Genomic DNA, 55,366 nt, shown 5'->3' on the forward strand with positions numbered 1-55,366 from the left:
CCGGCCTGATCCTTGGTGGCTCGATCAGCCAGAGCAACTTCCTCGGGACCGGTAACAAGGTGTCCATCGGCCTGACCCGTTCGGAGTACCAGACCAAGTACAACTTCGGCTTCGTCAACCCCTACTTCACCGAAGACGGTGTCAGCCTGGGCTACAACCTGTTCTACAGCAGCACCGACTACAGCGACTACTACGATGACGGCGTGTCCTACTACGCAATCAACAGCTATGGCGCGGGGGTGAACTTCGGCTACCCGATCAACGAAACCTCGCGCCTGACCTACGGCCTGACCCTGCAGCACGACGACATCAACCCGGGCACCTACAGCGCCGACGAGATCTACGACTTCATCCAGCGCGAAGGCAAGAGTTTCAACAACCTCAAGGCCTCGATCGGCTGGTCCGAGTCGACCTTGAACAAAGGCGTGCTGGCCACCCGCGGCCACTCCCAGGCCCTGACCCTTATGGCGACCACCCCAGGCAGCGACCTGTCGTTCTACAAGCTCGACTACAACGGCCAGACCTTCCTGCCCGTGAGCAACGACACCACCCTGCGCCTGCACACCACCCTGGGCTACGGCAACGGTTACGGTTCCACCGACGGCCTGCCCTTCTACGAAAGCTACACCGCCGGTGGCCAGGGCTCGGTGCGCGGGTTCAAGGACGGCACCCTCGGCCCGCGCAGCACCCCGGCCACCGGTACCTATTCAAGCGCCGGCCAGGCCTATTACTCCGACCGCGACACTGACGTGCTCGGCGGCAACATTCTGGTCACCGGCGGCGCCGAGTACATCTTCCCGATGCCGTTCATCAAGAACCAGAGCCAGCTGCGCAGCTCGGTGTTCGTCGACGCCGGCAATGTCTACTCCGACACCTGCTACCTATCCACCACCCAAGGCTGCGGCAATGTCGACCTCAACCAGCTGGCCGTGTCGCTGGGCGTCGGGGTGACCTGGTACAGCCCGATGGGGCCGCTTAGCTTCAGCCTGGCAGCACCGCTGAAAAAGCCGGATAACGCCGAAACGCAGATCTTCCAGTTCTCCCTGGGCCAGACCTTCTGACTCAGCGCACACGCCTTACCGGTTTTTACCCTCGCTTAACCCAAGTTGACCGTCACCTTGCCTAAGCTGAGAGACATATGAACATGCCTTGCAGGTAACCCCATGCCACCCTTCGTCCCCACCGCCCTGGCTTCGGCATTGCACCAAGAGAGCCCCGCCTCGCAACTCGACCTGTTGCAGCAATGCCTGAGCACCCTGCTGGGCCCACGTTATACGGTCATTCTCGCTGCCAGTGGCGACGACGCCAGCCACTATCACCTGGCGATCCAGCACGGCCAGAGTGGCTTGTCGCTGGAAGACAACGGCAGCATTGGCCCCGGTTTCGCCGAGCGCTTGCTGGCCCTAGGCGGGCAGGTCAAGGCCATGCTCGAGTCACAAACCTTCGCCCGCATGGGCAGCGACGACCCGACACGCCCGTTGGTCTGGCTCAGCGACGTGTAGACGCTAAAGCGCTGAACGAACAGAACTTTTCCCCAATTACTTGTCTATCTGGACATGCTCACGCAGGTGGTGGCGCAGCCTCACGGCGCTGCCCACCGCATGTTCAATGACAACCTTGGGGGGTGCCTTCAATCATGAAATTCTCTTTCCCGAAGTTCCTGCTCTCTGGCCTGTTCGCCTTGGCGGCCATCGGCTCTGCGTCCGCCACGCCGATGCACGTTACCCATGTGGGCCTGGCCACTGAAAGCACCGTTCAAGCGCCCGCCAAACCCGCCCAGACTCCCTGGCCAAACCTGGCCAGCGTGGCCAACGGCCAGCCAGGGCCACTGCTGGCCCATGATGACCGCTACTGGCGCGACGGCCGCTGGCACTACCACAGCGAAGACCGCCGCCGCGAAGAATGGCGCCGGGCGCAATGGCGCCGGGAACAGGCACGCCGTGAAGCCGAGCGCCGTCACGAATGGGAACGTCGCAACGAGCGGGCCCACCATTATGATCGCGATCACCACTACTACCGCCGCTAAGCGCTGGCGCTCATTTGTACCCGGCAGTCCCTTCGACTATGTTCACTGCAGCCAGCCACTGGCTCAACATCGAAGGGACTCCAGGCATGAAAGCAAACCGGTTCAGCTTCTCTCCACGCCTCCACGGCCTGGCCGCTGCACTGCTGCTGGCACTGGCCGGCTGCAGCTCGATCAACGCGCATACCACCGAATACGTCGGCGTGCCGCACTTCACCCCGAGCAACGCGGCCAACGTCGAAGTACTACGCCGCGAACCCACCCGCAAACATGTGCGCCTCGGTGAAGTGCTGGTCGACGCCAGCGTCGAGCCAGCACCGCCGATTACCGAGGTGGAACAGAAGCTGCGGGAAGAAACCGCATCCATCGGCGGTGATGCCGCAGTGGTGGTGTATGACCGCATCCAGCCAGTGGCAGCCTATGTCGAAGGGCCTCTGTGGGACCGTGATATCCGCAGTGTCGAAGGGCGCAAGCTCAAGGCGATCGTGATCAAGTATCAATAATCACAGCTGCGCTCGCAGCTCATCGGGTGCCGAGCACGACGCCCTGGGCTTTCAGGCTCTGCAACAGCGCCAGGCCGTGTGCCTCGATGGCAGCGGGTTCGACGCCTGCTGCCGCGGCCAGCGCCGCCAGATGTCCGCGCCCGCTCATGGGCTGGTCCTGCAACGACTGCAACAGCGCATGGGCCAGCGGCGCAAGGCGCGAAAAGGCCACCTTGTGGTCTTTTCCTCGGTGAGCCAGCAGCAAGGTGGGCTCATCGGGCGCCTCGCCCGGCAGATGTTCCGGCCCGATATGGCTGACCGGCCAGGCATAAGCCAGTGGCACAGCCAGGCTGGACAGCACCGGCACGCCAACGAGCAGATCACCCTCCGGGGCATGCTCAGGTTCGGCGGCATCACTGAGCAACAATGCCGTTTCTATCCACTCGTAATGGGCAAGTTCAGCGATCCACCCGGGCTGGTCGCCTCGCCCTTGCAGGTATTCGACCCACTCGCCGCCCACTTCGGTGAACAGCGGCGTGTGGCAGCGATGGTGGGCGTAGAAGTTTTCGCACAACCCCTGCCAGTGCTCGGCAGCGAGACTGGCATGCAGCACCGGAAAGCTACCCGCCAGCAATGCTTGCAGGTTGCCGAAGAACAGCTGCCGGTACACCGCCAGGCGCCGCGCTTCTATACCGGGCGGTGGCGGATTGGCCTGCGGATCGCGGATATGGCCAGCCATGCGCAGTTGTTGTTCGCGCAGTGAATCAGCCATGGCGCACCGCCAAGGCCTGCACTGTAGATTGCAGGCTGCGGATATGCTCCACCTCGACCAGCAGCTCGGCCAGCGGTGGCAGGTTGAAGTCGCGCTCGAGCAAGGTCGGCACCGGCCCCAGGTGCTGGTAGGCACTGGCCAGCAGTCCCCAGACATCAGGCTTGACGCTGGCACCATGGGTGTCGATCTTCAGGTCCGGCGCTTCGTCGTAGTGCCCGGCCACATGCAGGCAGACCACCCGCTCGGCCGGCACCTGGGCCAGGAACGCGGCAGCGTCGTAGCGATGGTTGCAGGCATTGACCACGATATTGTTGATGTCCAGCAGCAGGTCGCAGTCGGCTTCACTCAACACCGCCTGCAGAAACTCGATTTCGCTCATCGCCTGATACGGTGCGGCGTAGTAGGAGATGTTCTCCACGGCAATCCGCCGACCGAGGGCATCCTGGACTTCAGCAATGCGCTGGGCAGTATGGCGCACGGCTTCTTCGGTGAACGGCAGGGGAATGAGGTCATACAGATGGCCGTCATCGGCGCAGTAGCTCAGGTGTTCACTGAACAGCGGTACCTGGTGACGGTCGAGAAAGGCGCGAATCTGCCGCAGGAAGCCATGGTCCAGTGGTGCCGGGCCGCCAAGCGACAGTGACAGGCCATGGCAAGCCAGCGGATAGCGCTCGGCCAGTTGCGCCAGGCCTTCGCCGAAGGCGCCGCCGACGCCGATCCAGTTGTCCGGGGCGCATTCGAGAAAGTCCACGGCGCCAGCGTCCATGTTCAGCAACTCAGGCAGCAGTGCACGGCGCAGGCCCAGGCCCGCACCTTGCAGATAAGAAGTAGTGCTCATCGACAGGCTCCTTGTGGTGCAGCGCCCTCCCCGGCACACGGCCTGGGGAGGTTGCCGCTGCGGGTCATTGCTTGGCCTGGCTCAGCTTGCTGTACAGGTCGGTCGGGAAGGGATTGCCGTTGGCGTCGAACTGGTGCTTGCGGAACTGGTAGACCTCGGCTTCGGAAAGGTAGCCGTCGTGGTTGGCATCGATGGCATCGAATTCGGCACCGGCCTTCGGCGCGACCGCCAGCAGCTCGGCGCGGGACACGCGGCCGTCATGGTCGGCGTCAGTACGGGCGAACGAAGCGTCGCCGCACTTGCCTTCACCGCATTTGCCTTCAGCCTGGGTAGCCTTGGCACTGCTGGCGCCACACTTGCCCTCGCCGCACTTGCCTTCGGCCTGGGTGGCTTTGGCCTTGGCGCCACTGGCACCGCACTTGCCTTCGCCGCACTTGCCCTCCCCGGCCTTTTCCGCAGCCGCCAGCTGGTAGCCTTGCGGCAGTGGCTCGACGGCAAACGCCGAGGAAGCCAGGTTGATACCGCCCACCAGGGCGATGCTCAGCAGGCCGAGGCGGGTCTTGTTGGGGAACTGGATACGGGACATGGTGTTTCTCCTGATAGTCGTACGGTCATGCCTCAAGGGCGAAGAGCCAGGGAACGCAAGCCGCAGGGCTTGTTCGTTCGGGCTGGTTCATTTGGCCCCAGGGATGTATCCCGGGCGTATCAGCAGAGCGAAGGATTTGTAAGCAAGTTGGCGTAGCAGGCGCCTTGATACAGAACGATACAAGCGCCTGCCTGGGTGCAGAGGTCAGCGGCGGCCCAGCAGCCTGGCCAGGGCAAAGGTGGCCGCCACGGCCAGCAGCACAGCGACGGCAATGGCCGGCACGGTACCCCACTGCGCGATGAAGCTGTGCACTGTCAGGTAGAACCCCAACACGCCCACGCCGCCAATGGCGTTGCCGCGCACGATCGCGCCCAATTCATGGTGCCCGCCCTGAACATGGGCGAACACCGCCAGCGGCCAGGCGATCACCGGGATCGGCGCCAGCAGGCCGCTGGCCACCGGCCCGAGCCATTCGGCGCTGGCGGTGATCGCCACCAGCAGCGCGGTGGCCGTGAGCATGCGCATCGGGATCACCCAGCGCGGCAGTTGCACCACCTTGGCATCAGCGGCCGGCGCCGGTTGCGAGGTGACGACGATGATCAGGGCGAGCAGCGCGAGGGTCACCACCACCGACAACGCCAGCCAACCCAGGTGGCTCATCAAGGCAGCCATGGCCGCGTAAACCGCCAGCGCGGCGATGCAACCAGGCAATGCACCGATCCGTCGCGTCACCTGGTAGTAGAACAGGTAGGTCGCCTGCACCGCCGCCAGGCCGGCCAACGCTCCAGGCACTGCCTGCAAGGCAAAACCAGGGCCCTGTTCGAGGCTCAGGAACAGCACGACCAAGGCTGAGGTAACCGGCAGCCCGGACAGCAGCCCGCCGATTTGCGTGCCCCAGCGCCTGGCCGCCAGCGAGATGGCCAACATGAGCGTGGGAGTGATGAGAAACTTGAGGTAGAAGGCGGTCATGGCAAGCCAGAGCATGTCGATAAGGAGAAGGGCCAGGTGCATCGGCGCCCCCATGCTAAACGATGCGCGCTGGCTTTTCGCGGTTTTCTCAGGCGCCCGACTGCGCGAGTTCGGCCATCACCTCGGCCCGCGTGGTCACGTTGCCGAAGTGGTGCTTCCAGAGGTCGGTCCCCAGTTTGCCGGAGCGGTCCAGCGATGAGCCGACGGTCAGGTCGGTCACCAGGGTCGGGCAGAGCCCGGCATCGAACAGCGCAAAGCCCGCCGCCAGTACGCAGGTTTCGGTCTGCATGCCGCACACCAGCACGCGCTGCACACCCAGTTGGCGCAGGTGGGCGATGGTCTCGGCGGTCTGGCCATAGCCATGCTTGATGAACACCTGGTCCACCTCGACCAGGCACTCGTCCTCGGCTGCCGGGTGCCAACCGAGCTGGCGCTGGAACGGCGTCACCTGCTCATCGTGCAATTCGACCGAGGCGAACGACGGAATCCTCGCTGACAACAGACGAATCCCGTCCACCAGCCATTCGGGGGGGCTGAAGGTGGACTGGACATCAACGATGAGCAGAACCTGCTGCATGAACGACTCCTGGATGCTCGAAACGGCCGCGGAGTATATCTGTTTGCAAGGCCGCAGGTGGGCGCTTCAGACCCTGAACCGGCCCACCAGGGCCGTCATCTCCCCAACCAGCCCTGACAACGCCTGGCTGGCCTCGCTGGTCTGCTGCGCACCCGCCGCCGACTGGCTCGACAGCTCGCGGATGTTCAACAGGTTGCGGTCCACCTCACGCGCCACCTGCGCCTGCTCTTCGGCTGCGCTGGCGATCACCAGGTTGCGCTCGTTGATCTCGCCGATGGCGCTGTAGATCCCCTCCAGCACCTGGCCTGAAGCCAGGGTGACGTCCAGTGTCGACTGGGCCCGGCTGGTGCTGGCCTGCATCGAGGCGACCGCCGCCTCGGTCCCCTGCTGCACGCGGCCGATCATCTGCTCGATTTCCTGGGTCGAGGCCTGGGTGCGGTAAGCGAGTGTGCGCACCTCATCGGCCACCACCGCAAAGCCGCGCCCGGCATCCCCGGCGCGGGCGGCCTCGATGGCTGCGTTGAGAGCCAGCAGGTTGGTCTGTTCGGACACCGAACGGATCACCTCGAGCACCTTGCCGATATCGCGCACCTGCCCCACCAGCTGCTCGAGATGGCCGCTGCTGGTCTGGATCTCGCGGGTCATGGCCTGGGTGCCGTCGATGTTGTCGCTGACCTGCTGACGGCTTTTCTCCGCCAGCTGGTTGGACTCATGGGTCGCTTGGGAGGTCGTGACGGCATTGCGTGCGACCTCTTCCACGGCCGTGGTCATTTCGGTGACGGCGGTGGCCGCCTGTTCCAGCTCCTGGCCTTGCTGGCGCAGGTTGTTGGCGCTTTCCTCGGTGACGGCATTCAAGGCTCCTGCCGCATCGGCCAGCTGTCGGGTGCAACTGCTGATCTTGCCCAAGGTATCGCGCTGGCTCTGCTGCATACGTTCCAGTTCATGGAACAGCTGGCCGATCTCGTTGCGTTGCCGAGCCTGCACCGGCACGCTCAGGTCGCCACTGGCAATACGCTGGAAATGCCGGCCCGCCTCACGCAGCGGGTGCAGCACACGCTGGGCGATGAAGGCCCAGCACAGGCCGGCAAGCACCAATGTCACCGCCAACAACCCCAGGCTCAGCTGCTGCGCACGCTCCAGGCGACGGTCGGACTCCTGCATGATCTGCTGCCCGCGCTCGGTCAAGGCTGCGACCAGTTGCTGGCGCAGCGCCTGCAGCCGGCCCATGGCGTTGCCGGCGTCGGTGTTGACCTTGAAATACTGCTCCAGCGAGCGTTGGCGCGTAGCTTCGCGCTGCCCGTCCACCGCCCTGGCGTACTCGGCGAAGGTGGCTTGCAGCTCGCTGGCCACTGCGTGCAGCGCCGGCTCGCGGGTGTTTTCGACGAACTCGTCGACCAGCTTCTGGCTCTTGTCGTTCAGCTCGACCGACATCGCCATGCGCTTGTTCGCACTCTCGTCGTGGCCACCGAGCTGCTCGATGAAGCCCGAAGACACGTTGGCACTGGAGCGGATCGCCATCAGCAGGGCATTGTTCAGCCGGTCCGACTGGTGCGCGGTCTGATCGAGTTCGGTGATCTGTTCGTCGCTGCCCAGCGCCGCACGCCAGGCACTGACGGTGGAAAACAACAAGGTCAGGCTGAACAACAACAGCACCCAGAACATTCCGGTACGGATCTTCAGGTCGGCAAACATGCGTGCGGTACTCCTTTTGTGCTGGCTGATGCCACTTCTGGTCGAGGTTTCGACGGTGGGTCAGCAGCTATCGGAGTCGCCGCCGCAGGCTTGAGCGCACCAATACGGCTTGTGTTCGGTAACCGCACAGATGTTGCTTGCCGTGGGCTTCTGGCTAGGGCGTGGTCGCCGGTAGCGCGTTGCTCTGCCCGAGCCGTTCGTCATAACGCAACAGGCGCCCGGCGTTGGTCAGCACCAACAGCGTACTGAGGTTGTGCAGCAGCGCGGCGATCATCGCACCCGCGGCGCCCAGCAGGCCGAACGCGGCGGCGACCACAATCGCCAAGGTCCAACCCAGGCCGATCAATACGTTCACCTGAAGCGTGCGTCGGCACTGGCGGCTGAGGCGAATGCAGGTCGCCAGGCGCCGCAGGTCGCCGTTGATCAGCACGATATCCGCCGCCGCCAGGGCAATGTCGGCTCCGTTAGCCCCCATGGCCACCCCGACCACGCCGGCCTTCAGCGCCAGCGAGTCATTGATGCCATCGCCCACGACCAACGGGCGGAAGCCCAGCTGCAGCTCCTGGTTGACGTGGTGCATCTTGTCTTCCGGCAGCGCTTCGGCCACCACACGCGTCATGCCGACCTGCCCGGCAATGGCTTCGGCGACACGGCTACGGTCGCCGGTCAGCAGCAACTGACGCTGCAGGCCAAGCTCGCGCAGCTGCTGCATGGCCTCTGCAGACTCTGCCCGAACGTTGTCGGCCAGCAGCAGCCAGGCAAGGAACTGCCCGTTTCGCGCCAGGCCGGCAATCGGGCCGTCATGCTCGGGCACCGGCGGCACCACCAGGCCGAGCTGGCGGAACAGCTCCGGGCGGCCCAGGGCCGCTTCACCCTCGGCCGTGTGCGCCACTACTCCAAAGCCCTGGCGTTCATGAATGTCCAGCAGCGCCAGGTGCTGCTCATGGGGTACCAGCGCCGCCAGGGCGCGGCTGACCGGGTGGCTGCTGGCGGCGCCAAGGCTGGCCGCGAGCTTGACGATTTCGCCCTGCGGCACGGTCGCCGCAGTACCGACCACATTGCGCAGACGCAGGTCGCCATAGGTCAGCGTGCCGGTCTTGTCGATCACCAGTGACGACAGGTCGGCCAGTTCCTCGAGGAAGGCCGAACCGCGAATCAGGATGCCATGCCGGGCAGCGACGGCAATCCCCGCCACCGCTGTCGCCGGCGCCGACAGCACCAGCGCGCACGGGCAGGCAGCCACCAGCACGGCCAGCATGGCCTGGGCATCGCGGGTGATGAACCAGGTCACGGCGGCAATCAGCAAGACCAGCACCAGGTAGCGCCCGGCGTGGCGTTCGAGCAGCCGGGTGATGGGCGGTTTGGCTTGCTCGGCGCGCTGCATCAGGGCGATAACCTTGCCCAAGGTGGAATCATCGCCAACCCGGGTGACTTCTACCCGCAGCAGCCCATCCAGATTGATCGAACCGCCGTGGACATCCATACCACTGGCCACCTCCAGCGGCACCGCCTCGCCGGTGATCGGCGCGGTGTCCAGGCTGGCCTGGCCTTGCAGGACACGCCCGTCTGCAGGCACACGGTCACCGGCGCGCACCTCGACCTGGTCGCCTGGCTTGAGGCTGGCATTATCGACCTCGCGCACCTGGCCATCGGCGTCGATCAGCCGCGCATGGCTGCGGGTCAGTTGCCCCAACGCAGCAATGGCCTCTTGCGAACCCAGCACACTGCGCTCTTCGAGCATGTGACCGAAGATCATGATGATCGGCAGCAGCGCCGCCGTGGCCAGGTCGCCGGTTGCCCAGGCGCCCAGCATGGCCAGGGCGATCAGTTGATCGGTGAGGCCATGCAGGCTCGGGTGCAGCAGGCTGTACCAGGCCGAGCGCAATACCGGGACGGCAACCAGCAACGAGGCGGCGCCGAGCAGCAGCTGGCTGACCCCCTCCTGGCTCGGCGCCAGCCAGCGCCAGGCCAGCCCCAGTGCCAGCAACCCCAGGGCCAGCATCGCCAGGCTCAACTGGCGTGCGGCTGACCGCTGTTCGGCCTGCGACAGCAAACCGGAGGTGAGGTGGGTATGGGCATGGTGATGGTGCCCGTGACCCTGACAATGGTGAGTACTCATCGCGAGCCGCTCCAGAAATGGGAATAAAGCGTCGAACTCATTGCGCTGGCCCCTGCAGGATCATGCGCCCGGCGTCATCCTTGTTGACGGTGGTGACCGACCCGGCGCGCGCCAGTATCGCCGGCACCCGCTCGCGGTAGAGGCGCAGCAGCAATTGCGGATCCTGTTGCTGGGCCAAGCCAACGATCGTCGCGGTGGCGGCCTGGGCGCGGGACAGCCGCTCGCTGGCTTCGGCCTGGGCCACTTGCACGGTGCGGTCGGCGGCCTGGGTGGCCTGCTGCAGTTGCCGCGCAGCATCATTACGGGCCCTGGCCACCGCCTGCTCGGCCTGCTGGCTGGCGGTGAGCACCGCATTGAAGGCGCTGACGGCCGACCATGGCAGCGACGACTGGATGTCGACCCGCACCACCTCGACCCCCAGGCTGGCACCGGCCGAACGCAGCCGGGCAAGGCTGGCGTTAATGCCCTGTTGCAGGTCGCCACGCAGACGCTCACGCTGGCTGGCCAGCCCGGCATCAGCGCCAACCAGCTCAGGGCGCGCGACCAGGATCGCGTCCATGTCGCGCGAGGCGCAGACCTGCACAGCATTGCGCTCCACCAGGCGGTCCAGCGCGGGCTCCACATGCGGCCCCTGGCGCGCATAGGCGTAGGGATCGCTGACGGTATAGAACACCCGGACGTCCAGCTGCACCGCCCCGGCATCGCCGGTCAACAGGTAACCGGAGCCCGCCGTGGCATCGCTGGCCAGCGTGCCATCCTTGTCGGACTTCTGTGCAAGTTCCGAGCGCAGCAGCAAGTCCACCCGGCGTTCGCTGACCCGCGCTGCCGAAGGCAACATCACCACCTGCTCGAAGGGTTCGGGCCAGGCCAGCAACAAGCCCGCATTCTGGATGCGCTCCTCGACCCCCAGGCGCAAGACCACCGCACGGTTTTCCGGCCCTATCTGCCGCACATTGCCAAACAGCCAGCCCACCGCTGCCAACAACGCCACCACGTACAGCGCCACGAAACCGATGCGCCCTGATTGCAGCCAGGGGCCGGCGGGCAGCCTGGCCGACAACGGCTCACGGCTGGCCATGGGCAACCCCCGCAGGCAGCACAGGCCCCTCTGCCAGCGCGCGGAACGGTGCCGCGTCGGTGCGCAGCACCAGCTTCGTGCCAGGGTTGATGACCGACCCGAGGGTGTCGAGCGAACGCAGCAAGGTGTACAGCTGCGGCGCACCGGCATAGGCCTTGCCGTAGATGTCCGCGGCCTGCACCTGCGATTGTGCCTGGATCTGCGCGGCCTTGACGCTGGCGTCGGCCTGCAGGATGCGCGCATCACGCTCGGCAGCCGACTGGATCTCGGCCGCTTTTCGTTTGCCTTCAGCGGTGCGCTCGGTGGCGATGGTCTCGCGTTCGGCGCGCATGCGGTCCACGGTGGCTTCGAGGGTGACCTTGGGCAAGGTCAGGCGCTCGATGCCCACCTGCACCACGCGCACGCCGTAGCTGGTGATCAACTGCTGCTCGATCTGCTCACGCAGGCGCTGCTCGAAGGCATCGATGCGCACCCGGCTGGCATCGACGTTGACCAGATCGGCCAGTTCGAAACCGCTGGCCGTGGTTTCCAGGGCCGAACCGACCAGGGTGCGAATCTGCCGCGCCGCCTCGTCAGGCTGGTTCTGCACCGCGCGCATGAACAACTGGATGCTCTGCGGATCCGCTGCCACCTGCCAGGCGACATAGGCCTGCACGATGATGCGCAGGCCATCCCGCGTGCCGACATCCTGCAGCCCGCTGGAGGTCGTGCGCAGGCGCAGGTCGACCGGCACTGCGGCCTCGAACGGCACGGGCCAACGCCAGTTGAGCCCGGGCTCGATGAGCACCCGCGACGGGTTGCCGAAGCGCGTGATGACCGTTGCTTCGCCGACACGAACCTGCACCAGACAGGCCGTTGCGGCCATGATCAGGACCAGCAGCAACGCTACCCCGACCCGTACCCAGGCGGGCCGGGCACGGTGGTTGGTATCAGCATGGTCTTGATGGTGGTCGTGGTCGTGGTCGTGGTCATGACCATGTGCGGTATGGGAACTCACGGGTTACGCTCCTGGGTACGGCCGGATGCGGGTTTCGGTTGCGATGGGTCGATGGGGGCGGCAAAGCTGCGCAGATCCAGGGTCGGCGCCTGGTTTGCCGCCAGCCGGTGATCGATGATCAGGCTGCTCGCGTGCGCCATGCCTTGGGCCAGCCGTTCCAGGTACTGTTCGAGGATGAACGCCTGGCCTGCATGCCGCCAGGCGGTATGCTCGGCGTCGAAGCGCAGCGCGGCAGTGTCGGCGCTGGTCTGGGTGTCATGGGCGTCGGCCATGGCCTTGTCGGTCAGCGACGTGGCGCTCTGGCGGGCTTCGTCAAGCTTCTGTGCGGCCCGCCCACGGTCACGGGCGACCAACGCCTGGGCGGTGATCTGCGCGGCCTGCACGGCATGATAGGCGTTGGCCGCACCGGCTGGCGGGTGGATGGCCTCCACAGAGGTCGCCAGCAACTCCACCCCGGTGTCCATGCGGTCGAGGTCGGCCTGCACCGCACGACCGATGTCACGGCCAAGTTCGGCACGTTCGGCCCCCAGCAGGCCATCCAGCGAGCGCCCGGCAAAATCGTGGACCAGCACCCGATTGGCGACGCTGCGCAGCAGTTGCTCGACATTGGCCGTGTGATAGGCCGCCGCCAGCGCGGCGGCGTCGCTCAGGCCGATGCGGTAGATGAAGCGTACATCCATGTTGACGATCTGGAAGCCCTGACGCCCGCCATCGGCACCGGCGATGACTTGCGAATTCTCACTCAGGTGGGTGGCGTCCCACAGCCGGTTGGCGGTTGCCGGCGGCGCACCATCGGCTGCGGCCAAGGGCTCGCTGACGCCCTCGGCCGTCGTGGTCGCCAGTTCATGGATGATGCTGTTGTCGACCTGCAACACCTTGCCAAACGGCCACGGCAAGCCGACATGCAGGCCAGGCGGATAGACCGCCACGGGGTTGCCAAAGCGTTCGTAGACCCCACGATTGTTCGTCGGCACCTCGATGATGCCGGTCAGCAACCAGCCGACCAAGGCCACCAGCGCGGCCACCGGCAGGAACGCCCGGCGCATGAAAGCGAAAGCCCACACCTGGCGCAGGTCGATGCCCAGGCGCTCATGCAGTTCATCCTGCAGCACGGCCAATGGCCGCGGCGGCCATTGCAGCAAGTCGCCCGCCAGGCTGCGCGCCACCAGCGCCGGCTCTTCATCCGGGCGCGAAGGGCGGAACATGGCCAGCACTGCCCGGGTCAGCAGTTCGAGCGCTGCCAGGCCGGGCAACAGGCCGATCAGCACGGCCAGACGGGCCGGCCACAGGCGTTCACCGTCAACACAGACCAGGCAGGCAATGCTCAGTACCTGCACAGCGATGACCAGCCGCAAGCTAGCGGCAAGCGCTGCGGCTTCGGGCCAGGTCGCCTCGCTTTCAGCCATCAGGTGGCGTTCGAGCACGACCAGGCAGAACGCAAAAACGGCCAAGAAGCCGATGGCAACCCAGGTCACCTGCCCTGCCGCCGTCGGTGTCGGCAGATCGAAGCGCCAGCTCCCCGTCACCAGCAGCAGTGCCAGGCACGCCAAGCCAATCAGCCAGGGGGTTTCTGCGCCGAGCCTGCGCCATTGCCGTCGGCAGGCATCGGCCACGTCCCGGCACCAGCGATCAAAGCGGCTGAGCGACTCGGGCTCGACGCTTTCGCTGGCTGTGCGCCAGAACAGCAGCGGGGCCGGCACCTGGCCCATGGCGGTCGCGCGCCAGCTGGCCACCTGCCAGGCCGACTGCGCGGCGCCCGCCAATAGCAGCAACACGGCGCTGTTGACGGCCAGCAGGGCACGCCAGTACGAGTCCGGGCTGAAAATGCCGATCAGCCCCTGCAGTAGCGCCAGCAGCAGCGCAGCTGCCAGCGCCAGGTACATCAACTGCCTCAACGTGCGCGCATGGACAGTCGCACGCTGAAATCGCGGGTACGCATCGAGGTCGGCGGCCTCAGTGTCTAGATCGACTCTCATTAAGACTCCAGGAATACCAGGCTTCGCAAGTCATGAGCCGAGGGAGCTGACGGCCACCGGTGACGAGCGGCGTAACGTTATAACGGCAAACGTAAAAAATTTGTCGCAAAACGTAAAGTTGGTATCTGGGCTTGCAAGTGTATGCCGCGCGGGCGGCGCTCGATCTCACAGGCGCCATAACTGCCACGGCGAACACTTCCCGGCCTCCCCTCAAACGACTTGCTCAGACGCTCCGCGTCACGCCCCCATCAACCCTGATGTTCTGCCCGGTGATATAGGCAGCACCGTCGCTGGCGAGGAAGGCGATGGTGGCGGCGATCTCTTCGCTGGTACCGTAGCGCTTGAGCGGTACGCTGTCGCGGCGCTGCTCGGTGGCCGGCAGGCTGTCGATCCAGCCGGGGAGGACGTTGTTCATGCGCACATTATCCCCGGCAAAATTGTCGGCGAAGATCTTGGTGAAGGCGGCCAGGCCTGAACGGAACACCGCCGATGTGGGAAACAACTCAACCGGCTCGAACGCCCAGGCGGTAGAGATGTTGATGATGACCCCGCCCTGCTGTTTTTGCATGTGAGGCGTCACCAGCCGCGTCGGGCGGATGACATTGAGCAGGTAGGTGTCCATGCCCTTGTGCCAGTCCTCGTCGCTGATTTCCAGGATGGGTGCACGGGGGCCGTGGCCGGCGCTGTTGACCAGCACGTCGATGCGCCCCCATTGCTCGACCACGGCCTCTACAAGGCGCTGCAGGTCCTCGACCGACTGGTTGCTGCCAGTGACGCCAATGCCGCCAAGCTCGGCGGCCAGCGCCTCGCCCTTGCCCGATGAGGACAGGATGCCCACCTTGAACCCGTCAGCGGCCAAACGACGTGCCGCTGCTGCGCCCATGCCGCTGCCACCGGCGGTGATGATTGCCACTTTTTCTACAGACATGTTGCCTCCTCGGGTAATGGAACTGCGCAGGTGCGAGTTCCATCACACTAGCAGCGACCCACTGGCAGAGGGAGGCAGTCAAGGTTTGCGCATGCAGTAGATTAACTATCGCCTACCTGCCTTTTCAGCCACGCCCTGACAAAGCCCAGCGCTGGCGCCTCCTGCGCCCTGCGTGGCCAGACCAGGTAGAAGGCCTTGTCCAGCCGCAGCTGCTGGGCAAACACCTGCTCCAGCCTGCCCGCAGCGATGTCGTCCGTGACGAATGCATGGCTGGCGAGGGCGATACCCTGCCCGCCGATGGCAGCATCGATGGCCAGCGATGTCTGGTTGAAGCGCACACTCTTGGCCGTCGGCTTCGGATGCGCAGGGAACAACGCGGCGGTGAATTGCGGCCAGAAGTTGTGCCCATCGTGCAAGGCGACGTATCGCTGCAACGCGGCAAAGCTGTCTGGCCTGCCCATTTCAGCCACCAGTGCCGGGCTCGCCACCGCGACGATGCGCTGCTCCATCAGCAGCTCTGCGTTCAGCCCGCCAGCGAACGGCGGCTGACCGTAGCGCACGGCGATGTCGACGCCATCGGTATGGAAGTGTGCAAGGCGTTCGCTGGCCAGCAGACGCAGGTCGATGTCGGGGTAGGCCTCGGCGAAATGGCCGAGCCTTGGAATCAGCCACTTCGAAGCAAAAGTCGGCGTCACGCTGACCGTGAGCTGGGAAGGCGCCGGGCGCAGCAGCCGGGTGGCTTCGTCGATCATGCCCAAGGCGCTGCGGATACTCGCGGCATAGCCACGCCCGGCGTCGGTCAGCCTGACGCCCCGTGGCAGGCGCTCGAACAGGCGTACCTGCAGGCTGGCTTCCAGCCCGCGCACCTGCTGGGCGACCGCCGCCTGGGTGACGCCCAGCTCCTCGGCGGCGAGGCGGAAGTTCAACTGACGCGCCACCACTTCGAACACACGCAGCGCATTGAGTGACGGCAACCCGGGAAAACCAGCAGCCATGGGAATGGAATTTCTATCGGCGAAGGTCTACCGAGGCTACCGCCGTCATCGCAGGTTTGGAAGCGCTGCCAGTCGATCATTCATCGCAAAGGCCCCGACCAGGGGGTATCCTGCCCCCGAGGCTGGGGTCAGGGTTTGCTGCGCCAATAAAGGGTGAGCGCCACCGCATCCACGGCCAGCACGATCATCACCACGAGGAACATGAAGCAGTGGTCTTCCACGAGCATGGGCGTATCCCCCGCCTGGTCAGCTTTACAGTGTTACCAGCAATTCCTGTTCCATGGCGCTCAACGGGAGGCGTGAGTGTTTTCATCTGAACGGCTGAAGGGCCTCGACGTCTTTGTCGCGGTCGCTGACCTGGGCAGTTTCACTGCCGCGGCTGAACGGCTTAACCTCACGGGGTCGGCTGTGAGCAAGAGTGTCGCGCGCCTGGAGCAGCGCCTTGGGGTACGGCTGTTCAACCGTACCACCCGCACCTTGGCGCTGACCGAGGCGGGTATCACGTTCTACCGCACCTGTACGTCGGTACTGGCCGACCTGGAACAGGTGGAGCATGCGCTCAGCGCCGAGGGCGACGAGCCTCACGGCAAGGTGCGGATAGACTTGCCAGCCTCGTATGGCAGGTTGCATGTGCTGCCGCTGATCCTGGAGTTCATCCACCAGCATCCGTTGCTGCGACCGCACATCTCGTTTACCGACCGCTTTATCGACCCGCAGCACGAAGGCATCGACATCGTCGTGCGCATCGGCGGCGCGGATGCCTGGCCAGCCAGCCTTGGCCATCAGTATTTCGGCGCCCAGCGCCTGATCTTCTGCGCCTCACCCGACTACCTTGCCCAGCACGGTGCCCCGCAAAGCGAAGCTGATCTCGACCAGCATCACTGCGTCGGCTATGGTCACGGCGACGGCCAGGTCAGCCCGTGGTTCTTCAAAGGCCGGCAGCCGGGAGAGATGGAGCGGCGAACGCCGCAAGCACGCATCGCCGTGGGTGATGGCGAAGGCGAAGTGGCCGCGGTGCTCGCCGGGCATGGCATCGGTCAGCTACCCACCTGGCTGACCCAGCGGCACGTCGATCAGGGCACGCTGGTCGAGGTGTTGCCTGAACTGGCAACGGATGGCCTGCCCATGAACCTTGTCTGGCTGAAAAGCCGCGAGAACCAGCCCAAGGTCCGCGCCCTGCTGGACTATTTGCTGCCACGGCTGACACCCCATGGCAGCCGGCCTGGTGGCAGCTGACCGCCCTGCCCTAGCGCTCAAGGTGGCGAATGACCAGCGCCAGCAGCGTTGCGAACAGCGCAACAGCAGCAGCCACATAGCCGAGGTAGCCGACGCCGAGGTTCGACACGGTCATGCCGCCGACGATCGCACCCACTCCAATGCCGGCATTGGCCGCCGAGACATTGCTGGTGCCCGCCAGCGCCTGTGCGTGGCTGACCGAATGCATGACCCGCACCTGGCTGACCGGGTAAAGCGCTGTATTGGCGATGCCCCACAGCCCAAGCGCAACACAGAACAGCCAGCCGTCTTGAGCCAGCGGAACGGCCGCGGCCATGCCCAGCGCAAGCAGCACGAGAAAGCCGATGGTGGCTTTGATCGGCGACTGGTCGACGGCCCTGCCGCCAAGCCAGTTACCCAGCAGGCCAATCGCGCCAAAGCCCATCATCCACCAGCCGACATCGGCCGGGGCCACGTTGGCGACACGCTCGAGGATGTCGGCCAGGTAGGTGTAGGCGATGAACATGGCACTGAACACCACCACCGAAAGCAGTACGTTGGCCAGGAAACGCGGTTCCCTGAAAATCCGTGCCTGCTTGAGGAAATCCACCTTGGCCGTGCGCGCCACGCGCGGCATGCAGACCGACATGGCCACAGCCATGAGCAACGACAGCCCGGCGAGCAGCCAGAAAGCCCCTCGCCAGCCGATCGCATTGGCCGCCACTGTACCCAGCGGAATGCCCAGCAGCATGGCCGCCGAAATCCCCAGATACACCCTTGAGATAGCCCGCCCCGCCCGCTGCGGCCCGGCCAGTTGCCCGGCGGTCTCGCTGGCCGTGCCCCAGAATACCGGCAACGCCAGGGCAGGCACCACGCGGGCCACGGCAAGCAGCCAGACGTTGCTCGAAGCGGCGGCAACGGCATTGGCCACGGCGAACAGCAGCAAGATGCCGATGAACAGCTTCTTTCGCTCAAGGTGCGACAGCGCCGCCGTCAGCGGCGGACCGAAAACCATCACGGTAAAGGCAAACAGCGTCACCAGTTGCCCGGCCACCGCAATCGAAATGTTCAGGTCCCTGGCCAGCGCCGGAAGCAGCCCTACGATGAGGAATTCAGTGGTGACGATGAGAAACGCAGAAACGGCCAGGATCGCGATGCTGATTCCTGCGTTTCTGGAAGTGGAAGCAACCTGTGCGGTTGATTCGTAAGCGGACATTGGGAAGCTCCTGTTAGTGGCCTCCCAGTTTATTCATTCCCAAAAAACAATTATTGGCAAATGATCACATGAAAATGGAATGTTATTCATCAATAGAGCAGTGACTGGCCAGTAAGCTGCACCCAACCTGAGGCGCTGCTCCCGGGCGGCAAAGCGGGCAGATGGCTGGCCATTGGCATTTGGCAAATGGCTACTACACTGCATTTGCCCACGAATAATGTAGGGCCTTAGCGTCTGATGATTACAAGGAGAGAATCATGCCCGCCAGCTCCAGCCTCACGTGCAATTTCAGCATCTCCAGCAGCCTCGACCTGGGTGTCTCGTTCGCCAGCGACAATGGCGGCGCCAGCTACGGTGGCCAGATCAGTATCTTCACCCCCGCCACTGCCGGCCCTGTCACCACCGGCCTGTGGGACAGTGATGGCAATGTCTTCTTCACCCTGTACCTGACGGACAACCCCGACATCAACTGCGTGATCAACTCCGGGTCGCAGCCTGGCACCTGGGAGCCTTACATCGTTGTGGCTCAAGCTGCTGGACTCAACTGTGAAATCGGCAGCCCGCAAGGGAGTGGCGAGAACCGCTACGACTACACGCTGAGCGTGTCCCTTGCCGGCAACCTTCAGCAGAAGCCTACGTGACCGCCCGGTCACGCTGATGATCTAGCCACGCCGTCAATAGTACGCACGTCACCTGGCCTGGGGGCTGACGCCCCTCGCCCGCTGGCGCGGTTTCCGTGTGCACGGGCATTTGCCGGCCGTGCACTGCGGCGCGTTCGTTCGCATGATGTCAGGGAGAATCCGCACATGTACCAGCAACAGGTCAACCATCCGGCCAACCTTGGCGCCGAGCCCATGGCCACCGAGGTTTACGAGGCGATGTACGAAGTCTTCGAGCAGATATCGACTTTCTGGGGCAACCTGCCAGCCCCGCAGCAGTACAAGTCCAGGTTGTTCGTGTTCATGGACAACCGCATCCGGTTGCATCCTGAGTACCGCAGCATCTACACCCAGGCCAAACACACCCTGGACGCGCTGATCGCCGAAGTGGGCAAGGCGCAAGCCTACAAGACCCTGTTCACCGACCCCGCCGCCAACCAGAGCCCGCCGGAAACACCACTGGCCTTGGCCAGGCAAAAGGTCTCCAACGAGTTCATCGCCTTCCAGGTCTCGCAAGGGGGCTTCAAGGCCTTCACCGGTGCAGTGAATTACCTCAGCTACATTGCCGGCGCATTCATCCCCGGTGAACCCGCGCCCTACAGAACCACCCAGGAGTCGCCACGATGAACACGGACGTACTGATCATAGGGTCGGGGGTTGCCGCCGCCGCGCTGGCCAGCCGCCTGCTCCAGGATGACCCGCAGCGCGACATCCTGATCATCGAAGCCGGTACCCGGGTCAAGATGCAGGACCAGGCGCTGTGGGACGACTTCATGGTCTCGGGCAACGCCTACGCGAAACTGCCTTACTACAAGTACAACGATCTCGCTTATCCGGAGCGCGATGCCCCCGGCGAAAACCGCAATGTCGGGGCGACGGTGGTGCCGCTGGCCGGTGCCAGAGTGATGACCTACGGCGGCTCGACCATCCACTGGGGCGGCTGGTCGTTTCGCCTCAAGGCCGAAGACTTCAGGCTGAAAAGCAATACTGGCCAGGGCGCCGACTGGCCACTGGACTACGCCGAACTGGAACCTTACTACCACCAGGCCGAGTGCTACATCGGGGTGTCCGGCGACTCCAGCGACCAAGACCCGCCTCGCTCGGCGGACTACCCTTTCCCCGCCTTTCCCTACACCCTCGAAGACCAGCCTGCCCACCAGGCGATGACGGCCCTGGGGATGAGCACCGCTCACGTGCCGATCGCGCGCCACGGCAGTACCGACACCACTTCGCGCCATGCCCCCTGCAAGACCACTGGCACGTGCAAGTACTGCCCGTTTGGCGCGCGCTATGCCGCCCCTAACTACCTGAACGACATGCTCGACTGGGGCAACTTCCCCAACCTGCGGGTGCTCGACAACTGCGTTGTCGAAGAGGTCCTGATGGCCTCGAAGCAGCGCGCCAGCGGCGTTGCCTGTCTGGACAAGATGAGCGGCCAACGGCTGACCATCGATGCCTCCACGGTCATCGTTGCCGGCGGTGCCATCGAATCGCCCAAGTTGCTGCTGCGCTCGCGCTCGGCTTACTGGCCCAACGGGGTCGGCAATGACCACGACCTGGTTGGCCGCTACTTCATCACCCACCCCTACTTCATCTTCACTGCCACGGTAGACGACAACCCGCAGCGCCTGCAGCCGGAAATGGACTTCCCGACGCTGTGCAGCCGCTACTTCGACAGCCCGCAGGAGCAGGCCAAGGGCAAGTTCATCCTGATCAACCCGCCCAGCACGTACACCAGCCTTGTCAACGGCAAGACCCTGAGCATCGCGCAGATGATGCAGAGCGGCATGCTCCGCGCCGACATCGATGCTGCAGTGCGCGGGCCTGCGCAAGTGCAGATCCACGGCATGCTCGAGATCCCCAGCGAATACCACAATCGCGTGACCAACCTCGACATCCGCAACCGTATCGGCCTGCCGGAAACCATCGTCGACTACTCCCAGTCGCCGGACTTCAACACCCGCATCCAGGAGATTGGCGACCACATCGCCAAGATCTTCGAAGGCATGGGGGCCACGCCAGCCGGCCCGCCATCGATCTCCTGGCGAGCCGACCACTCAGCCTGCACCTGTCGCATGGCGGACAATGCGCAAGACGGGGTGATCGATAAGCACCTCAAGCTGTTCGGCGTCGACAACCTGTACGTCTGCTCCAACGCTGCGTTCCCCAACACCGGCGCGGTCAACCCGACGCTGACCCTGACCGCCCTTGCGCTGCGGCTGGGCGAGCACCTGGCCGCGGCGGCGCGCAAGCCCTGACAATGGAGGTCACCCATGAAGACGCTGGAACAAGAAAAGAGCGAGCTGAGCCAATGGCTGCACACGGCCATGGGCATCGAACTGTCGACCATCCCCCTCTACATGACGGCACTGATCAGCATCAAGCCCGGCAAGAACCGGGTTGCAGCAAACCTGATACGCAGCGTGATGATGGAAGAAATGCTGCATCTGTTGCTCGCCGGCAACCTGCTTTCGGCCATCGGTGGCCGCGTGCAGTTCAGCGAACAGAACGTGCCATCGTTCCCATTGACCCTGAAGTTCCAGGGCAAGCAGTTCAGAGAACGTGAATTCGAGGCCAACCTCGCCCCGTTCAGTGCAGCCAGCATCGAGGTCTTCACCGAGATCGAACTGCCCGAAGGCTGGGGCCAGCCACCGCAACTGCAGGCTATGCAGGAAATCGACGTGCCAGGCTATACCATCGGTGAGTTCTATGATGCCCTGGCCCACAAGCTGGCAGCCCTGTGCGAAGTCTACGGCGAACGGGCCGTTTTCAGCGGCAATCCACAGCACCAGCTGGGGCTGAACTACTATTGGGGCGGCGGCGGCAAGCCGATCGTGATCACCAGCCTGGCATTGGCTCGGGAAGCGATCGAGGTGATCGTCACCCAGGGCGAAGGCACTCGCGGTGCGGTGTATGACGATGACAGCTACTTCAGTCAGCCCGAGGAAGTCGCACATTTCTTCCGCTTTCGCGAAATCCAGTTCGCCCGCCACTACCGACCCGGGGACGACCCACGACAGCCCCCCACGGGCGCGGCATTCGAGGTGGACTACGTTGAGGTGTACCCGATCAAGGCCAACCCAAAAGCGACGGACTATCTGGGCGACCCGGAAATGGCGGCACTCAACGAGCAGTTCAATCGCCTTTACTCACTGATGCTGTACCAGATCGCCGAAGCGCTCAATGGGGCCTCCGGCGCCATGTACACGGCCATCCTCAACAGCATGCACGACATGACCGGCACCGCCCTGCAGATGGTCGCCACGCCGATTGCCAACGACCCCGACGGGCACCATGGTGCGCCCACTTTCGAATGGGTGCCGCCGGCGCTCTGAGTCCCGCGCAACACCGAGAGTGCCGCCTTGAGGGCGGCACTCGCTTTTCAGCTCAGGCTCAGCGCGCCTTGCCGGCGACCGCCACCGCTGCCGACTGGCGAGCCTTCTGCGCGGCCAGGATCAGCTGGTAGTTGCGATTGCGCAGGGCGGTATTGCCGCCGACCCGCTGGTTGGAACGCACCGCCAGCACTTCGGCCTGGTCGTATTGCCCCTGTTCAAGGCGCAGCACGCCCAGGTAGTGCAGCGTGGCAGGGTTGCCCGGCTGGATCTGCAGGGCACGTTCCAGCGTGGCGGCGGCCTGGTCCAGCTTGCCTTCCTCATACTGGCGCGAGGCGGCCTCGATCAACTGGGTCGAGGCTTTGTTGCTACGCGCCGGTGCCGAGTATGAACCCGCCTGCACGCCTTGGCAGGCCACGGTGCTGAACAACAGGAACAGGGCGGGCAGCAGGCGCTGGCTTGGCATGGGAGCAGGTACTCAGAGAAGCATCAGGTGAATTCGGCGAGAGGCTACAGACCGGGCCCCCGGCATGAAGTTCCCGAGGTACAATGCCCGACCTACGCTGCACATCAGAGATGCCCGATGAACCGCCAGAAAAAACTCAAACAGCTGCTCAAGGCCCATCAGAAAAAGGCCAATGCCAAACTGGCGCCCAAGAGCAACAAACCGAAGTACATCAGCAAGGCCGACCGGCTGAAGCTGGATGCCGAGGCACCTGCCGCTGCCGGCACCGATACAGCCGCCCTGCAAGCCTGAACCCAGGCGATAGAGCAATCACGGCTAGGCACGACCAGGGCTGATCGGCAGATGCTAGTGCTCACCGCACTTCCAGAGACTCCGTACGTTGACTGACATACAGCCCAGCCCTGCCTACGCCAGACGGTTCGAAGCCGTGCTTGCCTACATCGACAGCCATCTCGAAGGCGACTTGTCGGTGAACGCCTTGAGCCGGATCGCCAACTTCTCGGCGTATCACTTCCATCGGCAGTTCTCCGCGTACATCGGCATTCCCGTTTCGCGGTATGTACAGCTGATTCGGCTTCGGCGCGCGGCACATCAACTGGTCGCCTCGCCTGCAACACCTGTGCTGGAAGTCGCATTCGCAGCGGGTTTCGAAAGCCCCGAGGCGTTTTCCAGGGCGTTCAAGCGGGCTTTCGGCAGGGCGCCCAGTATGTTTGCCAAAGCCCCGAACTGGCAGGCCTGGAGTACGGTATTCGTGGTCCCTCACTTGTCCAGGAGCATCAGCATGCAAATACGTATCGTGGAATTTGCCGAAACCCGCGTGGCGGCACTCGAACACCATGGCGCACCGGGCCTGCTTGGCGAAAGCGTCGAACACTTTCGCCAATGGCGCCTGCACAGCGGTCAGTCGCCGGTAGCCCAGAGCCGCACCTTTGGCATTCCATACAACAACCCTGACACCGTTCCCGGAGACGATTTCCACTTCGCAATCTGTGGCGAAATAGCTGAAGCGGTAAGGCCCAATAGCTTCGGCGTGCAGGAGCGGGTCATCCCTGCCGGGCGATGTGCCGTCATTCGCCATGCAGGCTCGCCTGACCATATCGGCGAAACCCTCTACCCGCTTTACCGCGACTGGCTACCCGGCAGCAACGAAGAACTGCGCGACCATCCGCTGTTTTTCCATTACCTGAGTGTCTACCCGCAGACGCCGCTGGATCAGTGGCAAACGGATGTATACGTGCCTTTGATGTAGGCGGCACATAGCGACACGCGGGGACTAGAGTGGCGCCGAAGCCGCCTGGCGGCGCATGGTGAGAATCGCCGTACCAAAGCCGATGAAGGTCGTGCCGACTACCCGGCTCACCCAGCGCGACAGCGCCGGCCGGGTGAGCACACCCTTGGCCCGCGACGCCAGCGCCGCATACAGCGTCAGCGAGATCAGCGACAACGCCACGAAGATCCCGGTCAGGGTCAGGAACTGCGGCAGCAACGCCGCGCCCTGGTCGATGAACTGCGGGAACAGCGCGGTGAAGAACATGGTTGCCTTGGGGTTGGTGACAGCAGTCAGGAACGCCGACTTGTACAACTTCAGCGGGGTCGGCTTGCTCACCTTCGCGGCCGCCTGGTCGACCAGCATCGGGCCTTTCTTGAGCAACTGCCGGGCACCGAGGTAGAACAGGTAGCCAGCACCGATCAGCTTGACCGCGTTGAACAGCATTTCGGAACTGGCCAACAAAGCGCCGAGCCCGAGCATGGCCGCCGCCGACAGGCAGAACAGCCCCGTGCCATTGCCCAGCGACGACCAGAGCGTACTGCGCTGGCCATGGTTGATGCTGTTGTTGATGGCCATCAGCGTGGCAGGCCCCGGGCTGGCGATGGCGATTGCAGCGACCAGGGTGAAGGCAAGAAGCGAGTGGGTATCCATACGGCAAGCTCACGAACGTTGCGAAGCCTGCATCTTACACAGTCCAGCGGTTTCAGTCGTTGCCCTGGCGCTTGGCGTTCTTCTTGCTGATGGCCTTCATCCGCGTGGCCGCGCGTTGCACGGTGGCCATCTTCTCCGGGCGTTTCATGCCGCGCCACTTGCGGATTTCTTCACGGGTGCGGCCGCAGCTCACGCACAACTCGCTGTTGAGCTGGCAAAGCGCGACGCAGGGGTTTTCGATGTCTTTGGCCATGGCGGGCTCCAGTTGCGGGCGCGAATCATACCCTGTGCATCACAAGCTGCCGCAACCTGCGGAAAAAATCCTCCGCTTGGGCCTGCTTGTGGGCCAAGACAATTTTCACATCCGCTTCACTAACGGGCCACAAAGCCGAGGATAAGGTGCAGCCAGCCTTGTCCCCGGAGTGGCAGCATGCTGGAAAATGTAATCGCGACGCACCCGCGCCTTGTGCGCCTCAAAGGCCGTAAGCTGCCTGCTGCCTGGCTGCTGGCCGTGGTGCTGGCCTTCACGGCGTTCGGCCTCTGGCATGTGCTTCGTGCGCATGTCAGCAACCTGGGCAGCGCGCAGCTGATGAGCGAGCACGGCGTTTACAGCGCCTGGAACAGCGGCCAGGTGATTGTCCTGATCCGTCATGCCGAACGCTGCGACCGCTCCAACCATGCCTGCCTTGGCGACCCTGCCGGCATCACCGTGGAGGGCAACCAGGCCGCGACCGCCGTTGGCGAGGGCATCAGCCAGCTGGGCCTGGCCGACGCCGATATCCTCAGCAGCCCGGAGGTGCGCACCCAGCAGACGGCATCAGCCGTGTTTGGCAAGGCCATCGAAACCCAGGACTGGCTGGCACGCTGTGACAGTACCTTTGCCAACGCTGCCCTGGCTCACAAGCGCGAGGGTCATAACCTGGTGCTGATCACCCACAGCGGCTGCATCGACCACCTCGAGCGGCAGCTGCGCGTCGCCGGCGGCGAACGGGTTGCCGGCTATGCCAGCGCACTGTTCGTCAGCAAAGACAGCAACGGCAAGGCCCACTTGCTCGGGCAACTCAACGCCAACCAATGGCAGACACTCAACCGCAGCACAGGGATGTAAGCATGCCCGTTTCTCCACGCACCGCGTTCTACGTCAACAATTTGCTTTTGCCGCTGCTGCTGGCGGTGATCACGTTCCTGCTGTTCGATCTCACCGAACTCGACCGCTGGATCAGCAACCTGTTGCTCGATCCCGTCAGCGGGCAATTTCCGCTGCTGCATGACCAGTTGTTCGAAAAACTGACCCACAAATGGCCGCGCGTGCTGCCGAACTGGACCGGTGAGGCGGCGATCATCGGTTCGCTGCTGTCGTTCATCTGGCCGCGCCTGGCCAACCACCCCGACGCTCTGATCACCCGTGGCCTGAATGCCGCCAGAATCAGCCCGGTGCTGCGTTTCACCCACCGTCATCGCCGCGACTTTCTGTTCGTGGTGGTGGCATTTGCCCTGTGCACCACGGTCATTCACTACCTGAAAAGCCACACCAGTGTGTATTGCCCGGTGGAAACCACCCTCTACGGTGGCCCAGAGGCGCGCGTGGAGTGGTACGAGCACTTCAGCTGGTTCAGCAAGGCCGGTGAAGGCCGTTGCTGGCCAGGTGGCCACGCGTCCAGCGGTTTCACCCTGCTGGCGCTGTACTTCGTGGCGCTGCGTTACCGCTGGCAGCATGCGCGCAAGCTGCTGGTGGCCATCCTGCTGATCGGCTTCGTCTACGGCACCACCCGCGTACTGCAAGGCTGGCACTACATGTCGCATACCTTCTGGGCCGGCATCTTCGTGTGGCTGACCACCTGGGCCACCGCCCTGGGCTTCTATGGGCGCGAGGCGCTCCAGGCGCCCGCTCGGTCCCCCTCGCACAAGGCGACGGTGAACGCCTATGCTTGAGCAGTGCCACTGCTCAGGATCAGCGACATGCCCAACCCCGAAGACGCCCTGCTGCACAGTTGGCAGCACAATGCCCGGTCGTGGATAGATACGGTGCGTGGCGGCCTCATCGAGAGCCGCCGGCAGGTCACCGACCAGGCAATCCTGCTGGCGATCCTCGGTCGCCAGCCTGAGCGTGTGCTGGACCTGGGCTGCGGCGAAGGCTGGTTGCTGCGGGCGCTGGCTGATCGTGGCATCGAAGTGACTGGCGTAGATGGCGACGTCGTGTTGGTCGAGGCGGCGCGGGCCGCAGGCTCGACGCCCGTGCACCAGGCCAGCTATGCGCAGCTCGCCGCGGATGAAGTGGATATTGGTCGTGGCTACACGCTGATCTGTGCCAATTTCGCTCTGTTGCAACAAGACATCATCCCCTTGCTGGCGGCGATGAAAGCTCGGCTGGCGCCCGGTGGCGTGCTGGTGATCCAGACCTTGCACCCTTGGAGCGTGGCAGACGGGGATTATCAGGACGGCTGGCGCGAGGAGTCGTTTGCCGGGTTTGCCGGGGACTGGCAGCCCATGCCGTGGTACTTCCGGACCCTGGCCAGCTGGCTGAATGCCTTGGACATGGCCGGGTTCCGGTTGCTGAGCCTGCAGGAGCCGCAGCATCCGCAGAGCCCGCTGCCGCAGTCTTTGCTAATGGTGGCTGGGTAGCCTGCTCCGGCCTTTTCGCGGGTAAACCCGCTCCCACAGGTGCGGCGCAATACCTGAGGGCGGTGATACCCCTGTGGGAGCGGGTTTACCCGCGAAAGGGCCGGAACAGGCAACATCGCTCTTGAGTTCCTTTATAACAACCCGCTAGCCTGCGCTCCTCCTTCCTGGATGGACCCTGCCCCATGCAACCCCGCGATATCGGCGCCTACCTGTTCCTGGCCATCGCCTGGGGCTTTTCCTTCCTCGTGGTGCTCAAGGTGGTGCACGCCTTCGGCTGGGTCGGCGCGGTCAGCCTGCGCGCCTTCATCGCCGGCGGCACCCTGGCCATTCTTGCCGCCTTGCTGGGCCGTGCCTTGCGCCTGCGTCCGCTGCTCAAACCCTTGCTGGTTGTCGGCGCCACTACGGTCGCCGGGCAGCTGATCGGCCTGTCCTATGCCACTCCGCGCATCGGCACCGCGATGTCGGCCATTCTGGTCGCCACCATTCCGCTGTTCTCGATGATCATCGGCCGAATCTGGGGCATCGAGAAAATCACGCCACAAGGCCTGGTCGGCCTGCTATTGGGGGTGCTGGGCATCGTCATGCTGGTGGGCTTCCCGGCGCAGCCGGTCACCGAAGACTTCATCCACGGCTGCCTCGCCTCGGTATTTGGTTGCCTGTGCGCAGCCTTCGGCAGCAACTACGCCAGCCTGCACCTGCGCGGGCAAGACCCCTGGACCGTCACCGGTGGCGCTTTCCTCGCGGGTGGGGTACTGACCTTGCCGTTACTGCTGGTCGTGCCGGTGCCGAGCCTGCCGCAGGCCAGTGACTGGCTGTACCTGCTGCTTAGCGGCAGCGTGATGAGCGCCACCACCTACGTGCTGTACTTCGGCCTGGTGGCGCGCATCGGTGCAACGCGCACCATCAGCGTCGAGTTCGTGGTCACCCTGGTGGCCGTGCTGGTTGGCGCGCTGTTCCTCGGCGAAGCCCTGAGCCTGCTGCAGGCCGCTGGCGGCCTGGTGATCCTGCTCGGTTGCATGCTGGTGCTGGGCCTGCTGCCGGGGCGCAAGCGCCGCCTGCCCAGTTAACGCTGGGCAGTGGCCACGTCGGCAGGCGGGGTCAGTTGCAGCACGCGATTGCGCCCGCCTTCGGCGAGCAGGTAGCCACCCTTGCCATCGGCGATGATCGACTGCGGCGCCTTGAGGAAGGTCAGCACCACGTGCTGGGTGCCATCAGCGTCCACCCGCAACAAACGTGCGCGGTGGGTATTGTCTTCGCTGATCCACAGGCCGCGCTGGTCGCACATCAGGAAGGTCGGATGGCGCAGGCCCTCTACCACAACCGGGTCCCTACCGTCCTCGGACAACGCACGAACGATGCCGGTGCTCTTTTCGGTGTACAGCAGGCGGCCATCGGCGCAACGGGTCAGGCCCTCGGTTTCGGTCAGCCCCGAGCGCAGTACGTCGAGCTGGCCGCTGGCCCACTCATAACGCATCAGGCGCCCATTGCCCTTGCGGTCTTCGATGGCATACAGGTGATCGCCATCGTTATACAGCCCCTGCACGCTGTCGCCGTCGAACAGGCGGGTGACCTGACCATCGCGGGACAGGCTGACCGGCGCGTGACCACCTTCCTGGCTGAACACCCAACCCTCCTGTACCGCGACCATGCCGTCGGGCTTGGACAGGTTATCGATCAGCACCACGCGGTCGCCGCTGGCGCTGATCTTCAGAATGCTGCCTTTGCCATCATCCAGCTCGCGGCTGACCAGCAGGCTGCCGTCGGCCTGGGGCAGCAGCGAAGCGGCCTTGGCCACGTCACGATGCAGCACCTCGACCCGCCAGCCACTGGCGGCCTGCACCGGGTAGAACGATTGCCAGGCGAAAAAACCCAAGGTGGCAGCCATCAGGCCGGTAGACACAGTCAGGGCAATGCGGGTGCTGCGCCAGCGCAGGATGGGCATGAACGGGGCTCCTATTGTTGGGCCCGAATCCTAGCAAGAGGATGTGAAAATTTCGTCAACGACCAGGCAATCACAAAAGGATATAAAAAGAACAAAACATTCTAACCAAATGGAATTAAAAAATTGAAAGCCACACGCCATCTCCTTAGGCTGGGTACACCGTTTCCCACCCTGCTCAAGGAGCGTCGCCATGCCCTTCTCCCCCCTGCGCCGCCTGCTCGTCGGAGGCCTCCTGGCAACTGTGGCCAGCAGCTTGCTGCCCTGGTCCAGCGCCTTCGCCGAAGACATCAAGACCCTGCGTATCGGTTATCAGAAATTCAACAGCATCAACATCCTCAAAGGCAGCGGCGCGCTGGAAAAGGCCCTGGCTCCCCAAGGCGTGAAGGTCAGCTGGCACGAATTCGCTGCCGGCCCGCAGCTGCTCGAAGCGCTGAGTACCGGCGCCATCGACCTGGGCCACGCGGCCGACGCGCCATCGGTGTTCGCCCAGGCTGCCGGCAAGCCAGTGGTCTACCTGGCCGCCGAACAACCCTATCCGCGCGGCATCGGCCTGGTGGTGCGCGAGCAGGATCATCTCACCGCAGTGCAGGACCTCAAAGGCAAGCGCGTGGCCACCGGCCGCGGCTGGAACGCCCAATACCTGCTGGCGGTGGCCCTGGAACAGGCCGGCCTGAGCTATCAGGACATCACCCCGGCCTATGTCAACAACGCCGCCGATGCCGTCGCTGCCCTGCAATCGGGCAGCGTGCAAGCCGTTACCCTGTGGGACCCTTTCCTCGCTGCGGCTGAAAGCCAGCCAGGCCTGAAAAACCTGCGCGACGGCAGCGGCCTGACCAACAACCGCACCTTCTACCTGTCTACCGCCACCTTCGCCGACCAGCACCGCGCGCTGCTGAAGACCTTCTTCAGCGAGCTTGGCAAGGTCAGCCAGTGGGCCAACGCCAAGCCCGCCGAAGTCGCCGCACTGCTGGCGCCGCAACTGGGCATCAGCGCCAATGTGCTGGAGGTGGCCAGCGAGCGGCGCAACTATAACGCCGTGGCCATCACCCCGCAGATCATCGCCGAGCAGCAGAAACTGGCCGATACCTTCCAGGGCCTGGGCCTGATCCCGCACAAGTTGCAGGTGGCCGATGCGATCTACCCGGCTTCCGTATTGCCGTGACCAGGGAGTGAAGGCAATGCCCCGCCACATCCGCTTCAACGCTTTCAGCATGAACGCCGCCAGCCACCAGTCCCCGGGGCTGTGGCGTCACCCGCGCAACACCAGCGTGGCGTTCAACCGCCTGGACTACTGGACCGACCTCGCGCGCCTGCTGGAGCGCGGGTTGTTCGATGCGCTGTTCATCGCCGACGTGCTGGGCATCTACGACGTCTACCAGGGTGGCCCGCAAGCCGCCCTGCGCGGTGGCGTGCAAGTGCCGGTCAACGACCCGTTGCTGCTGGTACCGGCCATGGCCGGGGTCACCGAGCACCTGGGGTTCGGTGTGACCTTTTCGCTGACCTATGAACACCCCTACCCATTCGCCAGGCGCATGTCCACGCTCGACCACCTGAGCAATGGCCGGGTCGGCTGGAACATCGTCACCGGCTACCTCGACAGCGCCGCCCGCAACCTGGGCCTGGCCCGGCAGCTGGGCCATGACCAGCGCTACGACCTGGCCGAGGAGTACCTGGAGGTGCTGTACAAGCTCTGGGAAAAAAGCTGGGAAGACGATGCCGTGCAACAGGATCGCGAAAGCGGACGCTACATCGAACCGTCGAAGGTGCACGCCATCCATCACGCTGGCGAGCACTTCCAGGTGCCCGGCATGCACCTGTGCCAGCCTTCGCCACAGCGCACCCCGGTGCTGTTCCAGGCCGGCGCCTCGGCGCGTGGCCAACAGTTCGCCGCCCGGCATGCCGAGTGCGTGTTCATCAGCGGCCCGACGCCCGCCGTGCTGCGCCGCTACGCCGACGGCATCCGCCAGGCCAGCGAAGTGGCCGGGCGTGGGCGGGACGAGGTGCTGATCTATGCCCAGGCACTGCTGATCGTCGCGCCGACTTCACAAGAGGCCCAGGCGCGCTTTGCCGAATACCGCCGCTACGTCGACCTGGACGCCGCGCTTGCCCTGCTGTCGGGCTGGACCGGCATCGATTTCGCCGGCCTCGACCCGGATGCGCCCATCGAATACGTCGAGAACGATGCTGGCCGTGCGGCCCTGGCGGCGTTCACCGCCGCCGACCCGAACCGCCGCTGGAGCGTGCGCGAAGCCGCCGAATTCGTCGGCCTGGGCGGGCGTGGCCCGGTACTGGTCGGTTCGCCCGACGAAATTGCCGACCAGCTGGAACACTGGCTCGACCAGACCGGCATCGACGGTTTCAACCTCACCTATGCCGTGCAACCGGACGACCTGGCCAATGTCGTCGATCTGCTGGTGCCGGAGCTGCAGCGCCGTGGCCGCTACCCGCTGAACTACGCCGACGGCACCTTGCGCCACAAGTTGTTCGGCCACGGCGACCGGCTGCCTGACGCGCACGCCGGGCGCCAGGTTCGCATTCAGTAACTGAATGCCGAGTATTTCAACATTTAATTTGTGGATGACGCGGACTGCCCCCTATGCTGTCCGCACATCCCCTGCACGCACCGGCCGGTGTGGTCCAAAGCACGGGGAGAGAACAACAAGTCGAGACTGCTCATGTCGAACCACTCCTACTTCGCCCCCCACGGTGGGCACCCAGCTCAGACCGAGCTGCTGACTGACCGTGCCATGTTCACCGAAGCCTATGCCGTCATCCCTAAAGGCGTGATGCGTGACATCGTCACCAGCCACCTGCCGTTCTGGGACAAGATGCGCATGTGGGTCATCGCCCGCCCGCTGACCGGTTTCGCCGAAACCTTCTCGCAGTACATCGTCGAAGTAGCCCCGGAAGGCGGCAGCGAGCGCCCTGAGCTGGACCCGAACGCCGAAGCCGTGGTGTTCATCGTCGAAGGCGAGCTGGACATCACCGTCGAAGGCAAGCACCACACCCTGACCCCAGGCGGCTATGCGTTCCTGGCCCCAGGCGCCGAGTGGAGCCTGCGCAACAATAGCAAGGCCAACGTCACCTTCCACTGGCTGCGCAAGCACTACCAGAAAGTCGAAGGCCTGGCCGTACCGGAGTCGTTCGTCACCCACCGCGACAACGCCACCGTCATCGAGATGCCGGGTACCGAAGGCCGCTGGGTCACCACCCGCTTCGTCGACATGGCCGACATGCGCCACGACATGCACGTCAACATCGTCACCTTCCAGCCTGGCGGGGTGATCCCGTTCGCTGAAACCCACGTCATGGAGCACGGCCTGTACGTACTGGAAGGCAAGGCGGTATACCGCCTGAACCAGGACTGGGTCGAAGTGGAAGCCGGCGACTTCATGTGGCTGCGCGCCTTCTGCCCGCAGGCCTGCTATGCCGGCGGCCCAGGCAAGTTCAGCTACCTGCTGTACAAGGACGTCAACCGTCATGTGCACCTGACCCTCAACCCACAGCGTTGAGTTCAGGCTGATGCCGAAAGCCCGCCACCTGGCGGGCTTTCTGTTTGCCGCGCATACTGACTAGCCCAGCCCTAGCGCGGTACACGCCATGAACCGCTGCCTGATGCTTGCCCTGCTGCTTGTCTCCATTGCCAGCCTCGCGGCTGACGACTGGAACATCGCCTACGACCGCGAAGGTATCCGCGTCTACCTGGCTGCGGCACCTGATTCGCCCTACCAGCAGTTTCGCGGCGTCAGCACCATGAAAGCCAGCGTGCGCACCCTCACCGACCTTCAGGAAAACCTGCGGGTGGCCTGCAAGTGGCTGTATGCCTGCGAGCAGATGCGCCTGCTGCAGGTGGAAGGCGACACGACCTGGGTCTACCTGACCACCAACCTGCCATGGCCGACCCTGCCACGCGACATCATTCTCAAGGTGCGCACCGAACGCCTGGATGATGGCTCCCTGGTGCGGCACCTGAGCGCCGAACCGAACCGCCTGCCAGAAGAGCCGGGGCTGATCCGCGTCCAGCACCTGTCGGGCGAATGGATCATGAAGCCGCTCGGCGAACGGGAAACCGAAGTGACCTATAAGTTGCAGGCAGACCCTGCCGGGGACGTGCCGGGCTGGCTGGCCAACCGCTTCGTGGTCGATGCACCGGTGGTCACGCTGCGCACATTGCGTGCGGTAGCCGAGCGCCAACCCTGAGCAGCCCTATCGCCCTGCCGCGTTTTCTGCCACTGTCTGCGCGCGACGCGGACCAGCGCGTCGCGCCTTGCCAGGACGTCGCATGAAACCACAAGAAAATGGCAACACGCACAAAGGCTACCGACGGATCATCGCGTCCATGACCGTGCTCCTCGAATTCGAAGCCGTCGCCCGGCACAGCAGTGTCACCCTCGCGGCCCGTGAACTGGGCGTGACGCAAGCGGCGGTGAGCAAGCAGATCCAGCAGCTTGAGTAAAACCTCGGGGTACAGCTGTTCCAGCGCCTGCACCGCGGCATCCGCCTGACCAGTGAAGGCCAGGCGATGTTTGCGGTGATGTCCGAGTCATTGCAGAAAGTCGCAGCGATGTTCGACCGCCTCCTTCGGCCAATGGCTGGCTAAGGGATAGATTCAGAAAGCTGGCAAAAAGCACTATCTTTTTGACGCCCTCGGGACAACTCAACCTTCACGGCGCGGGAACGTATTTTATTTCAATTTCGGCATCCTTAATCTTCCAATTCGCTGAAGAACAACTGAATTTAGCAATCAATCTTTTGTTCTTATTACGATGAAAAGTCAGAGCGCCGTACCAATTAATCATCATCACATCTTCAAACAATAGACCAATTACTACTTTTCCAGGCTCCCAATCGGCCAATGGGACAATCGGATAGTTACCGTCTTTTACGTCTTCGACAGGCCCAGTGAAGTTCACAACTACCCACTGTGGCTGTTCGCCAAATAAGCCGACGAGCTGGTCGTTTTCGTAAAAGGCACCATGCTCACTAAACTTCGAGGCATTACCTTCAGGGTCAATTATTTCGATTTGAATCCTTTGCTGCTCAGCAGTATACTTTGTCAGCCCTTGCTTGAGATCACAAAGTCTTAGTACGTCCATATCGAGCACCTCCTATTCCAGAAGACCACCCTCTGGCTTGGAGAGAAAGTAATGCTCTTTGATTTCTCTAACAACTAGCAAAAATACCAGGTCCCGAACCGAAGTGGGAACCTGGTCTGACGAATTATTGCCCTCATGCGATTCGATCACCGGGGCGGCTTGCCGACGATAGGATCATAATCGCCTTTCTGCCTTACTGAACCACCCCGCAGGCCACGCGGGCACCGCCGCCGCCCAGCTTCTCGGGATGGTCGCTGTGGTTATCGCCACCGGCATGCACCATCAATGCATGACCTTTGAAATCCTCAGCCTTCAGGCGTGGCGCCAACACTGGGTAGGTGGCCTTGCCGTCGGCACCGACATACAGCGCCGGCAGGTCACCCCGGTGGCCGCTGTCGTCATAGGGGCCCTTGTGAGCGTTGGTGGCGTCAGGGTCCCAGTGCCCGCCTGCCGCACCCGCTGGCACCGCTTTGCCGTTTTCCTCTGCCGCTGCGCACGAACCCTTCTGATGCAGGTGGAAACCGTGCACGCCTGGCGGCAGGTCCTTGAGATCGGGGGTGAGCACGGTGCCGTACTTGTTCTGCTCGATGCTGATGGTCCCGATCGACTTGCCCGGGCCATCCGTGCCGGCCAGCTTCAATTCCACCGTTTGCGCGGCCTGGGCGAGACCGGCCGAGGCCAGCAACGTGGTGAAGATGACTGCTTTCATGTGCGTTCTCCATGGTTGGGGTCAGGCGGGTTTCTTTCCCGCGTAACGAGTGGGACTGCGCAGCTTGCCAGCCATTCCGTTCAGCCACAGACTGAAACACTTCCATAGCCGCCCGGAGCCCGTTCGCGTGTCCCTCAAAGCCTTGCGCACCCTGGTGACCATCGCCCGCCACGGCACTTTCGCCCGGGCCGCCGACCTGCTCAGCCTCACCCCTTCGGCCGTGAGCCTGCACATCAAGACCCTCGAGGACGAACTCAAGGTCGCACTGTTCGACCGCAGCCGCCGCCAGGTGGTGCTGACCGAGGCCGGGCAACTGGCAGTGGCGCGGGCCGAACACATCCTCGCCGCCTACGACGAACTGGCCGACACCTTGGCCAGCGGCCCAAGCCTGCGTGGCCGGCTGCGTCTGGGGGCGATCCACACGGTCCTGGCGCGACGCCTGCCCAAGGCCCTGGTCTGGATCAAGGCGCACCACCCGGAACTGCACATCAGCGTCAACTCAGGGATGTCGGCGGAGCTTGCACGGCGCGTCGAAGACGGCGAGCTGGATGCAGCGATCACCACGGAACCGGTCAGCCCCTACCCGCAGAGCCTGGTTTTCACGCCCCTGTTCGAAGACCGTTTCTGGGCGATCGCCAGCCCCGACCTGGCGGGCCAGAGCCTGCCACAGCTGTTGGCCAGCCATCCGTTCCTGCGCTTCGACAAGCGTGCCTGGGCCGGGCGGCAGATCGAGCAGGAACTTCGCCGCCAGCATTTGCAGGTCAGCGAACAGATGGAACTCGACAGTCAGGAGGCGCTGGCGCGCATGGCGGTGATGGGGCTGGGGGTGGCGATCATTCCCATGGCCGATGACGACCTGCAACGCTTGCCGGCGGCCACCTGCCTGCCCTTTGGCGAGCCGCAGCTGGTGCGGCGGGTGGTGTTGCTGGAACACGAGAAGAGTCAGCGGCGGCACCTGACTGCCGTGCTGAGGGCTGCCATGGACGCCTGAACGTACAGTTTTCCTCAACGGTCACTGCAGAAATCAACGTTTTTCCCAATCGGTCGGCCACGCTAACCTGTGCCCGTACCCGACCACGGAATCACACCCATGCTCCACCTGCTGCTGACTACCCTGGTGCCCATCATTTTGCTGATTGCCCTGGGCACCTTCCTGCGTATCCGCGGCTTTCTTGGCGAGTCGTTCTGGCCGGGCGCTGAACGCCTGAGCTATTTCGTACTGCTGCCGTCATTGTTCCTGCATGGCCTGGCCACGGCCAATCTCGATGGCGTGCCGGTGCTGGGCATGGTCGGCGTACTGATGCTTTCGACCCTGCTGGGGGCCGCGCTGCTGGTGCTCTACCAAGGTGCGGTCAACCACGAGGGCGCTGACTTCACCTCGGTGTTCCAGGGCGGCGTGCGCTTCAACAACTACATCGGTGCCACCCTCGCCGCCGGCCTCTATGGCAGCGCCGGGATTGCCCTGGCGGCGGTGGCCAACGCCGCCATCGTGCCCCTGGTCAATCTGCTTTGCGTGCTGGTGTTCGCCCGCTTCAGCGCACGCCACAGCTCCCCGGCTACGGTGTTGCGGGCCATCTTTGCCAACCCGCTGATCGTCGGCTGCGCCGGCGGCCTGTTGCTGCGGGTCACCGGCCTGGGCCTGCCGGCGGGCCTGGAACCCACCGTCAAGGCGCTGGGCCAGGCCGCCCTGCCCCTGGGCCTGCTGTGCGTGGGGGCGGCGTTGGGTGGCGCCGGCCTCGGCCAACAGGCGCGGCCACTGCTGGCAGCATCGGCCTTCAAGTTCCTGGTCATGCCGCTGACCACCTGGGGCCTGTGCCGCCTGCTGGGGCTGGGTGGCCAGGCGGCGGTGGTGGCCGTGCTGTTCCAGGCCTTGCCGACAGCCTCGTCGTCGTACGTTATGGCGCGGCAGATGGGCGGCAACGCACCGCTGATGGCCACCATCATCGCCTTGCAGACCGTGCTGGCTGCTGTGACCTTGCCCTTGGTGCTCATGCTGGCGCTGAAGTGAAGCCGCTTGGCTAGACTGTGAAGCAGCCCACACTTCGGAAACGCGACCATGCGCCTTTACTGGACGGTGATCTGCCTGACATTGCCCCTGCTCGCCAGCCCCTTGCATGCCGCCGAGAGTGCCAAGGCCGCCGTGGCCGAAGACAAGGCGGAGAAGCTGGAGAAAAAGGTGGTGGACGATGCCCCGCCGCCCAAAAAAACAGAAACCATCAGCCCTGCCGAGGCGCAGGCAGTGGACCCGGCAGGCCAGGCGCCGCTGGACGACAGCATCACCTGCCTGGCCCGTACCCTCTACTGGGAAGCCAAGGGCGCCGACGCCCAGGACATGAGCGCAGTGGCCAGCGTAGTGCTCAACCGGTTGGGCCGAGAGGGGTTTCCCGACACCATTTGCGGCGTGGTCAAGCAAGGCGTGGAGACCAAGGCCTGCCAGTTTTCCTGGTGGTGTGACGGGCGCTCCGATCAGGTCGAGGAAGCGCAACGCTACGACGTGGCCAAGGAGATTGCGCGCAAGGCACTGAACCAGCAGCTCAAGGACTCGACGGGGGGCGCGCTGTATTTCCATGACCGCAACGTGCATCCGGGCTGGGCCAAGGCCTATCGCAAAACGGCCGAAACCCGGCACTTTCTGTTCTACAAACCGAACCAGGCGCTGGCCCGCTGACACGCAATCGCACTTTTCTGGCGTTCCCCGGTCTACTCCCTCTTTTGCCGCCCGCAAGTCATTGCTGGCGTTTTCTTTGCTTTGCACGAGACCGGGCCAAAAGCCTCGCGCTTGTGTAGGATGAGCAGCGCATACCAAGACGCTGCCAGCCACAGGGAGATCCACATGCGCGTCCTGTCATCCGTTGCCGCCTTGTCGCTGGGCCTGATCATGTCGACCGGGGCCGTGGCCGCCACCGGCGAAGAGGCGCAGCTGATCGAATCGATCAATACCTACCGCAGCCAGGCCCAGCGCTGCGGGGACGAGGTGTCGGTGGAGCTGCCGCCGCTCAACAGCGATACCCGTCTGGCACTGTCGCCGGAAGGCACGCGCGACCTGCAACAGGCCATGAGCCGCGCCGCCTACCCCATGGTCAATGTCCAGGCCATCAGCCTGTCCGGCCCACGCGATGCCCGTGCGGCCATGCATGCCATCGAAGAGAGTTTCTGCCAGGTCGTGCTCGACCCGCAGTTTGTCGACATCGGCGTCAGCCAGGAAGGCCGCGACTGGCGCATCGTGCTTGCCCGGCCGTTGCTCAGCGGGCGCCTGGGCGATTGGCAGGCCGAGGGGCAGAAGGTGCTGCAGGCCATCAATGCCGCACGCAAGGCGCCCCGCCAATGCGGTGGCCAGCCATTCGCTGCAGCGCCCGCGCTGAGCTGGAGCACGGCGCTGGCAGGCGTGGCCGCCAGCCATACGCGGGCCATGGCCAACCAGAACTTCTTCGACCATATCGATAAGGACGGGCGCACCCCCGGTGACCGGGCGGAGCTGGCCGGCTATCTGTATCAGCAGATCGGCGAAAACATCGCCGCCGGGCGCGACACCGCGCAGAAGGTGGTGGATGGCTGGCTCGACAGCCCCGGCCACTGCGCCACCCTGATGAACCCGGACTTCCGCGAAATGGGAGCGGCCTATGCGGTAGACCCGAAGAGCGATGCGGGCATCTACTGGACTGGCCTGTTCGGCACGCCGCAATGAACGCGACACCGATTCAGAAAACACACGTGAATGGCTGAGGCGCACACCATGGCGTTGGATACCTGGCTCATCTACCTGCTGGCGAGCATCGGCCTGTCGCTGACGCCCGGCCCGAACAGCCTGCTGGCCCTGACCCACGGTGCACTGTATGGTGCGCGCCGGGCGCTGTTCACCATCGTCGGCGGGGTGTTCGGCTTCAGTGCACTGATCGCCCTGGCGATGTTCGGGTTGACGGCGCTGCTGCAGACGTCAGCCTCGGTACTGACCGTGCTCAAGTGGGTCGGTGGCGCCTATCTGGTGTGGCTGGGCATCCAGCTGTGGCGCAGCCCTGGCTTGCAGCTCGAAGTGACCGGGCGGACTGCTCGCCTGAGCAACATGGGGATGTTCCGCCAGGGCCTGCTGTCAGCTGTCGCCAACCCCAAGGTACTGTTGTTCTACGGTGCCTTCCTGCCGCAGTTCATCGACCCGCAACGGGGGCTGTTGCTGCAGTTCGTGATCATGGCGGTGACCTTTGCCAGCGTGGAATGCATGGTCGAATACGTACTGGCGCGCCTGGCCTTTCGTATCCGGCCGTGGCTGACCAAGGGCGGCAAGGGTTTCAATCGCTGCTGCGGGAGCCTGTTCGCCCTGATTGGTGTCGCCTTGCCGCTTGGCCGGTAGTGCTCAAGCGCGCCGCGAAGCCAGCAGGAAGACCACCAGAGCCAGACCGGGCAGCGCTGCCCCCACCAGCGCCACACCGTGCCACCCGTACTGGGCAAACACCGCGCTGGCCACCGCCGAACCCACTGCCCCACCCAGGAAGATGCTGGTCATGTACAGCGCGTTCAGCCGTCCGCGGCTGGCCGGGTGCAGGGCATAGACCTCACGCTGGCCGATGACCATGTTCATCTGCACGGCAAAATCCAGCAGTACCCCGGTCAGCCCCAGACCGATCACGCTGTAGCCGGGTGTGGTCAGGCCCAGCAGCAGCGCCAGGGGCGCCAACACCAGGGCCAGCAACGAACCGGCACGGGCATGGCCGGCGTCGGCCAGGCGTCCGGCCATTGGCGCGGAGATGGCGCCGACCGCGCCGACCAGGGCGAACAAGGCGATCTGGCTTTGGGTCAGGCCGTGCTCACCGGCCAGGGCCAATGGCACTGCGGTCCAGTAGAGGCTGAACGCCGCAAACATCAACGCCTGGTACAGCGAGCGCTGACGCAGCACCGGGTATTGGCGCAGCAGGGCGATCAGCGAAACCATCAGCCCGGCATAACTGGCCTTGTGTTCAGGTACCCGGCGCGGCAGGGTCAAGGCCAACAACAGGATGATTGCCAACATCATGCCAGCGGCGCCGATGAACACCGTGCGCCAGCCAAAATGGTCGGCGACCAGGCTCGACAACGGCCGTGCGAGCAAAATGCCCAGCAGCAGGCCCCCCATGATGTTGCCGACCACCCGCCCGCGCTGTTGCTCCGGCGCAAGGTGCGCGGCCAACGGAATGAGCATCTGCACAGCCACCGAACTGAAACCGATCAGCAAGGCATAGACCAGGAACAGTTGCCCCTGCCCGCTGCTGCTGGTCCCTGCCAGCAACAGGCTGACGCAGGCCAGCACGGCGGTGGTGATCATCAACCGGCGGTTTTCCACCAGGTCGGCCAGTGGCACCAGCAACAACAGGCCCAGCGCGTAGCCTAGCTGTGTCAACGACACGATCAGGCTGGCGCGCTCGGTAGACAGGCCCAGGTCCGGGGCGATCAGCCCAACGATGGGCTGCGCGTAATAGATATTGGCGACGATCGCGCCGCAGCAGAACGCCAGCAGCGCGACCAGGGCACGGCTCAGGCCGGCATGGACTGGCTGGGCAGCAGCAAGGGAGGGATTCATGGGAGGTACCTCGGCATCGGGTTGGAATATGCCAGGCACCTTACCGAGCGCTTGCCTGCGAGAGAATCCAGCCCCGGCGCAACGAGGCTTTGCGCCAGCCGCAACGGTAGGGGTCAGGGCTTGAGCAGGCCTTCGCAAAAGCCGATGAACGCGTTGACCCGCCGTGAGCCGCGGTGATTGGGCAAATACAGGGCATTGATGCTGTCGTTGGCCGTGCCGGGGCTCGCCTGCCAGTCTGCAAACAGCCGCTGCAGGCGCCCGGCCGCGACGTCCTCGCGGACCAGCCAGTCGGCCAGCAAGGCAATGCCGCTGCCGGCCAGCGCCGCTTCGCGCAACAGGTCGGCGTTGGCACTGCGCAGCGGCCCGCTCACTTCCAGTTCCAGCACCTCGTCGGCCCGCTGCAGGCGCCAGGCGCGCGCCTTCTGCCCGTAGCGAAACCGCAGGCAGGCCTGCTGCAACAGTTGCTCGGGGTGCAGCAGTGGGTCACGCCTGGCCAGGTAGTCAGGGCTTGCCACCAGCCAGCGCTGAAAGCGGCCAAGTTGCCGGCACACCAGCTCGCCGTTTGGCGACGGGTCGCCGAGGCGAATGGACAGATCGTAGCGGCCGTCGAGCAGGTCATCGAGCCGGTCGCTCATGTCGATGTCCAGCTCCAGCGACGGGTGACGGGCGAGGAATGGCCCCAGGTGCGGTGCGATCACGCGTCGGCCGAACTCGACCGGCAGGCACAGGCGCAGCACACCGACCGGCTCATCGCCTCGGTCGGCGACACTGGCGTCGGCCTCTTCCAGCGCGTCGAAGATGTCCCTAGCCCTCGCGTAATAACGTGCACCCGCTTCGGTCAGGCTGACCTGGCGTGTGGAGCGGTTGAGCAAGGTCGTGCCGAGCTCCGACTCCAGTGCATCGACCAGGCGCGTCACCGACGAGGTAGCGACGCCGAGCCTGCGCGCTGCCGCAGAAAAGCCCTGGGCATCGACTGTTGCGGTGAACATCTTCATCGCCAGGAGCTTGTCCATAGCTACTCCAGTTTTTGAATTTCGGAACACTCCTACAATCGGCAAGGCGGGTCAAGAAGCGCACAACAGAGCGACCAGGTCCATAGTGGAATCACCTCCGTCAGTGCGAGAACATCCCATGCCCATTACCAACCTGCTCAATGCCCTGCCCCCTTGCGACCCTGCCGCAGCCGAGCGGGTCGATGAACTGCTGCAACGCCCTGGGCTGCGCATCGAACGCATCGTCTCCTGCGGCCAGGCCAGCCCGCCCGGCTTCTGGTACGACCAGGCCGAAAGCGAATGGATCCTGTTGTTGACCGGCAGCGCCGGGCTGCGTCTTGAGCACGAGGATTACACCCGCCTGCTGGTGCCGGGTGATTGCCTGGACATTCCGGCGCGTTGCCGGCATCGGGTGGAATGGACGCCCCAGGGTACCTCAACGCTCTGGCTAGCCGTGTTCTACGACCGTAACGCACCATGGCCCACGTCCTGACGACCTGGCTTTTTCTTCATATCGATCCGCTGCATCGCTCGCAGGTACCTGATATTTCTGCCAGTTGTCGGTACCCACTCGCGCCTCAATACTTTGCCTGCGTGCCAAAAAGTGCTTGGTTCATGACAAAAAGCGTCTGTCCAAGCCGATTGTGCATGCCTTCACAGGCTTCGGGTCGGCAATGATTCAACTGCATGACACAAGCCACAAGCCATGGATCGAATGAGGCCTTGTACATGCGCACCGCAACACTACTCGCTTTGCTGCTCCTGTTATCCGGATGCGGCCCCAAGCCCCCCGGGAATGACCGCAGCGGCAGCGCCACGCCTACCCAACCGGCACAATTACACATCAGCCAGCTGCCCGGCCAGCCATTGCAGCTTCCTGGACAGCTGGCGACCAGGGGGCCTGCTTCAGCCCGTCAGTTGAAGGAATGGTACGACGCCACGCCAGAACGATGCGGTGGCGACGACAAACCTGCACACCTGTGCAGTGGCATCATGCTGCGGGCCACCGATAGCAACCCGGCTTTTCTACCCTGGGACCCCAGCCCCGGTGCGATCGCCTTGGGCGGGGTTTCATTCTCCTGGTTGCGCAGTGATCAAACCTTCACCTCGACCTGGAATGACTGGAACGGCTTCATCCTGTATCCAAACCAGGCCATTCCAGAAGGCAGGATCAAAGACATCCAGGTTCTCTGCAGCTTCCCGACCAATGCCCTGACCTGGAACCGACCCACCCTTCAAGGCTGTGGTCCGCTCACAGGTGTTCCCAATACCGATACCTGCAATAACCTTAAAATCTACGATGCCCCAACCTGGCTGGAAAGGTACAAGCAGGGACCAATGGAAAACATCTGTGGTTGGGATCTTCGAGACAGTACAGTCTCGACGGCGTCCTTGTTCAAGGCATCGATTGATGCTCACCAAGGCCGTACCGGTTCAGCCCGTGCAGTGTTCAACGAGCTCATGCTTTCAACGTGGGAAACCGGCAAGGGCGCTACGCTGCCTATCCACTCCTTTTTCTATCCGACCAGAAACCTTGAGTCTCGCGCCAAAGCCCGATACGACCAAGCCCGCTATTACGAGCAATACGGGCAAGTACTGCCACTGATTCGCCTGGCGCTACCTCGCACTCCAGACTCTACCACCGTGATCAGCTACCTCGAGGGTGACCAGGCAATCGGCCCGGGCGTTGCCCATTACAGCGTGGACTTCGAAGACCTGCCAACCGGGCAGCCCCTTGATGTGGTCTCTGGCGGGCTTGGCTTTTCTACCGCGCTGTCGAAGCACGTCGAAATCAGCAACGTCAGGCAGGACACGCCCCTCGTTGCCGGCAATTACCTGCTGGTCAATCTGGCCGTGGACATTCCTGTGGATGCCATCGAAGGTTCGAGCGGCAAACGCAAGGTGGCATTCTCCTGGGGATGCGATGCGACATGCGCTGTGGTCGACCTGAAGACCGGGCATGAGACCCGCCTGCTCGAAGATGATGACACTGGCCCTCTGCGCTTCGGCCGCGTGGAGATCGAGGTCGATGCGCCTGGCATCCTCAGGGTCCAAGGAGGCTGGGGGGATCAGATCATCATTGACAACCTGACAATTGACTGAGGCCTGCAAGCGGCATGGCATCTGGACTTGAGTATGCCAGCTGTGCAGGCGGGTCCAAATGCCAGGTCGCCTTCCGAGACAAAAGTCGAATACCTCAGGTAAATCAGAATTGAGCTAAACAGCCTGTTTACTGCAATTTTCCCAGCACGATCTAAGCTTAGAGCCACGTTCCGGCAAGTTTAACCCTGCGACAATCAGCCTCATTAAATTATGTACCAACTTGTTAATTAGCAAGCTAAGGGCTTAAACTGCGCTCATTCCACCTGCTGAGATCCCTGGCATGAACGAAACACCGCGCGCCTCTGGCGCCACAACCATCCTCCTGGTCGGCTTGGGCGTGATCGTCGCCCTGCTCGGCCTCCTCCTGGCCGCTGGCGGCGTCAAGCTCGCCGGCCTGGGCGGTTCCTGGTACTTCCTGATCGGCGGCCTGGCCATGGCCATCGCCGGTATTCTCATCGCTCGCCGCAAGCCGGCCGGCGCCTGGCTGTACGCGGCGTTTCTGGTCGGTACCACGGTCTGGGCACTGGTCGACGCCGGCCTGGTGTTCTGGCCACTGTTCTCGCGCCTGTTCATGTTCGGCGCGATTGGCATGGTGGTGGCCTTGGTCTACCCGATGCTCGCCCGCGCCAGTGGCGCCAGCGCCGGCCGGGGTGCATACGGCATCGCCGGTGTGCTGGCCGTGCTGCTGGTGATCGCCGCGGGCAACATGTTCGTCGCCCACCCAAGCGTTGCCCCCACCGGCAAAGGCCCGGGCATCACCCCGGTCGAGGCCGGCAAGGAGCAGAAAGACTGGGCCCACTACGGCAACACCGAAGGGGGCAGCCGCTTCGCCGCGCTGGACCAGATCAACCGCGACAACGTCAACAAGCTCAAGGTGGCCTGGACCTACCACACCGGTGACATCGCCTTCAGTGACGGCAACGGTGCCGAAGACCAGCTGACCCCGCTGCAGATCGGCAACAAGGTGTTCATCTGCACCCCGCACAACAACCTGATCGCCCTCGATGCCGACACCGGCAAAGAGCTGTGGAAGAACGAGATCAACGCCCAGTCCAAGGTCTGGCAGCGTTGCCGTGGCATGGCCTACTTCGACGCCACCGCCGCGATCGCCCAGCCGACCCAGCCGAACAGCTCGCCGATCCCCGTCGGTAGCGTGCCGGCCGGTGCCAACTGCCAGCGTCGCCTGCTGACCAACACCATCGACGGCCGCCTGATCGCCGTTGACGCCGACAACGGCCAGTTCTGCCAAGGCTTCGGCAACAACGGCCAGGTCGACCTGAAGGCCGGCCTGGGTGACGTACCGGACTCCTACTACCAGCTGTCCTCCGCACCGCTGATGGCCGGTACCACCGTGGTGGTTGGCGGCCGTATCGCCGACAACGTCCAGACCGACATGCCAGGCGGCGTGATCCGCGGTTTCGACGTGATCACCGGGGAAATGCGCTGGGCCTTTGACCCGGGCAACCCGGAAGACCGCAAGGCGCCGGCCGATGGCAGCACCTATGTGCGCAGCACCCCGAACAGCTGGGCGCCGATGTCCTACGACCCGGCGATGAACACCGTGTTCCTGCCGATGGGCTCGTCGTCCACCGACATCTATGGTGTCGAGCGCAGCAAGCTGGACCACACCTACGGCGCTTCCGTACTGGCCCTGGACGCCACTACCGGCAACCAGAAGTGGGTATTCCAGACCGTGCACAACGACCTCTGGGACTTCGACCTGCCGATGCAGCCGAGCCTGATCGACTTCACCAAGGACGACGGCAAGTCCGTGCCTGCGGTGGTGATCGGCACCAAGGCCGGGCAGATCTACGTGCTCGACCGCGCCACCGGCAAACCGCTGACCCAGGTCGACGAAGTACCGGTCAAGCCAAGCAACATCCCCAACGAGCCGTATTCCCCGACCCAGCCGAAATCGGTCGGCATGCCGCAGATCGGCGCGCAGACCCTGACCGAGTCGGACATGTGGGGTGCCACGCCGTTCGACCAACTGCTGTGCCGTATCGACTTCAAGAAGATGCGCTACGACGGCCTGTACACTGCGCCGGGTACCGACCTGTCGCTGAGCTTCCCAGGTTCGCTGGGCGGCATGAACTGGGGCAGCCTGTCCACCGACCCGGTGCATGGCTTCATCTTCGTCAACGACATGCGCCTTGGCCTGTGGATCCAGATGATCCCGTCGCAGAACAAGGGCGACGCTGCCTCCGGCGGTGAAGCACTGAACACCGGCATGGGCGCCGTACCGCTCAAGGGCACGCCGTACGCAGTGAACAAGAACCGCTTCCTGTCGGTTGCCGGCATCCCGTGCCAGGCGCCGCCATTCGGCACCCTGACCGCCATCGACATGAAGACCCGCCAGATCGCCTGGCAGGTACCGGTCGGCACCGTGGAAGACACCGGCCCCCTGGGCATCCGCATGCACCTGCCGATCAAGATTGGCCTGCCGACCCTCGGCGGCACCCTGTCGACCCAAGGCGGCCTGGTGTTCATCGCCGGCACCCAGGACTTCTACCTGCGCGCCTACGACAGCAGCAACGGTAACGAAATCTGGAAAGCCCGCCTGCCTGTAGGCAGCCAGGGTGGCCCGATGACCTACGTTTCGCCGAAGACCGGCAAGCAGTACGTGGTGATCACCGCTGGCGGTGCGCGCCAGTCGACTGATCGTGGCGACTATGTGATTTCTTACGCCCTGCCGTAAGGCCGCGTCGCTGCATTCGCGGGCAAGCCCGCTCCCACAGGGTCTGCGCTGACCCTGATGAGAGCGGGCTTGATCGCGAATGGCCTCCCGAAAACAACACGAGACACAGCAATGCCATCCGCTATCCGCATTACCCCAACCCTGCTTCTGGCGCTGGCCAGCACCCCTGCCCTGGCCGACGGCGACCTGCTAACCCGCAGCACCATGACCGGTGACTGGGGCGGCCTGCGCCACCAGCTCGAGGAAGACGGCGTCAAGCTCACCGGCGACTACAGCGGCGAAACCGCCTACAACGCCCACGGCGGCCTGCACCGCTCGGCGCGCTACTCGCAGAACATCAAGCTCGGCGCACAGTTCGACCTGTCGAAACTGTACGGCCTGGAAAACGGCGGCAAGGTCCAACTGACCATCAACGACCGCCGCGGCAACAGCGCCTCGGAAGACCTGGTCGGCAACCGCTTGCCGATCCAGGAAAACTACGGCGGCCTGTACACCCGCCTGACCGAACTGAGCTACGAGCGCACCCTGTTCACCCCTGCACTCAACGTCAAGCTCGGCTACATGGCCATGGGCAACGACCTCGGCGGCCTCGACAGCGGCATCCTGTGCAACTTCATGAACGCTGGCTTCTGCGGCCACCCGCTGAACATGTCCGGTGGCAGCGGCTGGACCAACTACCCCAATGCCCACCTCGGCGTGCGTGTGAAGTACGACCTGTCGCCGGCCTGGCAGCTGCGTGTGGCGGCGTTCAACGTCGACCCGGAAAGCAACGGCAACTCCAGCCGCGCCTGGCACCTGGGGCCCAAGCACACCACCGGTACCGTGGTGCCGGTGGAGCTGGTGTACAAGCTGCAGGGCGAACTGCCGGGTGAGTACAAGCTGGGTTACTACTACGACAGCTCCGACGTGAAGCGCGTCGACAGCAGCAAGGAAGTTTCCGGTCGCGGTGGCCACTACCTGCTGGTCGACCAGGCCGTGTGGAACGATGCCGGTTCGCCCGGCCGCAGCCTGCACGCGTTCGGCCAGTATTCGGCAGCAAGCGAAGCTGCCTCGCCGTTCACCAAGTGGTATGGCGCCGGTGTGGTGCTGTACAAGCCATTCGAAGGTCGCCCACGCGATACCGTGGCACTGGGCTATGGCCGCGCCGTGCCGAACCCGCGTAGCCGTGATGTGCTGGAAGACGCTGCATTCAATGCCGGGCAACAGTTCCCCAACATCGACAATGCCGAGCAGTTGATCGAACTGAGCTATGGCTACCAGGCTACGCCGTGGCTGAACCTGCGCCCGGATGTGCAATACATCATCGAGCCGGGGGCGTTCTCCGGGAAGGACATCGACAACGCGCTGGTCTTCGGCCTGCAGGTCAAGGCGACCTTCTGAGTCACCGGGGCTGCTCTGCAGCCCATTCGCGGCGGAATTGAAAGAACACATTCGCCTGGCACACCCCTTCCCTTCGGTCTTTACTCAACCTTTCAGCGCAAAGGAGAGCAGGCCCGATGAGCACCGCAACGGAAGGCAAACTGAACGTCTGGGCCTTGACCGCCTTGGTGGTAGGGTCGATGGTCGGTGCCGGCATCTTCTCGCTCCCGGCCACCTTCGGCCGTGCCACCGGCGGGCTGGGTGCGATCATCGCCTGGTGCATTGCCGGCTTCGGCATGCTCATGCTGGCCTTCGTGTTCCAGACCCTTGCCCGCCGTCGGCCAGACCTTGACTCCGGCATCTACGCCTACGCCAGCGCCGGCTTCGGCAGCTACCTGGGCTTTGCCTCGGCATTCGGCTTCTGGGCCGGCACCTGCATTGGCAACGTGTCCTACTTCATCCTCATCAAATCCACCCTCGGCGCGTTCTTCCCGGTGTTCGGCGAAGGCAACACGGTGGCCGCCATCGCGGTCTCCTCGGTATTGCTGTGGGGCTTCCATTTCCTGGTGCTGCGCGGGGTACAGCAGGCCGCCGTGATCAACACCATCGCCACGGTCGCGAAGATGATCCCGATCCTGGTGTTCGTCGTGGTCATGATTGCTGCCTTCGACAGCGAGCTGTTTTCGCTGAACTTCTGGGGCACCGCCGCAGCCGGTTCGGCCGCCGACCTGGCACACCTGGATGACTACGGCCGGGTCGGGCATGCCGCCGCCGAGATGCTGCCGCCGGCCGAGTCACTGTTCGAACAGGTGCGCAGCACCATGCTGGTCACCGTGTTCGTGTTCCTCGGCATCGAAGGCGCCAGCGTCTACTCGCGCTACGCACGCAATCGCCGCGACGTGGGCATCGCCACGGTGCTCGGCTTCGTCGGCGTGCTGTGCCTGCTGGTATTGATCACCCTGCTCAGCTACGGCGTGTTGCTGCGCCCGGAGCTGGCCAGCCTGCGCCAGCCGTCGATGGCTGGCGTGCTGGAGACCATCGTCGGGCGTTGGGGGGCGATCTTCATCAGCATCGGACTGATCATCTCGGTGCTCGGCGCTTACCTGTCGTGGACGCTGTTGGCCGCCGAAGTGCTGTACTCCGCTGCCCACGACCAGGCCATGCCGGCCTTTCTCACCCGAGAGAACCCACACAATGCCCCCTCGGCCGCGCTGTGGCTGACCACGCTGTTCGTACAGCTGTTCCTGTTGCTGACCTGGTTCACTGAGTATGCCTTTACCCTGGCGCTGGAGCTGACCAGTTCGCTGACATTGATCCCGTACCTGTTGGTGGCAGCCTATGCGTTGAAGTTGGCATACAGCCGGGAGACCTATGAAAACGATGCCCGAGAGCGTGGCAAGGACCTGCTGATCGCCGTGCTGGCGACGGCCTACGCGCTGTTGATGGTGTGGGCGGGCGGGTTGAAGTATCTGCTGCTGTCGGCGGTGATCTATGGGCCGGGGACGCTGCTGTACATCAAGGCGCGCAGGGAGCAGCAGCGGCAGGTGTTCAACGGCTTCGAGCGGGCGGTATTCGCGGTGGTGGTGCTGGGGGCCTTGATTGCGATGTATGGACTGTTCAGTGGGGCGATTGAAATCTGATTGCCAAATTTGGGACCTCTTCGCGGGTAAACCCGCGAAGAAGCCAGCACCGTCACTCCTGCTTGAGGTAATCCACCAGCCTCAGCAGCATCGCATCACAACCCTGCATCTGTTCGACGCTGACGAACTCGTCCGGCTTGTGCCCCTGGTCCATGCTGCCCGGCCCGCAAACCACAGTCGGAATCCCCGCCTGGTCGAACAGGCCACCTTCGGTGCCGAACGCCACAGTGCCAAAATCCTCCGAACCACTGAGCAATGCCACCAATCGCGCGGCCTCGCTGTCGGCGGGCGTGGCCAGCCCCGGATACGCACTCAACGGCTGCAGGCGAATCGCACTGGTCACATTGACCTTGCGCATGCGTGGCAGCAACTCGGCCTCTGCGTAAGTCTGCAGTTGGTCGGCCACTGCCTGCGCTTCAAAGCCCGGCAGCGCGCGCACCTCGAAATCGAACGCACACTCCTGCGGCACGATGTTCAGCGCCCTGCCCCCTTTGATCACCCCCGTCTGCACCGTGGAGAACGGCGGGTCGAAGCGTTCGTCGTGATGCGCCGGCAGCGCCAGGGCATCACCGATCTCGCCCAGCTTGCCGATCAGCTTCGCAGCGTACTCGATGGCGTTCACCCCGTAAGGTGCGTACGCCGAGTGACACGCCGCGCCATGCACCTCACAGCGCATCGCCAATTTGCCCTTGTGGCCCAGCACCGGCTTCAGCTCGGTAGGCTCACCGATCAGGCACAGCCGTGGCTTGTGCGGGCGATTTTCCAGTGCAGCCAGCATCGAGCGTACGCCGAGGCAACCCACTTCCTCATCATAGGAGAACGCCAGGTGTACCGGCATGCGCAGCGGTTGCGCCAGGAACGCCGGCACGGCAGCCAGCACCGAAGCGATGAAGCCTTTCATGTCAGCAGTGCCACGACCGTACAAGCGCCCGTCACGCTCGGTTAGGCTGAACGCAGGCAGCGTCCAGGCCTGGCCGTCCACCGGCACCACATCGGTGTGACCGGACAACACGACACCGCCGACATCCGTTGGGCCGATGGTGGCGAACAGGTTGGCCTTGGTGCCTTCCGGGTTGTGGAACAGCTCGCTCGCCACCCCCTGCCCGGCCAGGTAGTCACGGATGAACGCGATCAGTTCGAGGTTGGAGTCGCGACTGACCGTAGCAAAGCCGATCAGCCGCTCCAGCAAGGCGCGGCTGCTGAATTCACTCATCGCCCGGCACCCCGTAGCTGGGTGCGGCGGTCGGGTCCAGGGCGCGGGTGACGTAGTCCTGCATCTGCGGGCGGTACGCCTGCCACAGGCCGTCGAGCACACCGATCGGGTCCTCATCGGCCCAGTCCACGCGCAGGTCCACCAGCGGCCAGGTCAGTTCGCCAGCAATCTTCAGCGCCGCCGAATGCACCGGGCCGGCTTCACCACCCGCCGCCATCGCCGCATGCATCGCTGCCAACAGGCGGTCAGCCAGATGCCCCCCTGCCTGTTCGAAGGCCTGCACCATGGCGTCGATCACCTGGCGCGAAGACAGCAGGTTGCCAGCCGCCGCGCACTGTTCACCGGCCACGGCGTTATGCACGCCCAGCGCTTCCTTGCCGGTGAACAGTGCCACCTGCCCTTGGCTGTCGATCACCGTGACCTGGCGATACTCGCTCCAGCCATTGGCGATCAGTACCCGGTCCAGTGCGGCCGCGGGCGGCAGCTGGCCCTGCTCCAAGGCATCGAGGATTTGCGGGCCGAGGGCCGGCAAGGTGATGTTCTGGGTGGACACGGCACCGACGCCTGCCCGTACCCATGGGCAGCGGGCGCCCACGGCGATGCTCGACGAACTGATGGCGATACCGACCTGGCCGGTTTCCTGGCAGCGACCGATGATGGAGAAAGTCATGGTGGAGCTCCTGTTGTCCTGTGCGATGCCCGGCATTCTGGGCGCAACCTTCAGGGCCACGAAACCAACATTTTCCTGTGCCTTGAACAGGAAAAAACTAAGGCCGGCCCACTCCGCGCCAAAAGCCCGCAAAACCCCGGCCGAGCCCAGGCAAAACGGGGCCTTCGCCGTTTTATCGGCAAGCCCCAGCTAAATACTATTTTCGCGATTTCCCGGGCATCCCTAGTCTGGCCCCAGGCAACGGCGGTCCTCCAAACCGACCTGACAAAAACCGCCTGGACAAGGGCTCGGACATGACACTGAACAACATCGAAATCGACACCCTCGTGGTGGGCGCCGGCCAGGCCGGCGTGGCCATGAGCGAACACCTGAGCAAGCTTGGCGTGCCGCACCTGGTGCTGGAGCGCAAGCGCATCGCCGAGGCCTGGCGCACCGGCCGCTGGGATTCGCTGGTAGCCAACGGCCCGGTCTGGCACGACCGCTTCCCGGGGCTGGAATTCAACCTCGACGCCGACGCCTTCGCCGGCAAGGACCAGGTCGCCGACTACTTCGAGCAGTACGTACGCAAGTACAACCTGCCGGTACGCACCGGCATCGAAGTCAAGAAGGTGGTACGCAACGCCGACCGCCCTGGCTTCACCATCGAAACCAACGAAGGCGTGATCCGTGCCAACCGCGTGGTGGCTGCCACCGGCCCGTTCCAGAAACCGGTGATCCCGGCGATCGCCCCGAAAGATGCCAACCTGCACCAGATCCACTCCGCCGCCTACTACAACCCCGAGCAGCTGCCTGACGGCGCCGTGCTGGTGGTGGGCGCTGGGTCCTCCGGCGTGCAGATTGCCGAAGAGCTGATGCGCGCCGGGCGCCAGGTTTACCTGTCGGTCGGTGCCCACGACCGCCCGCCGCGATCCTACCGCAACCGTGACTTCTGCTGGTGGCTGGGCGTGCTCGGCGAGTGGGACGCGGAAATCGCCAAGCCCGGCCGCGAGCACGTGACCATCGCCGTCAGCGGCGCCCGTGGCGGCCACACCGTGGACTTCCGCGCCCTCGCCCACCAGGGCATGACCCTGGTCGGCCTGACCCAGTCGTTCGAAAACGGCGTGGCCCACTTCCAGGACAACCTGGTCGACAACATCAACCGCGGCGACGAGAACTACCTGGCCCTGCTGGATGCCGCCGATGCCTACATCGAGCGCAACGGCCTGGACCTGCCGCAAGAGCCTGAAGCACGCAAGCGCCTGGCTGACCCGGAGTGCATGGTCAACCCGCTACGGCAACTGGACCTGGCCCAGGCCGGCGTCACCAGCATCATCTGGGCCACCGGCTACGGCGTCGACTTCAGCTGGTTGCAGGTCGACACCTTCGACGCCAACGGCAAGCCCCAGCACCAGCGTGGCGTAGCCCGCGAGCCGGGCGTGTACTTCCTCGGCCTGCCCTGGCTGTCGCGCCGTGGCTCGTCGTTCATCTGGGGCGTGTGGCATGACGCCAAGCACGTCGCCGGCCACATCGCCACCCAGCGCACCTACCTGGCCTACCGCGACCGCGAGCAGCGCGAAGCGGATGAGCAACTAGACAACTCGATCAGCAACGTCAGCACCCTCGGAGCCCACTGATGCCTACCCATACTCGCATCCGCATGTTCAACACCAAGGAAACCTACCCCAACCAGACCCTGGACAACGACCTGTGCCAGGCCGTGCGGGCGGGGAACACGATCTATGTGCGCGGCCAGGTCGGTACCGATTTCGAAGGCAGACTGGTGGGCCTGGGTGACCCCCGGGCGCAGGCCGAGCAGGCGATGAAGAACGTCAAGCAGCTGCTTGAAGAGGCCGGCTCCGACCTCTCGCACATCGTCAAGACCACCACCTACATCACCGACCCACGCTTCCGTGAGCCGGTGTACAAGGAAGTCGGCAAATGGCTCAAGGGGGTGTTCCCGATCTCCACCGGGCTGGTGGTGGCCGGCTTGGCCCAAGCCGAGTGGCTGATGGAAATCGACGTAATTGCAGTGGTGCCGGATCAGCAGTGACCCTGTGAAAACGCCGGGGGCGCTCTGCGCCCCATTCGCGGGTAAACCCGCTCCTACAGGGCCTGCGCTGAACCTGTGGAAGCGGGCTTGCCCGCGAAGCTTTTTCAGAACCTGGCCAATTCTTCGCGGCAGAACTCGACGAACAACTGTGCAGGTTTGGTCAGTTGCACCCGCTTCAGGTGCGCAGCCGCCAGGCCCGACAACGCCACCGGCTCGGCGATGTCGATCGTCACCAGCTTCTGCCCGTCGTAGGTGCATTCCGAATGCGGCCGGGTCACCAGCAGCGAAAAGCCGAAGCCCTGCCCCACCATCCCGCGCACCATCTCGATCGACGGCGAACTGAAGACGATGTTCGGCGTCAGGCCCATTTCATTGAACAGGCTGACGAAGTAGGTCCGGCTTGGCGCCACGTCCAGCAAGATCATCGGCTCAGGGCACAGATCCCGCAGCGACACCTGCGCCTGGCCGGCGAAGCGGTGCTTTTCGGGCAGCAGCACATAAGGCTTCTGCGGCGGCATCAACGGTTCGGCCTCGATGGTGCCATCCAGGTCGTGGTCGTAGAGAAACGCCAGGTCGAAGGTGCCGGCAGTCAGGCCCTGGATCAGGTCCTGCTGCTCGCCATCGCGCAAGCGAATGTCCACACCCGGATAACGTTCGCGGAAGCCGGCGATCAGCCGCGGCAGATACAACGGCGCCACCGTTTCAAAACAGCCGATGTCGATCTGCCCGGCCACCGTGTCGTTGTCGGCCAGGGCGTTCTGCTCGAACTCATGGGCCATCTGCAGCAATGACTTGGTCTTGGCATAGAAGCGTTTGCCGCTGGGGGTCAGCGAAACACCCTGGGCGTGGTGGCGGATGAACAGCTGCACGCCGAAACTTTCTTCCAGGCTCTTGATCGCCGTGGAGATCGAGGGCTGGGCGATGTACAGCTGCCGCGAGGCCTCGGCAACGCTGCCGGCCTCGACGGTGGTGACGAAATACTTCAGTTGTCGCAGGGTGTAGGAAGCCACAGGCACCTCGTTGGCGCCGTTCACGGGCGCCTTGGAATTTTCCTGTCACTTTACCTTGTGGCCTGATTCAGCGGGGTGCCGGGTGATGAAGGATTTGCCTATGCCTTGAGCATGATTTTCATATCGCTTGTACCGACACGATGAATAACCTTGGCGACGAATCAGTGATTGCCAAACGAGAGAGCAGAAAACAGTGCGCGCTGGTGAATTGAACCAGAGCCGTCTTTACTGCAGGTAACGACCCGCAGGTACGGTGTACGCCTATGAAGATCGTTGTCACCAGCATTCTCGTCGACGACCAGGCCAAGGCCTTGGCTTTCTACCACTACGTACTGGGCTTCGAGCCCAAGCACGACATCCCCATGGGCCAGCATCGCTGGCTGACGCTGACCTCACCCAACGACCCGAATGGTGTCGAGCTGCTGCTGGAGCCCGATGCGCATCCTGCCGCCAAGGTCTACAAGCAAGCGCTGAAACAGGACGGCATTGCGGCTACCTCCTTCGGCGTGCGCGACATCCAGGCCGAGTACACCCGGTTGTGCAAGGCCGGCGTGAAGTTCATCAAGGAGCCCACCGACCTGGGCCCGGTCACTGTCGCGGTGTTCGACGATACCTGCGGCAACCTCATACAGATCGCTCAGAAACACTGAGCGGCGCCCATGGCAGCCGATGCTGCCATTGGCTACATTGCAGCTGTATCCCGTGCGCCACAACAAGGAAAACAGATGCGCCACGAATTCAGCGAAGTGCTCAACGACCTGGTCGACTATTTCCTGCTGGGCGATATACAGCTGCTCGATCGTTTCAAGGAAGAGAATCACCTGTCCGACGATCTGGCCCGTGAGTTCACCAGCAACGACAGCGGCGACAAGGCCGTGGCCGAGGGCGTGGTCA

58 protein-coding genes (1 of these 58 cut by a window edge) are annotated in these 55,366 nt (G+C 64.1%); 34 read left to right on the forward strand and 24 right to left on the reverse strand.

Going from position 1 to position 55,366, the window contains the following annotated elements; all coding sequences use genetic code 11:
- The 4 genes from bamA to ACQKPS_RS18865 form a co-directional block, all read left to right on the forward strand.
- Positions 1-1,061, forward strand: a 1,061-nt coding sequence (bamA, locus tag ACQKPS_RS18850; RefSeq protein ID WP_427605318.1) for an outer membrane protein assembly factor BamA, incomplete at its 5' end; no start/stop codon positions are given.
- Positions 1,062-1,163: 102 nt separating this feature from the next.
- Positions 1,164-1,502, forward strand: coding sequence for a hypothetical protein (locus ACQKPS_RS18855; protein WP_254480088.1), 339 nt, complete (start codon positions 1,164-1,166; stop codon positions 1,500-1,502).
- Between the two features lie 134 nt (positions 1,503-1,636).
- On the forward strand, positions 1,637-2,026 hold the full coding sequence (locus ACQKPS_RS18860) for a hypothetical protein (RefSeq protein WP_254480089.1): 390 nt from the start codon (positions 1,637-1,639) through the stop codon (positions 2,024-2,026).
- Between the two features lie 86 nt (positions 2,027-2,112).
- Complete coding sequence (locus tag ACQKPS_RS18865; protein ID WP_427605319.1) at positions 2,113-2,526, forward strand: hypothetical protein; 414 nt, start codon at positions 2,113-2,115, stop codon at positions 2,524-2,526.
- Positions 2,527-2,545: 19 nt separating this feature from the next.
- Here the strand turns inward: ACQKPS_RS18865 and ACQKPS_RS18870 are convergent, their stop codons facing one another.
- The 12 genes from ACQKPS_RS18870 to ACQKPS_RS18925 form a co-directional block, all read right to left on the reverse strand.
- Positions 2,546-3,277, reverse strand: a complete 732-nt coding sequence (locus tag ACQKPS_RS18870) for a DNA-binding domain-containing protein (RefSeq protein WP_427605320.1) — start codon at positions 3,275-3,277, stop codon at positions 2,546-2,548.
- On the reverse strand, positions 3,270-4,115 hold the full coding sequence (locus ACQKPS_RS18875; RefSeq protein WP_427605321.1) for a DUF692 domain-containing protein: 846 nt from the start codon (positions 4,113-4,115) through the stop codon (positions 3,270-3,272). Before ACQKPS_RS18875 ends, ACQKPS_RS18870 begins: the two co-directional genes overlap by 8 nt.
- 64 nt (positions 4,116-4,179) lie before the next feature.
- Positions 4,180-4,701 carry an HvfA family oxazolone/thioamide-modified RiPP metallophore gene (locus tag ACQKPS_RS18880; RefSeq protein ID WP_254480093.1) on the reverse strand — a complete coding sequence of 174 codons (522 nt, stop codon included), beginning with the start codon at positions 4,699-4,701 and terminating at the stop codon, positions 4,180-4,182.
- Between the two features lie 204 nt (positions 4,702-4,905).
- Positions 4,906-5,670, reverse strand: coding sequence for a hypothetical protein (locus tag ACQKPS_RS18885; RefSeq protein WP_254485570.1), 765 nt, complete (start codon positions 5,668-5,670; stop codon positions 4,906-4,908).
- Positions 5,671-5,758: 88 nt separating this feature from the next.
- Entirely contained in the window at positions 5,759-6,247 is a 489-nt protein-coding gene (locus ACQKPS_RS18890; protein ID WP_254480094.1) for an isochorismatase family protein, read from the reverse strand.
- A 66-nt stretch (positions 6,248-6,313) separates the two neighbouring features.
- Positions 6,314-7,939: a methyl-accepting chemotaxis protein gene (locus ACQKPS_RS18895; RefSeq protein ID WP_254480095.1), complete on the reverse strand. Its 1,626-nt coding sequence runs from the start codon at positions 7,937-7,939 to the stop codon at positions 6,314-6,316.
- 154 nt (positions 7,940-8,093) lie between these two features.
- On the reverse strand, positions 8,094-10,058 hold the full coding sequence (locus tag ACQKPS_RS18900; RefSeq protein WP_427605322.1) for a heavy metal translocating P-type ATPase: 1,965 nt from the start codon (positions 10,056-10,058) through the stop codon (positions 8,094-8,096).
- A gap of 37 nt (positions 10,059-10,095) precedes the next feature.
- Positions 10,096-11,136: a protease modulator HflK gene (gene hflK / locus ACQKPS_RS18905; protein WP_427605323.1), complete on the reverse strand. Its 1,041-nt coding sequence runs from the start codon at positions 11,134-11,136 to the stop codon at positions 10,096-10,098.
- Entirely contained in the window at positions 11,123-12,133 is a 1,011-nt protein-coding gene (gene hflC, locus ACQKPS_RS18910; protein ID WP_427605324.1) for a protease modulator HflC, read from the reverse strand. Before hflC ends, hflK begins: the two co-directional genes overlap by 14 nt.
- Complete coding sequence (locus ACQKPS_RS18915; RefSeq protein WP_427605325.1) at positions 12,130-14,109, reverse strand: SPFH domain-containing protein; 1,980 nt, start codon at positions 14,107-14,109, stop codon at positions 12,130-12,132. Before ACQKPS_RS18915 ends, hflC begins: the two co-directional genes overlap by 4 nt.
- Before the next feature lie 223 nt (positions 14,110-14,332).
- Positions 14,333-15,037: an SDR family oxidoreductase gene (locus ACQKPS_RS18920; protein ID WP_427605326.1), complete on the reverse strand. Its 705-nt coding sequence runs from the start codon at positions 15,035-15,037 to the stop codon at positions 14,333-14,335.
- Positions 15,038-15,138: 101 nt separating this feature from the next.
- Positions 15,139-16,032: a LysR substrate-binding domain-containing protein gene (locus tag ACQKPS_RS18925; RefSeq protein ID WP_427605327.1), complete on the reverse strand. Its 894-nt coding sequence runs from the start codon at positions 16,030-16,032 to the stop codon at positions 15,139-15,141.
- A gap of 303 nt (positions 16,033-16,335) precedes the next feature.
- Between ACQKPS_RS18925 and ACQKPS_RS18930 the strand changes: the two genes are divergently transcribed.
- Positions 16,336-17,268: a LysR family transcriptional regulator gene (locus tag ACQKPS_RS18930; RefSeq protein WP_427605328.1), complete on the forward strand. Its 933-nt coding sequence runs from the start codon at positions 16,336-16,338 to the stop codon at positions 17,266-17,268.
- A 10-nt stretch (positions 17,269-17,278) separates the two neighbouring features.
- Here the strand turns inward: ACQKPS_RS18930 and ACQKPS_RS18935 are convergent, their stop codons facing one another.
- Positions 17,279-18,463 carry an MFS transporter gene (locus ACQKPS_RS18935; RefSeq protein ID WP_254480103.1) on the reverse strand — a complete coding sequence of 395 codons (1,185 nt, stop codon included), beginning with the start codon at positions 18,461-18,463 and terminating at the stop codon, positions 17,279-17,281.
- Between the two features lie 257 nt (positions 18,464-18,720).
- Here ACQKPS_RS18935 and ACQKPS_RS18940 point away from each other — a divergent pair, with 257 nt between their 5' ends.
- The 4 genes from ACQKPS_RS18940 (at position 18,721) to ACQKPS_RS18955 (ending at position 22,457) form a co-directional block, all read left to right on the forward strand.
- Positions 18,721-19,104, forward strand: coding sequence for a hypothetical protein (locus ACQKPS_RS18940; RefSeq protein WP_254480104.1), 384 nt, complete (start codon positions 18,721-18,723; stop codon positions 19,102-19,104).
- A 165-nt stretch (positions 19,105-19,269) separates the two neighbouring features.
- Entirely contained in the window at positions 19,270-19,749 is a 480-nt protein-coding gene (locus tag ACQKPS_RS18945; protein ID WP_254480105.1) for a hypothetical protein, read from the forward strand.
- Positions 19,746-21,380: a GMC oxidoreductase gene (locus tag ACQKPS_RS18950; protein WP_254480106.1), complete on the forward strand. Its 1,635-nt coding sequence runs from the start codon at positions 19,746-19,748 to the stop codon at positions 21,378-21,380. Before ACQKPS_RS18945 ends, ACQKPS_RS18950 begins: the two co-directional genes overlap by 4 nt.
- A 15-nt stretch (positions 21,381-21,395) precedes the next feature.
- A complete protein-coding gene (locus tag ACQKPS_RS18955) occupies positions 21,396-22,457 on the forward strand; it encodes a ferritin-like domain-containing protein (protein ID WP_427605329.1) in 1,062 nt (353 codons plus the stop codon).
- Between the two features lie 58 nt (positions 22,458-22,515).
- On the opposite strand, the gene ACQKPS_RS18960 is transcribed toward ACQKPS_RS18955, so the two are convergent.
- The gene (locus tag ACQKPS_RS18960) at positions 22,516-22,920 is read right to left on the reverse strand and encodes a tetratricopeptide repeat protein (RefSeq protein WP_368044904.1); all 405 of its coding nucleotides are present in this window, start codon (positions 22,918-22,920) and stop codon (positions 22,516-22,518) included.
- 117 nt (positions 22,921-23,037) lie between these two features.
- Between ACQKPS_RS18960 and ACQKPS_RS18965 the strand changes: the two genes are divergently transcribed.
- The gene (locus ACQKPS_RS18965; RefSeq protein WP_254480108.1) at positions 23,038-23,211 is read left to right on the forward strand and encodes a DUF2986 domain-containing protein; all 174 of its coding nucleotides are present in this window, start codon (positions 23,038-23,040) and stop codon (positions 23,209-23,211) included.
- A gap of 88 nt (positions 23,212-23,299) precedes the next feature.
- Entirely contained in the window at positions 23,300-24,169 is an 870-nt protein-coding gene (locus tag ACQKPS_RS18970; RefSeq protein ID WP_427605330.1) for an AraC family transcriptional regulator, read from the forward strand.
- Positions 24,170-24,193: 24 nt separating this feature from the next.
- Here the strand turns inward: ACQKPS_RS18970 and ACQKPS_RS18975 are convergent, their stop codons facing one another.
- Together ACQKPS_RS18975 and ACQKPS_RS18980 are read right to left on the reverse strand one after the other, a co-directional pair.
- A complete protein-coding gene (locus tag ACQKPS_RS18975) occupies positions 24,194-24,841 on the reverse strand; it encodes a LysE family translocator (RefSeq protein ID WP_313202972.1) in 648 nt (215 codons plus the stop codon).
- A 52-nt stretch (positions 24,842-24,893) separates the two neighbouring features.
- On the reverse strand, positions 24,894-25,094 hold the full coding sequence (locus ACQKPS_RS18980; RefSeq protein ID WP_054887672.1) for a DUF1289 domain-containing protein: 201 nt from the start codon (positions 25,092-25,094) through the stop codon (positions 24,894-24,896).
- Positions 25,095-25,271: 177 nt separating this feature from the next.
- On the opposite strand from ACQKPS_RS18980, the gene ACQKPS_RS18985 reads away from it, so the two are divergent.
- From ACQKPS_RS18985 to ACQKPS_RS19000, 4 genes are all read left to right on the forward strand, one after another.
- A complete protein-coding gene (locus ACQKPS_RS18985; RefSeq protein WP_427605331.1) occupies positions 25,272-25,949 on the forward strand; it encodes a histidine phosphatase family protein in 678 nt (225 codons plus the stop codon).
- 2 nt (positions 25,950-25,951) lie between these two features.
- Positions 25,952-26,773 (forward strand): phosphatase PAP2 family protein, encoded by an 822-nt coding sequence (locus ACQKPS_RS18990; protein ID WP_254480112.1) that lies wholly within the window; start codon positions 25,952-25,954, stop codon positions 26,771-26,773.
- A 27-nt stretch (positions 26,774-26,800) separates the two neighbouring features.
- Entirely contained in the window at positions 26,801-27,463 is a 663-nt protein-coding gene (locus ACQKPS_RS18995) for a class I SAM-dependent methyltransferase (protein WP_427605332.1), read from the forward strand.
- A gap of 182 nt (positions 27,464-27,645) precedes the next feature.
- Positions 27,646-28,530, forward strand: coding sequence for a DMT family transporter (locus ACQKPS_RS19000; RefSeq protein WP_427605333.1), 885 nt, complete (start codon positions 27,646-27,648; stop codon positions 28,528-28,530).
- On the opposite strand, the gene ACQKPS_RS19005 is transcribed toward ACQKPS_RS19000, so the two are convergent.
- Positions 28,527-29,405, reverse strand: a complete 879-nt coding sequence (locus tag ACQKPS_RS19005) for a hypothetical protein (protein ID WP_427605334.1) — start codon at positions 29,403-29,405, stop codon at positions 28,527-28,529. The two genes, ACQKPS_RS19000 and ACQKPS_RS19005, sit on opposite strands and share 4 nt — an antisense overlap.
- Positions 29,406-29,595: 190 nt before the next feature.
- On the opposite strand from ACQKPS_RS19005, the gene ACQKPS_RS19010 reads away from it, so the two are divergent.
- The 5 genes from ACQKPS_RS19010 (at position 29,596) to ACQKPS_RS19030 (ending at position 33,861) form a co-directional block, all read left to right on the forward strand.
- Positions 29,596-30,567 carry an aliphatic sulfonate ABC transporter substrate-binding protein gene (locus ACQKPS_RS19010; RefSeq protein ID WP_283722839.1) on the forward strand — a complete coding sequence of 324 codons (972 nt, stop codon included), beginning with the start codon at positions 29,596-29,598 and terminating at the stop codon, positions 30,565-30,567.
- 16 nt (positions 30,568-30,583) lie between these two features.
- Entirely contained in the window at positions 30,584-31,948 is a 1,365-nt protein-coding gene (locus ACQKPS_RS19015; RefSeq protein ID WP_283722840.1) for an LLM class flavin-dependent oxidoreductase, read from the forward strand.
- 132 nt (positions 31,949-32,080) lie between these two features.
- Positions 32,081-32,917: a bifunctional allantoicase/(S)-ureidoglycine aminohydrolase gene (locus ACQKPS_RS19020; protein WP_027918838.1), complete on the forward strand. Its 837-nt coding sequence runs from the start codon at positions 32,081-32,083 to the stop codon at positions 32,915-32,917.
- An 88-nt stretch (positions 32,918-33,005) separates the two neighbouring features.
- On the forward strand, positions 33,006-33,605 hold the full coding sequence (locus ACQKPS_RS19025) for an START domain-containing protein (RefSeq protein WP_254480118.1): 600 nt from the start codon (positions 33,006-33,008) through the stop codon (positions 33,603-33,605).
- Positions 33,606-33,687: 82 nt separating this feature from the next.
- Positions 33,688-33,861: a LysR family transcriptional regulator gene (locus ACQKPS_RS19030; protein WP_427605335.1), complete on the forward strand. Its 174-nt coding sequence runs from the start codon at positions 33,688-33,690 to the stop codon at positions 33,859-33,861.
- A gap of 208 nt (positions 33,862-34,069) precedes the next feature.
- On the opposite strand, the gene ACQKPS_RS19035 is transcribed toward ACQKPS_RS19030, so the two are convergent.
- Both ACQKPS_RS19035 and sodC read right to left on the reverse strand, forming a co-directional pair.
- The gene (locus tag ACQKPS_RS19035) at positions 34,070-34,510 is read right to left on the reverse strand and encodes a hypothetical protein (RefSeq protein ID WP_427605336.1); all 441 of its coding nucleotides are present in this window, start codon (positions 34,508-34,510) and stop codon (positions 34,070-34,072) included.
- A 184-nt stretch (positions 34,511-34,694) separates the two neighbouring features.
- On the reverse strand, positions 34,695-35,210 hold the full coding sequence (gene sodC, locus ACQKPS_RS19040; RefSeq protein WP_427605337.1) for a superoxide dismutase [Cu-Zn] SodC: 516 nt from the start codon (positions 35,208-35,210) through the stop codon (positions 34,695-34,697).
- Between the two features lie 127 nt (positions 35,211-35,337).
- Here sodC and ACQKPS_RS19045 point away from each other — a divergent pair, with 127 nt between their 5' ends.
- The 5 genes from ACQKPS_RS19045 to ACQKPS_RS19065 all read left to right on the forward strand — a co-directional run bounded on the left by ACQKPS_RS19045 (position 35,338) and on the right by ACQKPS_RS19065 (position 39,555).
- On the forward strand, positions 35,338-36,201 hold the full coding sequence (locus ACQKPS_RS19045) for a LysR family transcriptional regulator (protein ID WP_427605338.1): 864 nt from the start codon (positions 35,338-35,340) through the stop codon (positions 36,199-36,201).
- Between the two features lie 99 nt (positions 36,202-36,300).
- Positions 36,301-37,218, forward strand: a complete 918-nt coding sequence (locus tag ACQKPS_RS19050; RefSeq protein WP_283722844.1) for an AEC family transporter — start codon at positions 36,301-36,303, stop codon at positions 37,216-37,218.
- Between the two features lie 48 nt (positions 37,219-37,266).
- Positions 37,267-37,878, forward strand: coding sequence for a cell wall hydrolase (locus ACQKPS_RS19055; protein WP_254480123.1), 612 nt, complete (start codon positions 37,267-37,269; stop codon positions 37,876-37,878).
- 165 nt (positions 37,879-38,043) lie between these two features.
- Positions 38,044-38,895: a CAP domain-containing protein gene (locus tag ACQKPS_RS19060; RefSeq protein WP_254480124.1), complete on the forward strand. Its 852-nt coding sequence runs from the start codon at positions 38,044-38,046 to the stop codon at positions 38,893-38,895.
- Between the two features lie 48 nt (positions 38,896-38,943).
- Positions 38,944-39,555, forward strand: a complete 612-nt coding sequence (locus ACQKPS_RS19065) for a LysE family translocator (RefSeq protein WP_254480125.1) — start codon at positions 38,944-38,946, stop codon at positions 39,553-39,555.
- A gap of 3 nt (positions 39,556-39,558) precedes the next feature.
- Here the strand turns inward: ACQKPS_RS19065 and ACQKPS_RS19070 are convergent, their stop codons facing one another.
- Together ACQKPS_RS19070 and ACQKPS_RS19075 are read right to left on the reverse strand one after the other, a co-directional pair.
- Positions 39,559-40,758, reverse strand: a complete 1,200-nt coding sequence (locus tag ACQKPS_RS19070; protein WP_427605339.1) for an MFS transporter — start codon at positions 40,756-40,758, stop codon at positions 39,559-39,561.
- Between the two features lie 113 nt (positions 40,759-40,871).
- Positions 40,872-41,771 (reverse strand): LysR family transcriptional regulator, encoded by a 900-nt coding sequence (locus ACQKPS_RS19075; RefSeq protein WP_283722849.1) that lies wholly within the window; start codon positions 41,769-41,771, stop codon positions 40,872-40,874.
- A 118-nt stretch (positions 41,772-41,889) separates the two neighbouring features.
- Here ACQKPS_RS19075 and ACQKPS_RS19080 point away from each other — a divergent pair, with 118 nt between their 5' ends.
- The 5 genes from ACQKPS_RS19080 (at position 41,890) to ACQKPS_RS19100 (ending at position 49,550) form a co-directional block, all read left to right on the forward strand.
- Entirely contained in the window at positions 41,890-42,243 is a 354-nt protein-coding gene (locus ACQKPS_RS19080; protein WP_283722850.1) for a cupin, read from the forward strand.
- A gap of 236 nt (positions 42,244-42,479) precedes the next feature.
- Positions 42,480-43,853: a hypothetical protein gene (locus tag ACQKPS_RS19085; RefSeq protein WP_427605340.1), complete on the forward strand. Its 1,374-nt coding sequence runs from the start codon at positions 42,480-42,482 to the stop codon at positions 43,851-43,853.
- Positions 43,854-44,133: 280 nt separating this feature from the next.
- The gene (locus ACQKPS_RS19090) at positions 44,134-46,551 is read left to right on the forward strand and encodes a glucose/quinate/shikimate family membrane-bound PQQ-dependent dehydrogenase (protein ID WP_427605341.1); all 2,418 of its coding nucleotides are present in this window, start codon (positions 44,134-44,136) and stop codon (positions 46,549-46,551) included.
- A gap of 111 nt (positions 46,552-46,662) precedes the next feature.
- Entirely contained in the window at positions 46,663-47,931 is a 1,269-nt protein-coding gene (locus tag ACQKPS_RS19095; RefSeq protein ID WP_427605342.1) for a carbohydrate porin, read from the forward strand.
- 116 nt (positions 47,932-48,047) lie between these two features.
- Positions 48,048-49,550: an amino acid permease gene (locus ACQKPS_RS19100; RefSeq protein ID WP_427605343.1), complete on the forward strand. Its 1,503-nt coding sequence runs from the start codon at positions 48,048-48,050 to the stop codon at positions 49,548-49,550.
- A gap of 52 nt (positions 49,551-49,602) precedes the next feature.
- Here ACQKPS_RS19100 and argE read toward each other — a convergent pair whose 3' ends face one another.
- Both argE and ACQKPS_RS19110 read right to left on the reverse strand, forming a co-directional pair.
- A complete protein-coding gene (gene argE / locus ACQKPS_RS19105) occupies positions 49,603-50,763 on the reverse strand; it encodes an acetylornithine deacetylase (RefSeq protein ID WP_427605344.1) in 1,161 nt (386 codons plus the stop codon).
- Complete coding sequence (locus ACQKPS_RS19110) at positions 50,756-51,433, reverse strand: DUF1028 domain-containing protein (RefSeq protein WP_427605345.1); 678 nt, start codon at positions 51,431-51,433, stop codon at positions 50,756-50,758. Before ACQKPS_RS19110 ends, argE begins: the two co-directional genes overlap by 8 nt.
- Positions 51,434-51,726: 293 nt before the next feature.
- Between ACQKPS_RS19110 and ACQKPS_RS19115 the strand changes: the two genes are divergently transcribed.
- Both ACQKPS_RS19115 and ACQKPS_RS19120 read left to right on the forward strand, forming a co-directional pair.
- Positions 51,727-53,046: a flavin-containing monooxygenase gene (locus tag ACQKPS_RS19115; protein WP_427605346.1), complete on the forward strand. Its 1,320-nt coding sequence runs from the start codon at positions 51,727-51,729 to the stop codon at positions 53,044-53,046.
- Positions 53,046-53,462, forward strand: coding sequence for a RidA family protein (locus tag ACQKPS_RS19120; RefSeq protein ID WP_254480135.1), 417 nt, complete (start codon positions 53,046-53,048; stop codon positions 53,460-53,462). The genes ACQKPS_RS19115 and ACQKPS_RS19120 overlap by 1 nt, the downstream gene beginning before the upstream one ends.
- A 104-nt stretch (positions 53,463-53,566) precedes the next feature.
- Here the strand turns inward: ACQKPS_RS19120 and ACQKPS_RS19125 are convergent, their stop codons facing one another.
- On the reverse strand, positions 53,567-54,472 hold the full coding sequence (locus ACQKPS_RS19125; RefSeq protein WP_054887693.1) for a LysR family transcriptional regulator: 906 nt from the start codon (positions 54,470-54,472) through the stop codon (positions 53,567-53,569).
- Between the two features lie 263 nt (positions 54,473-54,735).
- On the opposite strand from ACQKPS_RS19125, the gene ACQKPS_RS19130 reads away from it, so the two are divergent.
- The gene (locus ACQKPS_RS19130) at positions 54,736-55,122 is read left to right on the forward strand and encodes a VOC family protein (RefSeq protein ID WP_254480137.1); all 387 of its coding nucleotides are present in this window, start codon (positions 54,736-54,738) and stop codon (positions 55,120-55,122) included.
- 75 nt (positions 55,123-55,197) lie between these two features.
- Positions 55,198-55,366 carry the 5' end (the start) of a hypothetical protein gene (locus tag ACQKPS_RS19135; RefSeq protein ID WP_254480138.1) on the forward strand. 401 nt of this gene lie beyond the right edge of the window, so 169 of the gene's 570 nt are visible here — the first part of the coding sequence; the start codon lies at positions 55,198-55,200; its stop codon lies off the right edge, out of view.

This window comes from Pseudomonas sp. NPDC086566, from assembly GCF_050280885.1.
GTDB classification, from domain to species: Bacteria; Pseudomonadota; Gammaproteobacteria; order Pseudomonadales; family Pseudomonadaceae; genus Aquipseudomonas; species Aquipseudomonas vlassakiae.

Bases quoted from the DNA above. Each gene is read 5' to 3' on its own strand.
- ACQKPS_RS18985 (WP_427605331.1), top strand. From the start codon at position 25,272: ATGCTGGAAAATGTAATCGCGACGCACCCGCGCCTTGTGCGCCTCAAA.
- ACQKPS_RS18870 (WP_427605320.1), bottom strand. From the start codon at position 3,277: ATGGCTGATTCACTGCGCGAACAACAACTGCGCATGGCTGGCCATATC.
- ACQKPS_RS18900 (WP_427605322.1), bottom strand. From the start codon at position 10,058: ATGAGTACTCACCATTGTCAGGGTCACGGGCACCATCACCATGCCCAT.
- ACQKPS_RS19120 (WP_254480135.1), top strand. From the start codon at position 53,046: ATGCCTACCCATACTCGCATCCGCATGTTCAACACCAAGGAAACCTAC.
- ACQKPS_RS18925 (WP_427605327.1), bottom strand. From the start codon at position 16,032: ATGGCTGCTGGTTTTCCCGGGTTGCCGTCACTCAATGCGCTGCGTGTG.
- ACQKPS_RS18920 (WP_427605326.1), bottom strand. From the start codon at position 15,037: ATGTCTGTAGAAAAAGTGGCAATCATCACCGCCGGTGGCAGCGGCATG.
- ACQKPS_RS19020 (WP_027918838.1), top strand. From the start codon at position 32,081: ATGTCGAACCACTCCTACTTCGCCCCCCACGGTGGGCACCCAGCTCAG.
- ACQKPS_RS19065 (WP_254480125.1), top strand. From the start codon at position 38,944: ATGGCGTTGGATACCTGGCTCATCTACCTGCTGGCGAGCATCGGCCTG.
- ACQKPS_RS18990 (WP_254480112.1), top strand. From the start codon at position 25,952: ATGCCCGTTTCTCCACGCACCGCGTTCTACGTCAACAATTTGCTTTTG.
- ACQKPS_RS19060 (WP_254480124.1), top strand. From the start codon at position 38,044: ATGCGCGTCCTGTCATCCGTTGCCGCCTTGTCGCTGGGCCTGATCATG.
- ACQKPS_RS18945 (WP_254480105.1), top strand. From the start codon at position 19,270: ATGTACCAGCAACAGGTCAACCATCCGGCCAACCTTGGCGCCGAGCCC.
- ACQKPS_RS19050 (WP_283722844.1), top strand. From the start codon at position 36,301: ATGCTCCACCTGCTGCTGACTACCCTGGTGCCCATCATTTTGCTGATT.
- ACQKPS_RS18955 (WP_427605329.1), top strand. From the start codon at position 21,396: ATGAAGACGCTGGAACAAGAAAAGAGCGAGCTGAGCCAATGGCTGCAC.
- ACQKPS_RS18975 (WP_313202972.1), bottom strand. From the start codon at position 24,841: ATGGATACCCACTCGCTTCTTGCCTTCACCCTGGTCGCTGCAATCGCC.
- ACQKPS_RS18860 (WP_254480089.1), top strand. From the start codon at position 1,637: ATGAAATTCTCTTTCCCGAAGTTCCTGCTCTCTGGCCTGTTCGCCTTG.
- ACQKPS_RS19075 (WP_283722849.1), bottom strand. From the start codon at position 41,771: ATGGACAAGCTCCTGGCGATGAAGATGTTCACCGCAACAGTCGATGCC.
- ACQKPS_RS19080 (WP_283722850.1), top strand. From the start codon at position 41,890: ATGCCCATTACCAACCTGCTCAATGCCCTGCCCCCTTGCGACCCTGCC.
- ACQKPS_RS18950 (WP_254480106.1), top strand. From the start codon at position 19,746: ATGAACACGGACGTACTGATCATAGGGTCGGGGGTTGCCGCCGCCGCG.
- ACQKPS_RS19110 (WP_427605345.1), bottom strand. From the start codon at position 51,433: ATGACTTTCTCCATCATCGGTCGCTGCCAGGAAACCGGCCAGGTCGGT.
- ACQKPS_RS19090 (WP_427605341.1), top strand. From the start codon at position 44,134: ATGAACGAAACACCGCGCGCCTCTGGCGCCACAACCATCCTCCTGGTC.
- ACQKPS_RS18940 (WP_254480104.1), top strand. From the start codon at position 18,721: ATGCCCGCCAGCTCCAGCCTCACGTGCAATTTCAGCATCTCCAGCAGC.
- ACQKPS_RS18885 (WP_254485570.1), bottom strand. From the start codon at position 5,670: ATGACCGCCTTCTACCTCAAGTTTCTCATCACTCCCACGCTCATGTTG.
- ACQKPS_RS18895 (WP_254480095.1), bottom strand. From the start codon at position 7,939: ATGTTTGCCGACCTGAAGATCCGTACCGGAATGTTCTGGGTGCTGTTG.
- ACQKPS_RS18915 (WP_427605325.1), bottom strand. From the start codon at position 14,109: ATGAGAGTCGATCTAGACACTGAGGCCGCCGACCTCGATGCGTACCCG.
- ACQKPS_RS19030 (WP_427605335.1), top strand. From the start codon at position 33,688: ATGAAACCACAAGAAAATGGCAACACGCACAAAGGCTACCGACGGATC.
- ACQKPS_RS19055 (WP_254480123.1), top strand. From the start codon at position 37,267: ATGCGCCTTTACTGGACGGTGATCTGCCTGACATTGCCCCTGCTCGCC.
- sodC (WP_427605337.1), bottom strand. From the start codon at position 35,210: ATGAAAGCAGTCATCTTCACCACGTTGCTGGCCTCGGCCGGTCTCGCC.
- ACQKPS_RS19115 (WP_427605346.1), top strand. From the start codon at position 51,727: ATGACACTGAACAACATCGAAATCGACACCCTCGTGGTGGGCGCCGGC.
- ACQKPS_RS19085 (WP_427605340.1), top strand. From the start codon at position 42,480: ATGCGCACCGCAACACTACTCGCTTTGCTGCTCCTGTTATCCGGATGC.
- ACQKPS_RS19005 (WP_427605334.1), bottom strand. From the start codon at position 29,405: ATGCCCATCCTGCGCTGGCGCAGCACCCGCATTGCCCTGACTGTGTCT.
- ACQKPS_RS18980 (WP_054887672.1), bottom strand. From the start codon at position 25,094: ATGGCCAAAGACATCGAAAACCCCTGCGTCGCGCTTTGCCAGCTCAAC.
- ACQKPS_RS18935 (WP_254480103.1), bottom strand. From the start codon at position 18,463: ATGTCCGCTTACGAATCAACCGCACAGGTTGCTTCCACTTCCAGAAAC.
- ACQKPS_RS18855 (WP_254480088.1), top strand. From the start codon at position 1,164: ATGCCACCCTTCGTCCCCACCGCCCTGGCTTCGGCATTGCACCAAGAG.
- ACQKPS_RS19025 (WP_254480118.1), top strand. From the start codon at position 33,006: ATGAACCGCTGCCTGATGCTTGCCCTGCTGCTTGTCTCCATTGCCAGC.
- ACQKPS_RS18875 (WP_427605321.1), bottom strand. From the start codon at position 4,115: ATGAGCACTACTTCTTATCTGCAAGGTGCGGGCCTGGGCCTGCGCCGT.
- ACQKPS_RS19015 (WP_283722840.1), top strand. From the start codon at position 30,584: ATGCCCCGCCACATCCGCTTCAACGCTTTCAGCATGAACGCCGCCAGC.
- ACQKPS_RS18995 (WP_427605332.1), top strand. From the start codon at position 26,801: ATGCCCAACCCCGAAGACGCCCTGCTGCACAGTTGGCAGCACAATGCC.
- ACQKPS_RS19070 (WP_427605339.1), bottom strand. From the start codon at position 40,758: ATGAATCCCTCCCTTGCTGCTGCCCAGCCAGTCCATGCCGGCCTGAGC.
- ACQKPS_RS18965 (WP_254480108.1), top strand. From the start codon at position 23,038: ATGAACCGCCAGAAAAAACTCAAACAGCTGCTCAAGGCCCATCAGAAA.
- hflK (WP_427605323.1), bottom strand. From the start codon at position 11,136: ATGGCCAGCCGTGAGCCGTTGTCGGCCAGGCTGCCCGCCGGCCCCTGG.
- ACQKPS_RS18890 (WP_254480094.1), bottom strand. From the start codon at position 6,247: ATGCAGCAGGTTCTGCTCATCGTTGATGTCCAGTCCACCTTCAGCCCC.
- ACQKPS_RS19095 (WP_427605342.1), top strand. From the start codon at position 46,663: ATGCCATCCGCTATCCGCATTACCCCAACCCTGCTTCTGGCGCTGGCC.
- argE (WP_427605344.1), bottom strand. From the start codon at position 50,763: ATGAGTGAATTCAGCAGCCGCGCCTTGCTGGAGCGGCTGATCGGCTTT.
- ACQKPS_RS19000 (WP_427605333.1), top strand. From the start codon at position 27,646: ATGCAACCCCGCGATATCGGCGCCTACCTGTTCCTGGCCATCGCCTGG.
- ACQKPS_RS19100 (WP_427605343.1), top strand. From the start codon at position 48,048: ATGAGCACCGCAACGGAAGGCAAACTGAACGTCTGGGCCTTGACCGCC.
- ACQKPS_RS18960 (WP_368044904.1), bottom strand. From the start codon at position 22,920: ATGCCAAGCCAGCGCCTGCTGCCCGCCCTGTTCCTGTTGTTCAGCACC.
- ACQKPS_RS19010 (WP_283722839.1), top strand. From the start codon at position 29,596: ATGCCCTTCTCCCCCCTGCGCCGCCTGCTCGTCGGAGGCCTCCTGGCA.
- ACQKPS_RS19130 (WP_254480137.1), top strand. From the start codon at position 54,736: ATGAAGATCGTTGTCACCAGCATTCTCGTCGACGACCAGGCCAAGGCC.
- ACQKPS_RS18880 (WP_254480093.1), bottom strand. From the start codon at position 4,701: ATGTCCCGTATCCAGTTCCCCAACAAGACCCGCCTCGGCCTGCTGAGC.
- ACQKPS_RS18865 (WP_427605319.1), top strand. From the start codon at position 2,113: ATGAAAGCAAACCGGTTCAGCTTCTCTCCACGCCTCCACGGCCTGGCC.